47 protein-coding genes and 9 tRNA genes (1 of these 56 only partly in view) are annotated in these 57,671 nt (G+C 46.8%); 28 read left to right on the top strand and 28 right to left on the bottom strand.

Going from position 1 to position 57,671, the window contains the following annotated elements; all coding sequences use genetic code 11:
* The 11 genes from ACXAFQ_RS03330 to ACXAFQ_RS03280 all read left to right on the top strand — a co-directional run.
* Positions 1-561, top strand: partial view of an anthranilate synthase component 1 gene (locus tag ACXAFQ_RS03330; protein WP_474818146.1) — the end only. It extends 1,032 nt beyond the left edge of the window; 561 of the gene's 1,593 nt are visible here — the last part of the coding sequence; the start codon falls outside the window, past its left edge; its stop codon occupies positions 559-561.
* A complete protein-coding gene (locus ACXAFQ_RS03325) occupies positions 561-1,175 on the top strand; it encodes an aminodeoxychorismate/anthranilate synthase component II (protein ID WP_474818145.1) in 615 nt (204 codons plus the stop codon). The genes ACXAFQ_RS03330 and ACXAFQ_RS03325 overlap by 1 nt, the downstream gene beginning before the upstream one ends.
* Positions 1,168-2,202 (top strand): anthranilate phosphoribosyltransferase, encoded by a 1,035-nt coding sequence (gene trpD, locus ACXAFQ_RS03320; protein WP_474818144.1) that lies wholly within the window; start codon positions 1,168-1,170, stop codon positions 2,200-2,202. The genes ACXAFQ_RS03325 and trpD overlap by 8 nt, the downstream gene beginning before the upstream one ends.
* Entirely contained in the window at positions 2,195-3,595 is a 1,401-nt protein-coding gene (gene trpCF, locus ACXAFQ_RS03315; protein ID WP_474818143.1) for a bifunctional indole-3-glycerol-phosphate synthase TrpC/phosphoribosylanthranilate isomerase TrpF, read from the top strand. The genes trpD and trpCF overlap by 8 nt, the downstream gene beginning before the upstream one ends.
* 23 nt (positions 3,596-3,618) lie before the next feature.
* Positions 3,619-4,812 carry a tryptophan synthase subunit beta gene (gene trpB / locus ACXAFQ_RS03310; protein ID WP_474818142.1) on the top strand — a complete coding sequence of 398 codons (1,194 nt, stop codon included), beginning with the start codon at positions 3,619-3,621 and terminating at the stop codon, positions 4,810-4,812.
* On the top strand, positions 4,799-5,605 hold the full coding sequence (gene trpA, locus ACXAFQ_RS03305) for a tryptophan synthase subunit alpha (RefSeq protein ID WP_474818141.1): 807 nt from the start codon (positions 4,799-4,801) through the stop codon (positions 5,603-5,605). Before trpB ends, trpA begins: the two co-directional genes overlap by 14 nt.
* Positions 5,606-5,630: 25 nt before the next feature.
* A complete protein-coding gene (locus ACXAFQ_RS03300; protein ID WP_474818140.1) occupies positions 5,631-5,930 on the top strand; it encodes a YciI family protein in 300 nt (99 codons plus the stop codon).
* A gap of 175 nt (positions 5,931-6,105) precedes the next feature.
* The gene (locus ACXAFQ_RS03295) at positions 6,106-6,381 is read left to right on the top strand and encodes a PepSY domain-containing protein (RefSeq protein ID WP_474818139.1); all 276 of its coding nucleotides are present in this window, start codon (positions 6,106-6,108) and stop codon (positions 6,379-6,381) included.
* A gap of 8 nt (positions 6,382-6,389) precedes the next feature.
* Positions 6,390-7,064 (top strand): response regulator transcription factor, encoded by a 675-nt coding sequence (locus tag ACXAFQ_RS03290; RefSeq protein ID WP_474818138.1) that lies wholly within the window; start codon positions 6,390-6,392, stop codon positions 7,062-7,064.
* Positions 7,061-8,386 carry an ATP-binding protein gene (locus ACXAFQ_RS03285; protein WP_474818137.1) on the top strand — a complete coding sequence of 442 codons (1,326 nt, stop codon included), beginning with the start codon at positions 7,061-7,063 and terminating at the stop codon, positions 8,384-8,386. The genes ACXAFQ_RS03290 and ACXAFQ_RS03285 overlap by 4 nt, the downstream gene beginning before the upstream one ends.
* Before the next feature lie 401 nt (positions 8,387-8,787).
* Positions 8,788-11,598, top strand: coding sequence for a bifunctional aconitate hydratase 2/2-methylisocitrate dehydratase (locus ACXAFQ_RS03280; RefSeq protein WP_474818136.1), 2,811 nt, complete (start codon positions 8,788-8,790; stop codon positions 11,596-11,598).
* Between the two features lie 121 nt (positions 11,599-11,719).
* On the opposite strand, the gene ACXAFQ_RS03275 is transcribed toward ACXAFQ_RS03280, so the two are convergent.
* Positions 11,720-12,049 carry an MliC family protein gene (locus ACXAFQ_RS03275; protein WP_474818134.1) on the bottom strand — a complete coding sequence of 110 codons (330 nt, stop codon included), beginning with the start codon at positions 12,047-12,049 and terminating at the stop codon, positions 11,720-11,722.
* Between the two features lie 170 nt (positions 12,050-12,219).
* Between ACXAFQ_RS03275 and fdhD the strand changes: the two genes are divergently transcribed.
* From fdhD to ACXAFQ_RS03260, 3 genes are all read left to right on the top strand, one after another.
* On the top strand, positions 12,220-13,002 hold the full coding sequence (fdhD, locus tag ACXAFQ_RS03270; RefSeq protein ID WP_474818133.1) for a formate dehydrogenase accessory sulfurtransferase FdhD: 783 nt from the start codon (positions 12,220-12,222) through the stop codon (positions 13,000-13,002).
* Positions 12,992-15,262: an FdhF/YdeP family oxidoreductase gene (locus ACXAFQ_RS03265; RefSeq protein ID WP_474818132.1), complete on the top strand. Its 2,271-nt coding sequence runs from the start codon at positions 12,992-12,994 to the stop codon at positions 15,260-15,262. The genes fdhD and ACXAFQ_RS03265 overlap by 11 nt, the downstream gene beginning before the upstream one ends.
* 122 nt (positions 15,263-15,384) lie before the next feature.
* On the top strand, positions 15,385-16,278 hold the full coding sequence (locus ACXAFQ_RS03260) for a pepsin/retropepsin-like aspartic protease family protein (RefSeq protein ID WP_474818131.1): 894 nt from the start codon (positions 15,385-15,387) through the stop codon (positions 16,276-16,278).
* 85 nt (positions 16,279-16,363) lie between these two features.
* Here ACXAFQ_RS03260 and ACXAFQ_RS03255 read toward each other — a convergent pair whose 3' ends face one another.
* Both ACXAFQ_RS03255 and ACXAFQ_RS03250 read right to left on the bottom strand, forming a co-directional pair.
* Positions 16,364-17,197, bottom strand: coding sequence for a PEP-CTERM sorting domain-containing protein (locus ACXAFQ_RS03255; protein WP_474818130.1), 834 nt, complete (start codon positions 17,195-17,197; stop codon positions 16,364-16,366).
* Positions 17,198-17,396: 199 nt separating this feature from the next.
* Complete coding sequence (locus tag ACXAFQ_RS03250; RefSeq protein WP_070126779.1) at positions 17,397-18,440, bottom strand: AI-2E family transporter; 1,044 nt, start codon at positions 18,438-18,440, stop codon at positions 17,397-17,399.
* Between the two features lie 82 nt (positions 18,441-18,522).
* On the opposite strand from ACXAFQ_RS03250, the gene folX reads away from it, so the two are divergent.
* From folX to ACXAFQ_RS03230, 4 genes are all read left to right on the top strand, one after another.
* Positions 18,523-18,888 (top strand): dihydroneopterin triphosphate 2'-epimerase, encoded by a 366-nt coding sequence (gene folX, locus ACXAFQ_RS03245; RefSeq protein WP_474818129.1) that lies wholly within the window; start codon positions 18,523-18,525, stop codon positions 18,886-18,888.
* A gap of 10 nt (positions 18,889-18,898) precedes the next feature.
* Positions 18,899-19,795, top strand: a complete 897-nt coding sequence (locus ACXAFQ_RS03240; protein ID WP_474818128.1) for a TIGR01777 family oxidoreductase — start codon at positions 18,899-18,901, stop codon at positions 19,793-19,795.
* Positions 19,796-20,034: 239 nt separating this feature from the next.
* The gene (locus tag ACXAFQ_RS03235; protein WP_474818127.1) at positions 20,035-20,451 is read left to right on the top strand and encodes a MarR family winged helix-turn-helix transcriptional regulator; all 417 of its coding nucleotides are present in this window, start codon (positions 20,035-20,037) and stop codon (positions 20,449-20,451) included.
* A 96-nt stretch (positions 20,452-20,547) separates the two neighbouring features.
* Entirely contained in the window at positions 20,548-21,294 is a 747-nt protein-coding gene (locus ACXAFQ_RS03230; protein WP_474818126.1) for an RIO1 family regulatory kinase/ATPase domain-containing protein, read from the top strand.
* Between the two features lie 14 nt (positions 21,295-21,308).
* Here the strand turns inward: ACXAFQ_RS03230 and ACXAFQ_RS03225 are convergent, their stop codons facing one another.
* From ACXAFQ_RS03225 to ACXAFQ_RS03210, 4 genes are all read right to left on the bottom strand, one after another.
* Entirely contained in the window at positions 21,309-24,437 is a 3,129-nt protein-coding gene (locus tag ACXAFQ_RS03225; protein WP_474818125.1) for an efflux RND transporter permease subunit, read from the bottom strand.
* A complete protein-coding gene (locus tag ACXAFQ_RS03220) occupies positions 24,437-25,495 on the bottom strand; it encodes an efflux RND transporter periplasmic adaptor subunit (RefSeq protein ID WP_474818124.1) in 1,059 nt (352 codons plus the stop codon). Before ACXAFQ_RS03220 ends, ACXAFQ_RS03225 begins: the two co-directional genes overlap by 1 nt.
* Positions 25,496-25,850: 355 nt before the next feature.
* Entirely contained in the window at positions 25,851-28,376 is a 2,526-nt protein-coding gene (locus ACXAFQ_RS03215) for an ABC transporter permease (protein ID WP_474818123.1), read from the bottom strand.
* 1 nt (position 28,377) lies between these two features.
* Positions 28,378-29,070: an ABC transporter ATP-binding protein gene (locus ACXAFQ_RS03210; RefSeq protein ID WP_474818122.1), complete on the bottom strand. Its 693-nt coding sequence runs from the start codon at positions 29,068-29,070 to the stop codon at positions 28,378-28,380.
* Between the two features lie 16 nt (positions 29,071-29,086).
* Between ACXAFQ_RS03210 and ACXAFQ_RS03205 the strand changes: the two genes are divergently transcribed.
* Positions 29,087-29,755 (top strand): arylesterase, encoded by a 669-nt coding sequence (locus ACXAFQ_RS03205; RefSeq protein ID WP_474818121.1) that lies wholly within the window; start codon positions 29,087-29,089, stop codon positions 29,753-29,755.
* 124 nt (positions 29,756-29,879) lie between these two features.
* Here ACXAFQ_RS03205 and ACXAFQ_RS03200 read toward each other — a convergent pair whose 3' ends face one another.
* The 12 genes from ACXAFQ_RS03200 to gltX all read right to left on the bottom strand — a co-directional run bounded on the left by ACXAFQ_RS03200 (position 29,880) and on the right by gltX (position 39,013).
* A complete protein-coding gene (locus ACXAFQ_RS03200) occupies positions 29,880-31,175 on the bottom strand; it encodes an amidohydrolase family protein (RefSeq protein WP_474818120.1) in 1,296 nt (431 codons plus the stop codon).
* A complete protein-coding gene (locus ACXAFQ_RS03195; RefSeq protein WP_474818407.1) occupies positions 31,172-32,593 on the bottom strand; it encodes an amidohydrolase in 1,422 nt (473 codons plus the stop codon). Before ACXAFQ_RS03195 ends, ACXAFQ_RS03200 begins: the two co-directional genes overlap by 4 nt.
* A 122-nt stretch (positions 32,594-32,715) precedes the next feature.
* A complete protein-coding gene (gene dusC, locus ACXAFQ_RS03190; RefSeq protein WP_474818119.1) occupies positions 32,716-33,672 on the bottom strand; it encodes a tRNA dihydrouridine(16) synthase DusC in 957 nt (318 codons plus the stop codon).
* Positions 33,673-33,804: 132 nt separating this feature from the next.
* Positions 33,805-33,963, bottom strand: coding sequence for a hypothetical protein (locus ACXAFQ_RS03185; RefSeq protein WP_474818118.1), 159 nt, complete (start codon positions 33,961-33,963; stop codon positions 33,805-33,807).
* Between the two features lie 106 nt (positions 33,964-34,069).
* Positions 34,070-34,975, bottom strand: coding sequence for a M14 family metallopeptidase (locus tag ACXAFQ_RS03180; RefSeq protein ID WP_474818117.1), 906 nt, complete (start codon positions 34,973-34,975; stop codon positions 34,070-34,072).
* A gap of 168 nt (positions 34,976-35,143) precedes the next feature.
* Positions 35,144-36,199 carry a tetratricopeptide repeat protein gene (locus ACXAFQ_RS03175; RefSeq protein WP_474818116.1) on the bottom strand — a complete coding sequence of 352 codons (1,056 nt, stop codon included), beginning with the start codon at positions 36,197-36,199 and terminating at the stop codon, positions 35,144-35,146.
* Between the two features lie 165 nt (positions 36,200-36,364).
* Positions 36,365-36,440: transfer RNA gene (locus tag ACXAFQ_RS03170), tRNA-Glu, on the bottom strand.
* Between the two features lie 264 nt (positions 36,441-36,704).
* Positions 36,705-36,780 (bottom strand) — tRNA-Glu (locus ACXAFQ_RS03165).
* A 194-nt stretch (positions 36,781-36,974) separates the two neighbouring features.
* A tRNA-Glu gene (locus ACXAFQ_RS03160) sits at positions 36,975-37,050 on the bottom strand.
* 169 nt (positions 37,051-37,219) lie between these two features.
* A tRNA-Glu gene (locus tag ACXAFQ_RS03155) sits at positions 37,220-37,295 on the bottom strand.
* Between the two features lie 141 nt (positions 37,296-37,436).
* Positions 37,437-37,512: transfer RNA gene (locus ACXAFQ_RS03150), tRNA-Ala, on the bottom strand.
* A gap of 91 nt (positions 37,513-37,603) precedes the next feature.
* Positions 37,604-39,013 carry a glutamate--tRNA ligase gene (gltX, locus tag ACXAFQ_RS03145; RefSeq protein ID WP_474818115.1) on the bottom strand — a complete coding sequence of 470 codons (1,410 nt, stop codon included), beginning with the start codon at positions 39,011-39,013 and terminating at the stop codon, positions 37,604-37,606.
* Positions 39,014-39,314: 301 nt separating this feature from the next.
* On the opposite strand from gltX, the gene ACXAFQ_RS03140 reads away from it, so the two are divergent.
* The 5 genes from ACXAFQ_RS03140 to ACXAFQ_RS03120 all read left to right on the top strand — a co-directional run bounded on the left by ACXAFQ_RS03140 (position 39,315) and on the right by ACXAFQ_RS03120 (position 41,579).
* Positions 39,315-39,390 (top strand) — tRNA-Val (locus ACXAFQ_RS03140).
* A 31-nt stretch (positions 39,391-39,421) separates the two neighbouring features.
* A tRNA-Val gene (locus ACXAFQ_RS03135) sits at positions 39,422-39,497 on the top strand.
* Between the two features lie 111 nt (positions 39,498-39,608).
* Positions 39,609-39,684, top strand: a tRNA-Val gene (locus ACXAFQ_RS03130).
* A gap of 31 nt (positions 39,685-39,715) precedes the next feature.
* A tRNA-Val gene (locus ACXAFQ_RS03125) sits at positions 39,716-39,791 on the top strand.
* Positions 39,792-39,950: 159 nt separating this feature from the next.
* Complete coding sequence (locus tag ACXAFQ_RS03120) at positions 39,951-41,579, top strand: response regulator (protein WP_474818114.1); 1,629 nt, start codon at positions 39,951-39,953, stop codon at positions 41,577-41,579.
* A gap of 15 nt (positions 41,580-41,594) precedes the next feature.
* On the opposite strand, the gene moaA is transcribed toward ACXAFQ_RS03120, so the two are convergent.
* Complete coding sequence (gene moaA / locus ACXAFQ_RS03115) at positions 41,595-42,563, bottom strand: GTP 3',8-cyclase MoaA (protein WP_474818113.1); 969 nt, start codon at positions 42,561-42,563, stop codon at positions 41,595-41,597.
* Positions 42,564-42,731: 168 nt separating this feature from the next.
* Here moaA and ACXAFQ_RS03110 point away from each other — a divergent pair, with 168 nt between their 5' ends.
* The gene (locus tag ACXAFQ_RS03110) at positions 42,732-44,519 is read left to right on the top strand and encodes an ABCB family ABC transporter ATP-binding protein/permease (RefSeq protein ID WP_474818112.1); all 1,788 of its coding nucleotides are present in this window, start codon (positions 42,732-42,734) and stop codon (positions 44,517-44,519) included.
* Positions 44,519-44,731 carry a DUF3820 family protein gene (locus ACXAFQ_RS03105; protein WP_119500860.1) on the top strand — a complete coding sequence of 71 codons (213 nt, stop codon included), beginning with the start codon at positions 44,519-44,521 and terminating at the stop codon, positions 44,729-44,731. Before ACXAFQ_RS03110 ends, ACXAFQ_RS03105 begins: the two co-directional genes overlap by 1 nt.
* A gap of 5 nt (positions 44,732-44,736) precedes the next feature.
* Here the strand turns inward: ACXAFQ_RS03105 and ACXAFQ_RS03100 are convergent, their stop codons facing one another.
* Together ACXAFQ_RS03100 and ACXAFQ_RS03095 are read right to left on the bottom strand one after the other, a co-directional pair.
* The gene (locus tag ACXAFQ_RS03100; protein WP_474818111.1) at positions 44,737-45,963 is read right to left on the bottom strand and encodes a hypothetical protein; all 1,227 of its coding nucleotides are present in this window, start codon (positions 45,961-45,963) and stop codon (positions 44,737-44,739) included.
* Positions 45,956-47,443, bottom strand: coding sequence for a hypothetical protein (locus ACXAFQ_RS03095; protein ID WP_474818110.1), 1,488 nt, complete (start codon positions 47,441-47,443; stop codon positions 45,956-45,958). Before ACXAFQ_RS03095 ends, ACXAFQ_RS03100 begins: the two co-directional genes overlap by 8 nt.
* 566 nt (positions 47,444-48,009) lie before the next feature.
* Between ACXAFQ_RS03095 and ACXAFQ_RS03090 the strand changes: the two genes are divergently transcribed.
* A complete protein-coding gene (locus ACXAFQ_RS03090) occupies positions 48,010-48,762 on the top strand; it encodes a hypothetical protein (protein ID WP_474818109.1) in 753 nt (250 codons plus the stop codon).
* Between the two features lie 279 nt (positions 48,763-49,041).
* On the opposite strand, the gene ACXAFQ_RS03085 is transcribed toward ACXAFQ_RS03090, so the two are convergent.
* From ACXAFQ_RS03085 to ACXAFQ_RS03065, 5 genes are all read right to left on the bottom strand, one after another.
* Positions 49,042-50,055: a hypothetical protein gene (locus tag ACXAFQ_RS03085; RefSeq protein WP_474818108.1), complete on the bottom strand. Its 1,014-nt coding sequence runs from the start codon at positions 50,053-50,055 to the stop codon at positions 49,042-49,044.
* A gap of 5 nt (positions 50,056-50,060) precedes the next feature.
* A complete protein-coding gene (locus ACXAFQ_RS03080; protein ID WP_474818107.1) occupies positions 50,061-51,794 on the bottom strand; it encodes a peptidoglycan-binding domain-containing protein in 1,734 nt (577 codons plus the stop codon).
* Between the two features lie 251 nt (positions 51,795-52,045).
* Positions 52,046-53,098 (bottom strand): hypothetical protein, encoded by a 1,053-nt coding sequence (locus ACXAFQ_RS03075; protein WP_474818106.1) that lies wholly within the window; start codon positions 53,096-53,098, stop codon positions 52,046-52,048.
* 401 nt (positions 53,099-53,499) lie between these two features.
* A complete protein-coding gene (locus tag ACXAFQ_RS03070) occupies positions 53,500-55,089 on the bottom strand; it encodes a rhamnogalacturonidase (RefSeq protein WP_474818105.1) in 1,590 nt (529 codons plus the stop codon).
* 299 nt (positions 55,090-55,388) lie between these two features.
* A complete protein-coding gene (locus tag ACXAFQ_RS03065) occupies positions 55,389-55,787 on the bottom strand; it encodes a DUF3224 domain-containing protein (protein ID WP_474818406.1) in 399 nt (132 codons plus the stop codon).
* Positions 55,788-55,877: 90 nt separating this feature from the next.
* Between ACXAFQ_RS03065 and ACXAFQ_RS03060 the strand changes: the two genes are divergently transcribed.
* The gene (locus ACXAFQ_RS03060; protein ID WP_474818104.1) at positions 55,878-56,219 is read left to right on the top strand and encodes a hypothetical protein; all 342 of its coding nucleotides are present in this window, start codon (positions 55,878-55,880) and stop codon (positions 56,217-56,219) included.
* A gap of 6 nt (positions 56,220-56,225) precedes the next feature.
* Here the strand turns inward: ACXAFQ_RS03060 and ACXAFQ_RS03055 are convergent, their stop codons facing one another.
* Complete coding sequence (locus ACXAFQ_RS03055) at positions 56,226-57,572, bottom strand: class II 3-deoxy-7-phosphoheptulonate synthase (protein ID WP_070126808.1); 1,347 nt, start codon at positions 57,570-57,572, stop codon at positions 56,226-56,228.
* Positions 57,573-57,671 lie beyond the last annotated feature (99 nt).

The following is a 57,671-nucleotide window of genomic DNA, read 5'->3' as shown; positions in this document are numbered from 1 at the left end:
AAACGTCCGAATGGCGAAATCGATCCGGATCTAGACAGCCGCATTGAGTTAAACCTTCGTGAAGACGACAAAGAAAAAGCGGAACACATCATGCTGGTCGACCTGGCCCGTAATGACGTGGCCAAGGTAAGCCGTCCTGGCACACGCTATGTCAAAGACTTACTAAAAGTCGATCGCTATTCTCATGTGATGCACTTGGTATCCCGCGTGGTTGGCCAACTTCGCGACGACCTCGATGCGCTGCATGCTTATCAAGCCTGTATGAACATGGGCACACTGGTAGGCGCACCCAAAGTCAGTGCGGCATCGCTCATTCGTGGCGTAGAGAAAAAACGTCGCGGCAGTTACGGCGGCGCTGTGGGTTATCTGAACGGAAACGGCGATATGGACACCTGTATTGTGATACGCTCCGCCTTCGTAAAAAACGACCGCGCCTATATTCAGGCTGGTGCTGGCGTGGTTTATGATTCCGATCCGCAGTCAGAAGCCGATGAAACCCGAACAAAAGCGCAGGCGGTGATTAATGCTGTTCGCCGCGCACTCAACACAGGAGAGAAATAATGAGCGACAAAATCACTGTTTTTCTTCTCGATAACGTAGACTCGTTTACTTATAACCTGGTAGATGAATTGCGGGCGCTGGACTTACACATTATTGTATATCGCAACACCGTCGATGCAGACATGCTATTCCAGCGCATGCAAAAGGAAGCAGAACAGTCGCCGGTGCTGCTATTATTATCACCCGGGCCCGGTGCACCTCATGAAGCTGGTTGTATGCCTGCTCTACTGAAAAAGGTACAGGGCGTATTCCCGGTATTAGGCATTTGCCTGGGCCATCAGGCCATTGTGAATCACTACGGCGGCGTGGTAGACCGTGCCCGTGAGGTGATGCATGGTAAATCATCGCCCATTACCCATAGCGGTGATGCTATGTTTGCGGGATTAGCGCAGCCGCTGCACGTAGCGCGCTATCACTCACTGGTTGCCACTTCACTGCCAGATGGCCTTGAAACCATTGCTAGCTTCGGCGATAACACCATGGCGGTGTATCACCCTGAAGATAAAATGCTGGGATTCCAGTTCCATCCTGAGTCCATACTCACAGCCGACGGCAGTAAGCTGTTATTGCAAAGTATCCACTATTTAACCGACAAGGAAATCGAACATGTATGATGCGTCAGTTGCACTTGAAGCTCTGTTTGCCAAAGAGCACCTGAGTCAGGCTCAATCGTTTTCTTTGTTCAACAGCATTATGCATGGTGAGCAACCTGAAACGATTCTCGCTACCGTACTCACTGCACTGAAACTAAACGGTGAGTCACCGAACGAAATCGCGGGTGCCGCCAGTGCCATGGTGTCCAACGCACTGCCGTTTCCAACGCCGGATTACGCCTTCGCTGATATCGTAGGTACCGGTGGTGATGGCCATCACACGATCAATATTTCCAGCGCTGCGGGCGTGGTTGCCGCGAGTTGCGGTGTGAAAGTCGCTAAGCACGGTAATCGCAGTGTGTCGAGTAAATCCGGCTCGGCGGATATTTTCCGCCAGTTCGGTATTAATTTAGAAATAAGTCCGGAAACTGCGCGAAAATGTTTGGATGATGCTAACTTCTGCTTTCTGTTCGCACCGGTTTATCACTCCGGAATGCGACATGCCGCGCCCGTCCGCGCCGCGCTGAAAACCCGCACTATTTTTAATATTCTTGGCCCCTTGGCCAATCCTGCCGGGCCGAGCCACGGCTTGTTTGGTGTGTATTCGCCGGATTTGCTGGAACCTTATGCCCGTACATTAATGTTGTTAGGTCAGCATCGCGCCATGATTGTACACGGCGCCGGATTAGATGAACTGGCTTTGCATGGTGAATCGCAAATTATTGACCTTGAGCACGGCGACTTACGTTCGCTCACCGTCACCCCAGCAGACTTTGGTTTGCCGACCTATCCCCTTGAAGCCATTGCTGGCGGTGAACCAGAAGATAACCGCAAGATGGTGGAAGCTGCTTTGGCCGGTGAAGGCGAGGAAGCCCACCGCGCCGCTATCGCGATGAACTGTGGTGCCTTGTTGAAATTAACTGACACCGTTACCAGTTTTAAAGAAGGCGCGGAAATGGCCATGGACGCGATGAGCCAGGGTAAGCCCTTAACCACATTAAATGCAGTAGCTGAAATCAGTCATCAGGAGAGTAGTACCGATGAGTAATGTGTTAGAACGCATTGTTGCCGATAAGCGCGTAGAAATTGATGCCCTCAAGGCGGCAAAACCACTGGAATCGTTTAAGGATTCACTGACGCCGTCGAAGAAAAGTTTATTCGATGCCCTGAGCCAGCCTAATGCCGGTTTTATTCTTGAGTGCAAAAAAGCGTCCCCCTCAAAAGGCCTCATTCGCCCGGTATTCGATTTGGACGAAATTCTCGCGGCCTATAAACCCCATGCGGCGGGCATCTCGGTGCTCACTGACGAAAAGTATTTCCAAGGAAGTTTCGAATATCTTGCCTACGTTACCGAACGCGTTGAACAACCTGTACTGAACAAAGATTTTTTTGTCGAGGCGTATCAGGTCTATTTGGCCCGTCATTATAATGCCGATGCCATTCTGCTAATGCTGAGTGTGTTAAGCGACGACGAATACCGTGAACTGGCAACCCTTGCCGACGCTCTGTCGCTGGATATTCTTACCGAAGTCAGTAACAAAGAAGAAATGGTTCGCGCCATTGCGCTACAAGCCAAAATCATCGGTATCAACAACCGTGATCTTCGAGATCTGTCTACGGATTTGGCTACCACTGAAAAGCTGTTACCCATGCTTGAAAAAGCCACCCACGATTTCGTGGTTATTTCAGAATCCGGTATTTATACCCACGTAGATGTACGCCGCCTTTCAACGCTTTGTCAGGGCTTCTTAGTCGGTAGCGCATTAATGGCGCAGAAGAACCTGCCTGCCGCAGTGCGCGGTTTAATTTACGGCGACATTAAAGTGTGCGGTCTGACGAAAGTTGAAGATGCCAAAACAGTCTTCAGCCTTGGGGCTAACTACGGTGGTTTAATTTTTGCGCCGAAATCTAAACGATGTGTAACGGTGCAACAGGCGAAAACTATCGTAAACTCTGCACCGGGTCGTTATGTGGGTGTGTTTGTCGATCAGCCCATCGCTGACATCGTCGAAACCGCCACCAGTATGCATCTCCATGCGGTTCAACTGCATGGCAACGAAGACCGTGCCTATCGTCTGGCCCTGCGCGCCCAGTTACCGGCCTACTGCCAAATTTGGCAGGCTGCAGGTGTAACCGATTCACTGCCTGACAACGTGGTTGAATTACTGAACGACGATATCACCGCTGACCGCGTATTGCTGGATTGCCAAATTGGCAATGAAAAAGGCGGTACCGGTAAATCCTTCGACTGGGATCTGTTGAACAACATTAGCGATAAAACAAAATTAATCGTTGCCGGTGGCATTAACGCCGACAACCTGGTGGCCGCCCTGCAAACCGGCGCGACCACCGTTGATGTGAACTCGGGCGTGGAAGACGCACCGGGTGAAAAATCTGCAGAAAAGCTGGCGGCGTTGTTTGCCACAGCCCGCCGCTACTAATTGAAAGTGCTACAGGATTATTCATGAACCAACTTGATTCAAAATTCGGGGAATTCGGCGGCATGTATGTGCCTGAACTGCTGATCCCTGCGCTTGACCAGCTTGAAAAAGCCTTTCTGGACGCAAAAGACGATCCGGCTTTTCAGGAAGAATTCACCTCTTTGCTAAAAGACTACGCAGGTCGCCCTACGGCCATGACGTTAACCCGTAATCTGGTTAGCAACCCGAAAGTAAAACTCTACCTAAAGCGTGAAGACTTGCTTCATGGCGGTGCCCACAAGACCAATCAGGTGTTAGGTCAGGCTCTGCTCACCAAGCGCATGGGTAAAACCGAAGTTATCGCCGAAACCGGCGCCGGTCAGCACGGTACAGCTACCGCCCTCGCTTGCGCCCTGTTGGGTTTGAAATGCCGTATTTATATGGGTGCTAAAGACGTTGAACGTCAGGCACCTAACGTGTTCCGTATGCGCTTAATGGGTGCGGAAGTGATTCCGGTTAATGCTGGTTCAGGCACCTTAAAAGATGCGGTAAACGAAGCCTTGCGTGACTGGTCTGCCAATTACGACAAAGCGCATTACCTGCTGGGTACAGCGGCGGGTCCTCATCCGTTCCCACACATTGTACGTGAATTCCACCGCATGATCGGTGAAGAAACCCGCGCACAAATTCTAGAAAAAGAAGGCCGCTTGCCTGACGCGGTCGTTGCCTGTGTTGGCGGTGGTTCTAACGCTATTGGTATGTTTGCTGACTTCATCGACGAACCGTCAGTGCGTTTGATTGGTGTTGAGCCTGGTGGTAAAGGCCTGCATACCGGCGAACACGGTGCCACTATCTGTACCGGTTCGAAAGGTATTCTGCACGGTGCGTACACCTACATCATGCAAGATAAAGAAGGCCAGATTGAGGAAAGCTATTCGGTCTCTGCCGGTTTGGATTATCCAGCTGTTGGCCCGCAGCATGCCCATTTGGCGGCAACCGGTCGTGCTGAGTACGTATCGGTAACTGACGAAGAAGCGCTGAACGCGTTCCAGTTGCTGGCTCGCAAAGAAGGCATCATTCCTGCGCTTGAATCTTCGCATGCACTGGCTCACGCGCTGAATATGGCAGATGAAGCAGACGAGGAAACCGTGATTGTGGTGAACCTTTCTGGCCGTGGTGACAAAGATTTAGGTCACGTGATCAAGATTCTGGGAGAAGATTTCAATGGATCGCTATGAAGCAATGTTCGCGCGCCTGAACGACAAAAATGAAGGCGCATTTGTCCCATTCGTGATGGTGGGCGACCCGGATATCGAGACGTCGGAAAAAATCATTTGTCAGTTAATCGAAAGCGGTGCCGACGCATTGGAATTGGGTATTCCCTATTCCGACCCTATTGCTGATGGTCCGACAATCCAGGCTGCTGCCATTCGTGCGCTAGAAAACGGCGTGACCCCAGGTAAGTGTTTCGAAATGTTGGCTCGCGTACGCGCGAAATATCCTGACACGCCAATTGGCTTACTGCTGTACAGTAACCTGGTGGTCGTTCACGGCATCGACCATTTCTACGGCTTGGCAAAAGACGCGGGAGTGGATTCTATTCTGGTTGCAGATGTGCCCCTACGCGAAGCAAAACCTTTCTTGGATGTGGCAAACCAAACGGGTGTAGCGCAAATTTTGATTGCGCCACCCAACGCCACTGAAGAAACGTTACAACAAATTGGTGAACACTCTCGCGGTTATACTTACCTGCTTGGTCGCGCAGGTGTAACCGGTGTCGAAACGGCTGCTGATGTGCCTGCAGAAGCGCTGATCAGCAAGTTGTCTGACTACCAATGTGCCCCCCCTATTCTTGGTTTTGGTATTTCAACCCCAGCCCAAGTTACTACCGCCATTCAAGCAGGTGCCGCAGGCGCCATTAGTGGCTCAGCGACGGTGAACATTATTGCTAATCACCTCGACGACGTGCCCACCATGCTGGAAGCGTTGAATCGTTTTGTTAGCGATATGAAAACGGCCACCGCAAAGTAGCGGAAAACAGATAAAGGAATCATTCATGTTTTATATGATTTGTGCCACTGATGTGGAAAACAGCCTGGAAAAACGTCTCGCTGCACGCCCTGATCACCTTGCGCGTTTGAATGCACTGAAAGACGAAGGTCGCTTATTAATCGCAGGCCCTTTTCCGGCCATCGACAGCGACGACCCGGGTCCTGCGGGTTTCACAGGTTCACTGGTAGTTGCCGAGTTCGACTCGCTAGAGATGGCAAAAGCGTGGGCTGAGGCCGATCCTTACGTAGCAGCTGGGGTTTATGCCGATGTGGTGGTTAAACCTTACAAGAAAGTACTTCCATAAGTACAACAGCCTTTAACAATGGGAGCCAAATGGCTCCCGTTTTTTTAACAGTATGAATGTTCGTGGTTTAGCTGCCTTCAGGGATGATTCAGGCAATGTTCATTTAACGTGGTTATGCTAGGATACCAACATGAGGAACATTGTTTACCTGTGCTGGTTCACCTGTTGAGGCTGTATGAATATTTTAAAAATCATGACCGTTGCGGTTTTTCTGTTGGCAATGCCATTGTCGCAGCAAGCACACGCGCGTCAGGATAAACAGGCAACCCAGCAGATAGACCGCAGTCAGGCTGCTGCCAAAGCACAGCAACAGGTAAAAGGACGTGTACTCCGCGTGGATCAGACCCGCTCTGCATACCGGGTTAAAATGTTAAAGAAAAATGGCCGGGTGATCTCCGTTGACGTGGATAAGAACACAGGACGGGTTCAGCCGGTAAAAGAAAAGGACTAACGCCAACCATGCGTGTTTTAATTGCCGAAGATGACAGTCGCCTGCTAACCCAACTTGATAGCCTGCTGCAACAACATGGTTACAGTATAGATTTAGCCGATAACGGCAATAATGCTTTATATCAACTCGTAGAAGTCAGTTACGATGCCGCAATTGTTGATATTGGCTTGCCCGGCATTGATGGTTTTGACGTTATTCGAACCGCCCGTCAAAAAGATATCAAGACCCCTATCCTCATTCTCACAGCCCGAGATCGTTGGCAAGAGAAAGTAGAAGGCCTGGACGCCGGGGCCGATGATTACCTCACGAAACCTTTTCACAACGAAGAACTTCTGGCCCGGGTGAAAGCACTTATCCGACGCTCATCGGGTCAGGCGAACCCCACCATTCAGTTTGGTCCGGTTTCGTTAGATACGGTTGCCGAAGAAATCACCTTGCACGAAGAACGCTTAGAATTAACTGCGTACGAATACAAGGTAATGGAATACCTGATGCTAAACCCGCAGAAAATTGTTTCGAAAACCGAACTTACCGAACACATATACGACCAGGATTTCGACCTCGACAGTAATGTCATTGAAGTGTTTGTTGGCCGTCTGCGTAAAAAACTCGACCCCGATGGTTCACTCAAACCCATCGAAACCCTGCGTGGCCGCGGTTACCGTTTGAATCGGGATCTATGACCAACCTTTCTTTGCGTTTACGTAGCATTTTATTGGCCTTAGTGGCGCTGGTTGTGTTCATCCCTGTTACGGTGATTACCCTCGACAAGGCCTATACAGAAAGCCTGACCCAAGCGAAACACAATGAACTGAAACTGATGAATCTGGCGCTGGTTTCTGCCTTCGAATTAGATGGCGACACACCTTACATGCCAGAAGTACTGTATGAAGAGCAGCTAAATTTGCCCGATTCAGGCTATATCGGGCTGATTATTTTTCGCGACAAAGTGGTTTGGAAGTCTGCATCGGCATTGAACAACGCAGTGATTTCTCAGCCGCCTTCGCCTGACGTGGGTGATGAACGATTTGTCACCGAAGACAGCGGCGCACTGTCTAATATGGACAGTTATTTCTCTTACGCCTTTACCGCCGAATTCGCCTCTGATTCAGGCTTTGAAGCCGTCCATTTCTATATTCTGAACAATCGTGCAGAGTTTAATATTGAACGGGATGCGTACCTGGATACCCTTTGGCAATGGTTGTTGTTGCTAAGCGCAGGGCTTCTGATTTTATTGATTGTGGGTATTAATGTGGTATTGGCCCCGGTTCGCGGCCTTATTCGCGAAATACGTTTAACGGCAAGCGGTCATCAACCGGCCTTGGATAACAATTATCCGGTTGAGTTCACCCCGCTTAAAAACAGTATCAATCGCTTGTTGGAGGCAGAAGCCCAACAGCGCAGCCGTTATAAAAACAGTCTAGGCGACCTCGCTCATAGTCTTAAAACCCCGCTGGCCGCCGCTATGGGCACGCCTGCCCTGCCTGATGATGCTTATGAATCTTTGGTACAGATTGATCACATCATCCAACGTCAGTTAAAACGTGCGGCAGCAGCAAAGTCTGGTTGGCAAGCCAGCGTCGATGTCGCGCCAGTGGTAGATAAACTATTTAGTGCTATGCTGAAAGTGCATCGCGATGCGGATCTCACGCTGACCCGGGAAGGCGACGCCAGTTGCCAGTTTGAAGGCGACGGTACCGATTTAATGGAAATGCTCGGAAATGTTGTCGATAACGCCTGTAAAGCCGCCAGCAGTCGGGTATTGGTTTCATTATCGCGTCAGCAAGGTTGGAGTCATATCACCATCGAAGATGATGGGCCTGGCATACCAGACGATCAGAAAGACGTCTTGTTGGAACGAGGCGAACGTCTTGATACCTATACCGAAGGCCAAGGTATTGGTTTGGCCGTTGTTGCTGATCTTGTTGCTATTTACGAGGGGCGGTTAGATATCGCAGACAGCCACCTCGGCGGTGCGGCGATCACACTGTCTTTTCCGGTATAACAACCTGCCGTTTCCAGTGTAAAGATGTGAAAAATAACCTTAAATGCTGAGAATTCATACTGGTATAACCATAACCACTATGAATGCTTACCATAAATACAACACTATAATTTATCTTAAAAGGTAAAACCAATCTGCTCAATTCTTATTCAGAAGGAATTTGCAAAACATGCAAGCAACTGAAATTAAATGAATTAATAAAAAAATGAATTTACGAGTAAAGGAAAGAAAAATCGACATGCAACATCGCGCTAACATAAGTGGCTTGCATACGCCCAGTGGTTCACTTTCTGACATTACGTAAACACTAAAAATCAGTTAATATGTCCTTCATTTTTATACGCGTATAGCTAAGACCGTCTTAATTTTACGTCCGAAAAACCCAAGACCGAGAGAACACTATGAGTTTGTATTCAGAATATCTGGCAGAGATCGAAACCCGTAAAAAGGAATTAGGTCTTAACCCGAAGCCAATCGACAGTGCTGATCTGCTGTCTGAGATTATTGCTCAAATCAAAGATACTTCTAACGAGCACCGTGAAGACTCTTTAAAATTCTTTATTTACAACACGCTGCCAGGCACCACTAGCGCAGCGGGTGTTAAAGCACAATTCCTGAAAGAAATTGTTCTTGGCGAAGAGAAAGTAGAAGAAATCACACCAGAGTTTGCACTTGAACTGCTTTCTCATATGAAAGGTGGTCCTTCTGTTGAAGTGTTACTGGATCTGGCATTGTCTGATGACGAAGCGGTTGCAAAACCTGCTGCAGAAGTATTGAAAACTCAGGTATATCTGTACGATGCAGATACCGAGCGTCTGGAAGCGGCATATAAAGCGGGCAACCCAATTGTTAAAGATATTCTGGAAAGCTACGCCAAAGCAGAATTCTTCACCAAGCTACCTGATGTACCAGAAAAAATTGAAGTGGTTACCTACATCGCGGCTGAAGGTGATATCTCTACTGACCTGCTTTCTCCAGGTAACCAGGCTCACTCTCGTGCCGACCGTGAACTGCACGGCCAATGTATGATTACGCCTGAAGCACAACAAGAAATCGTTGAGCTAGGTAAAAAGCACCCTAACGCTAAAGTCATGCTGATTGCAGAAAAAGGCACCATGGGTGTAGGTTCTTCTCGTATGTCTGGTGTGAACAACGTGGCACTGTGGGCCGGCGAGCCTACCAGCCCGTACATTCCTTTCGTAAACAAAGCCCCTGTTGTGGCTGGTACTAACGGTATCGCTCCTATCTTTCTGACAACCGTTGGTGTAACCGGCGGTATTGGTCTGGATCTGAAAAACTGGGTTAAGAAAACTGACGAAAATGGTGAAGTGATTCGCGATGCAAATGGCGACCCAGTACTGGAAGAAGCGTACTCTGTTGCTACCGGTACGGTACTGACCATCGATACCAAAGCGAAGAAGCTTTATAACGGTTCTGAAGAACTGGCTGACGTTGCTGACGCGTTTACGCCACAAAAAGTTGAATTCATGAAAGCCGGCGGTTCATATGCTGTTGTTTTCGGTAAGCAACTGCAAACTTTCGCAGCTGAAACTTTGGGTGTCACTGCACCAGACGTTTACGCGCCATCTAAAGAAGTATCACACGAAGGCCAGGGCCTGACTGCTGTTGAGAAAATCTTCAACCGTAATGCGGTAGGTGTAAACTCAGATTCTCCACTGCACGCTGGCTCTGACGTACGAGTTAAAGTGAACATTGTAGGTTCTCAGGACACCACAGGCCCTATGACCTGTCAGGAACTGGAATCTATGGCTGCATCAACCATCTCTCCTGTTGTTGATGGTGCATATCAGTCTGGCTGTCACACTGCATCAGTATGGGATAAGAAAGCGCAGGCTAATATTCCTAAGCTGATGTCTTTCATGAACAACTTTGGTGTTATCACTGCCCGTGACCCTAAAGGCGTTTACCACGCAATGACTGACGTTATTCACAAAGTGCTTAACGACATCACTGTAGACGACCGCGCGATCATCATCGGTGGTGACTCGCACACCCGTATGTCTAAAGGTGTGGCATTCGGTGCTGACTCAGGTACTGTTGCGCTGGCACTGGCTACAGGTGAAGCGGCGATGCCTATTCCTGAGTCTGTAAAAGTAACCTTTAAAGGTAGCATGAAAGAGCATATGGACTTCCGTGATGTTGTTCACGCAACGCAGGCGCAAATGCTCAAGCAGTTCTCTGGTGAAAACGTGTTCCAGGGCCGCGTTATCGAAGTACAAATCGGTACACTGCTGGCTGACCAGGCCTTCACGTTCACCGACTGGACTGCAGAAATGAAGGCGAAGGCCTCTATCTGTATCTCTGACAACGAGACCATGATTGCGTCACTGGAACTGGCGAAGAGCCGTATCCAGATCATGATTAACAAAGGTATGGATAACGACGCTAACATGCTGCAAGGCCTTATCGACCTGGCAGACAAGCGTATTGCTGAGATCAAGTCTGGTGAAGAGCCTGCACTGGCACCTGACGACAACGCGAAATACTTCGCAGAAGTGGTTGTTGACCTCGACCAAATCGACGAGCCAATGATTGCTGACCCAGACGTTAACAACGAAGACGTGTCTAAGCGTTACACCCACGATGTTATCCGTCCAGTTTCTTACTACGACGGTAAGCCAGTTGACCTTGGCTTCGTAGGTTCTTGTATGGTTCACAAAGGCGACATGCAAATCATTGCACAAATGCTGCGTAACCTGGAGAAACTGAATGGCTCAGTGAGCTTTAAAGCGCCACTGGTTGTTGCTCCACCAACGTACAACATCGTTGATGAGCTGAAAGCCGAAGGCGACTGGGAAATTCTGGCGAAATACGCTGGCTTCCAGTTTGACGATGCTAAGCCGAAAGAAGCTGCACGTACTAAGTACGATAACATTCTGTATCTTGAGCGTCCGGGATGTAACCTGTGTATGGGTAACCAGGAAAAAGCAGAACCAGGTGATACAGTAATTGCGACTTCAACCCGTTTGTTCCAAGGCCGTGTTGTTGCCGATACAAGCGAGAAGAAAGGTGAATCACTGCTGGGCTCTACACCACTGGTAGTACTGTCTACAGTACTGGGTCGCTTCCCAACTACAGAAGAGTACAAGCAAGCGGTTGCTGGCATCGACCTGACCAAATTCGCTCCACCTTCAGACGATCTGGCCGTTAAGCCTAAGTTTGAAGCAGATGTAGCGGTGAAGAACGTTTAATTAACGGTTCTTAGTACGATATAGAAGGCCCCGACTTGTCGGGGCTTTTTTTATGAGCAATTCAACTCTGCAATTTTTTAAAGTCCTCGAATTCGATGACTATAAATTTACACGCTGAGAATCACTCCCCGTCAATCTCAACACAATGATATTCCTCATTACTAAGGGTGAGCGTCGCTTCTTTTCCCTTACTCCAGAACACCACATCGCTGCCCGTATATTTGGCTCCGGAAGCACTGATACCCGGTGTGAGTACCATGGCATTTGCTCCAATCTGAAGCATGGCTTTATTGTTCCCGTCTACCTGAAAAATCACTGAACCGGCAACACCACAGTCGTATTGGTAAGGATGTCCGACAAGGGTTTCTTTCTCTGCACCGCTGTCACACGCGGAAAGAAAGAAAATACTGGCTGACAATGCTATGCCATGAATTAGCGTTTTTTGCTTCACGAATTTCTCCTAACGTTAGTTTCCCTGTTTTGACCGCAACAGACTTGAGACGCTTTCGGACACTTGTTATTTATGCATAAACAAAGACGAATTGCTTATACGTCTGTGCCCATTCCGTATTTTCATCTAGTATGGCTCATCTTAGCCGTTTGAACATTTTGCATACAACCATGACTAAATCCGATTCATCTTCTTACGACAACAACCGGTTGCCTTTTGACGACTCACTACTGGTTGAAGAAGTGCCTTTGGCGATCTCCGTTAACGATATCAGTCTGGTTGTCATGATGATATCTCCGGATGATATTGAAGACTTCATTACCGGTTACTTTCTTACCGAGCAAATCATTGCCGCCCCCATCGAAATTAAAGATATCCGCATTGAGCGAAATGAAACCGGGATTGAAGCCAATGTCAGCCTTACCGGCCGTCGTGAGCATCTGTTAAAGGCGCGACGTTTTTCCCGGGTCAATGCAGGATGCGGTATTTGCAATCACACGGCCCTTGAACAGGCGTTTCCGCCAATTAACACCCATGCTACTTGGCATCATTTGCCAGTCTGTGACTTCAGCACGCTCAGAGAAGCGATGGATGCACATCAGGAAAAGGCCCGCAAAACGGGGGCGCTGCATGCTGCGCTTTTTGGTGCAGACAATGACATCATACTTGGTCGGGAAGATATAGGCCGTCATAACGCGTTAGATAAAGTGATCGGTGCTGTGCGCAAACGCATAGATAACCCTGAGGAAGGCTATCTGGTGGTAACCAGTCGCTGCGGTGCTGAACTGGTACAAAAAGCGGTGATAGCCGGGTTTTCCACATTGGTCAGCTTTTCCTCGCCCACGTCACTGGCAGTATCGTTTGCCAGGCAGCATAAATTGAATCTGGTGTTTCTACCAAGAAACAACCAGCCGGTAATTTTCTCCCAAAAGGTTCAGCAACATGGCAGTTAAATCGACTAAGGCAGGCGGACTGCCTTCCATCAAGTCCACCGTAAATCAGCTTATCAAGAGTAAGCAGGTGCGCCAGAACATGGTTAATCTGTACCGGGTAAATAAGCACAAAGGGTTTGATTGTCCGGGTTGCGCCTGGGGCGATGAAAAAGACGGTACCTTCCGCTTTTGCGAGAATGGTGCTAAAGCCGTGGCTTGGGAGTCAACAGAACTCACTGTGGGCCCTGAATTCTTTGTTCAACATACGGTGAGTGAGTTGAATAAACAGTCTGACCATTGGCTGGAAGGGCAAGGTCGCCTCACTCATCCTCATCGCTACAACGCACAGTCTGATCGCTACGAGCCTATCAGTTGGGATGATGCCTTCGCATTAATCGCCGAAAAATTAAAAAGTCTGCACTCCCCTGACGAACTTGAGTTGTATACCTCTGGACGCGCCAGTAATGAAGCGTCGTTTATTTACCAGGTGTTTGGTCGTGCGTTCGGCACCAATAACTTTCCCGACTGCTCAAACATGTGCCATGAGGCCAGTGGCATCGCGCTGAACCAATCTATCGGTGTAGGTAAAGGCACTGTAGTACTAAAAGATTTTACACTGGCCGACACTATTTTCGTGTATGGGCAGAACCCAGGCACTAATCACCCACGAATGCTCAACGCCCTGCGCGCGGCGGCGAAACGTGGCGCCACTATTGTATCGGTGAATAATTTGAAGGAAGTGGGTTTGCAGAAATTTGCAAGCCCGCAAAAGCCTGCCGAGTTACTTGGCTTCGAAACCGTGCAAATCAGCAGTCGCTATGTATCACCGAAATTAGGCGGTGACTATGCCGTTGCCCGCGGTATGGCCAAAGCGATATTCGCCAACCACGCAGATAAAATAGATAGCAGCTTCGTAAACGACCACACCGCCGGTTTCGCGGAATACCAAACCGTGGTAGAAAGCACAAGTTGGGAAGCTATCGAACAACAAAGCGGGCTCGACAAAGCTGTACTGGAAGAATTGGCAATGCTGTTTGTCGCCTCTTCAAAAACCATTTCCACCTGGGCTATGGGCATTACCCAGCATTTATATTCGGTAGAGACCATCAAAGAAATCGTCTCTTTGCATCTGCTAACCGGCGCCCTTGGTTTGCCAGGAGCAGGCTTGAGTCCAGTCCGCGGCCACAGTAACGTTCAGGGCAACCGCACTATGGGCATTCTGGAATCGCCAAAACCTGATTTTAATCAGCGCATGAAAGATACTTTCGGGTTTAACCCACCTGAAAAACCCGGGCACCGGGTTTACGACATGTTGGCAGCGCTGCATGCGAAACAGAGTCGCGTGTTAATTTGCCTGGGCGGAAATATTGTTGCCGCAAATGCAGATACACCGTTCACTGCCGCCAGCGTAGGCAACGCCGAGTTGCTCGTCAGCATTGCCACCAAACTCAATCGTACGCATGTTACCGCGAAGCACGACGCGCTTCTGCTGCCTTGCCTGGGTCGCACAGAGGTCGATATGCAGGCAAGCGGTAATCAGGCAATAACCGTAGAAGATACCTTCAGCATGGTACATGGCTCCACCGGTACTACGGAACCGCAAAGCGATAACATTAAATCGGAAACCGAGATCATTGCCCGCATTGCAGCCCATACCCTGGGTGAGAACACGCCGGTGAACTGGCAGTCGCTGATTGATAATTACGACAATATTCGTGATTTAATTGCAAAAGTGATCCCCGGATTTGACCACATGAACGAGAAAATCGCTCAGCCTGGCGGCTTTCATTTATACAATGCGGCGGCCAATCGGGAATGGAAAAATCAGGCTGGAAAAGCACTGTTTAACACAAACGCCCTGCCCGAGAATTTGTTTAACGAGGACGTGCTAGCACGCATTAAACAGCAGTCGCAGCCAGTGTTCACAATGCAAACCCTGCGCTCTCACGATCAGTACAACACCACGATTTACGGCATGAACGATCGTTATCGCGGCGTATTTGGCGAGCGTAATATTGTATTCATGAACGCTGAAGATCTCGCGAGACTGAATATTCAGGAAGGCGCACTAGTAGATATTGAAACGGTGTGGAGCGACGATGTTGTCCGCAAGGTCACTCGCTTTAAAGCACTGAGCTACGACATCCCTCAAGGCAATGTGGCAAGTTACTACCCGGAAGCAAATCCACTGGTACCGTTTCACAGTGTGGGTAAATTGAGCGCCACCCCCACCTCAAAAGCAGTACCGGTGAAAATTACGCCTGTGGCGGTGATTCAATAGCTTGCGTGGACTTTACTATTTCAATCAACAATGTAGCTCACTTCGCGGCAGTTGCAAAACCTTTACCGCACGGATAACCTTTAATAAGAGCTAGAGTTTGCAGTTATATCAAGGATGATTTTATGAAGTATTTTTTAGTCTTCGTTACTTTTGTCGTTTCTCTCAGTGCGAATGCGGCAGTAACAGACTGGGTCGATTTCACATTGGAGCGGGGCCACGTATATTTACCGGTGTCTGTCGAAGGTGTGGAAACAAAAGCAATGCTCGACTCAGGCTCAAGTGTTCATGCCATCAATAAGGCGTTTGTAAATAAAAATGAACTCGATCTTGCCTCAGGAGGCAAGATGCTCATAAAGGGTGTGCACAGCACCGCAAGACGAAGCACCTACAATAACGTGAAAGTGAACCTATTTGGTGCTGATTTCACGTTAAATGATGTTGTCGAATTTAGCATGGGCCACCACTCTCGTGGATTGCTGCTCGGCGCAACTTTCTTTCACCCATTTGTGATGCAGATAGACTATCCGGCCAATAAAATTAGGCTATTGACCCGCGATAGTGTCGACATGAACAAAGCAGCAAATGTAAATTCCGCCGCGGATAAAGAACACGGCATGCCCATCGCTCAAATTGAAATTAACGGCCAACCGCTCTGGTTTCTGGTTGATACTGGCAACAGCGGCGGCATTTTTATGGAACGACGTTATGCCTCGATGGCGGGCTTATTCGAAAGCGTTGAAGGTGAAGGCTATTCATCTGGGGTAAACAGTTCAGGTATTCAGGAAGTCGCTACGGCGAAAACAGTACAATTTGGCCCTTTTGAGATTTCCGATGTGAAGGTCAGATTTCCTGCCCCAGGAGAAACGACTAATTTGGAAAGTCAGTATTCTACTACCAGCACGCGCATTAAAGGCAAACGAATAGCAGGCATTTTGGGCTACGGCTTGTTCAAAGACTTCCTGTTAACCATTGATTACCACACGGGCAAAATTCATGTGGCTTTACCCGATAGTTAAAAATCTAACTGTGAGTGGTTGGCGTTCTGTACAAATAAAAAAACCTCGGTTTTTACCGAGGTTTTTAAATTCTGCACATTGAAAGTTATCGTAATTTTCTTTTTCTTGTAAAACCGATACCAGCGGCAGCCAAGGTTAATAATGCCAACGTTCCAGGTTCAGGTACCGGTGTTGGTGTCGGTACGCCAGTCAAGCCTACATCGTATCCACGCCAGGTCTGGCCACTCTGATCAACGACAAAAACATGGTCATTAGCATATGAAAGGCTGAAATAGGAATCAAAGGAAGTTCCTGCATTCAATAAAGTGGTTTGATCAAGTAAGTTACCAGAGTAGTCCCACGCAGTAAGCGTTTGGTCAAAATAAGTAAATAAGTAATTGTCCGCTACAGCAATACCACGATTCTGTGGATAGCTGCCGGTGTAGCCGTCAAGGCTGAAAGACATACTAAAGTTACCTGTTGCATCCCAGATGTTCACAACCCCATCTATCATAGCCACGAATTCGCCGTTCTCATTCATGACAACAGAGGATTGTGAATCTAATATTCCTCCGGATAGGGTTAAGTAAGAATTAAAAACTCCAGGAGATGATTGCTGGTAAATTGTAGAGCTGTTAAAAGCTCTGGCGTAAACATTTCCACCATCGTCGGTAAAGACTGATCTGAAATCTATACCTGGGCTGTAAGTTGAAGTAGCGTTACCTGAAGAATCATATTGCGCATAGCGAACTCCGGCACCGCTTCCCCCTGATGTACTCCAGTAATTCGTTCCATCGTAGGCCAGTGTCATGCTGGTGCTACCAAGAACATCGGTAAAAGAAATGTCATCTGAGTAGCTACTATCGGAGAAAATAGGCCCTGCAATTGCATTTGCTGCACTTAGTAAGAATATGCCAGTGGCAATTGATATTTTTCTCATTTAATTAGTCCTTTAAGGTACATTAGGAAAAATTAAATTAGCAATATATGATCCATTTTTAAAAATTCCAAATTATCATAGTGTTAACTTATTTTGATATCATGTAATTTTACGCCATGTAAAGTTTACTGACACTCAACAAGGTGCTATCGACTAAAAACTTGGTCAACTTAGCGCTTCTTCAGAACGTACCTATTAACTACTCTAACCTTTTCGCATCCCGTTCAGCATTACTCGACAACAACAGTGCCAGCCACTGACTTTCCTCTCGGGATTCCAGTGCGATTTTTACTACCATGGTTAGCGGTACCGAGAGCAACATACCCACACTGCCCAGCAACCACCCCCAGAACACTAACGACAGGAATACCACCAGTGTTGAAAGTCCCATACCCCGCCCCATTAGGCGCGGTTCAACAATATTGCCCATCACCGTATTTACCGCAACGAAGGCCAGAGCTACTAAGCCCGAAGTGGGTAGTCCGTATTGCACTAACGCAATAAGCACTGCTGGAATTGCGGCGATGATGGAGCCGATATTAGGAATATAGTTAAGCAGGAATGCCAACACACCCCATAACAAGAAATGGTCGACATCGAGCACCCAAAGCCACACGCCGATAATGAAACCAGTTGCCAGGCTTACCACGGTTTTAATGGCCAAATAGCTGTTTACGGACTTAATAAAGCGGTCGACGTGCTTCATTTTCATTTCCGGATCAGCCAGGGCCGTATGCAGACGCGATGGCATACTGTCAGCTTCAAACAGCATAAAGATAACCGTTAATAAAATCAGGAAGAGATTCGACAGCGCTCCGCCCATACCGGTAAGAAAGTTAGTTGCTACCGACATGGCTGTGCCCGGATCAAAATGCTCAGTAAACAGTTCGCGATTAATATGAATATTGAATGTGGCAAGTCTGTCTATAATCCAGGAAAACTCGCTGTCGAGTTGTTTTCTGTACTCGGGCAAGTTTGCCTTAAAATCTGTTAATGATTGCCCAACAAGGCCTGCTAGCAGGAAACCAAATACGAGAATAAGCAGTATTACTAAAGTAACCGACGCCCATCGCGGAATATTGTGCCGGGATGCCCAATTGATCACAGGGCTGCAAGCGATTGCGATAAACACCGAAAGGAAAAACGGCACCATGATAGCACTGGCCGCTTTTATGCCGGCCAAAATGACAACCAGACAGGCTAGCACTATCATTGCCTTGGCTGTGGGAGATTTAAGTTCCATAGTGTACTTGTAAAATGATTTCCTGCGCTAAAATTAACAAATTATCGCGCCTATAGATACAACGTGACCAAAGAGAAAAATAATGACGCTGAACCAGGCTACAATTCGAATTAAAAACTTACGCCTTCGTACCTACATTGGGATCAACGACGACGAAATTGCCAATAAACAAGACGTTGTGGTTAACGCCAAGATTCATTATGACGCAATGAAAGCCACTAATACTGACGATATGCACGACGCGTTAAATTACAAGACAGTCACGAAAGCCATAATTAAACTGGTGGAAGACAACCGCTTTTCTCTTCTCGAAAAACTTACCGCAGATGTCCTTGCCGTAGCGGCAGAACATCCCTGGGTGACCTTTGCTGAAGTAGAAGTCGATAAACCCCATGCGCTTCGTTTCGCTGACTCTGTATCACTCACACTTTCCTGCACCAAAGACTAACGAGGCTGTTTTGAAAATACTGTTCACTGGCGGTACCGGGCTAATTGGCGCGGCGTTTATCAGCAAGTTCGCGCATAAATACGAGTTCACAGTTATTAGCCGTCACCCAGAAAAAGCCCGTGAGCAGTTGCCAAAAGGCGTAGACGTTATTGCAGGGCTTCACGATGTAGCCGATCTCTGCCTGTTCGATGCCGTTATCAATCTAGCAGGAGAACCCATTGCAGACAAACGTTGGACAGCACTGCAAAAACAGCGAATTTGTCAGAGCAGATGGGATGTTACACAGCACCTGGTAACAAGACTGAAAGGTTGCACGCATCCGCCCTCTGTATTTATCTCTGGCTCAGCCATTGGCTTTTACGGCCGTCAAGGCAATAGGCCAGTAACGGAAAGTAACTATAACGTACATGACGAGTTCACCCATCAGGTATGCCACCGTTGGGAACAGATTGCCATGCAAGCAAGTAGTGATGCTACCCGCGTATGTGTACTGCGCACGGGGGTCGTGCTGGACAAAGACAAAGGCGCGTTACCGAAAATGGCAATGCCGGTTAAATTTGGCGTGGGCGGCAAAATCGGTAGCGGTGAACAGATCCTGTCGTGGATCCATATTGACGATATGGTCAATGCCATCGAATACTTGCTTTCAAATAATCGCTGCGAAGGCGCTTATAATCTTACGGCACCAGAGCCCGAAACTAATGCCGCGTTTACGCAAAAACTGGCGAGCATCCTGCACCGCCCCAATATTTTCACTGTTCCTAAGTTTGCGCTGAAAATCATGATGGGTGAAGCGGCAGAAATGGTGACGACCGGCCAGCACGTCATTCCTGAAAAACTCCTGGACAGCGGGTTCAAATTCACATTTCCGACACTAAAACCTGCACTGGAAAACATTTACCAATAAATGAACCAAAGGCCCGGTAACTTTGCATCGGGCTGCAACTTTGCATCGGGCTGCAACTTTGCATCGGGCTGCTATTCACTCGCCTGAATACAATCAATTTTCTTCAATGAATTTTTCACATGAATAACCGCTAGTTAATTCAAAATTGAACTAAAGCATGATAAAAATATCCTAATACAATAATAACGAAAGAGATGTCGCTGCCTCCTATCCTCTTTCACATTTCAGGAGTTTTCATTTTGTCGGTCGGTGATTTTGGTAAACACATAGCCATGGTTCGTAACCTTATGATGTCCAGACTGGACGAACTGCTGAAAGAATTTGATTTAACAGGCTCACAATATGCAGTAATCAAGCATATCGCCGAAGGCAGAGCAGATACACTGGCCAAACTCTGTGAGCTACTGCAATACGATAAAGGCGCGATGAGCCGTATACTCAGCCGGATGGAAGATAAGTCACTGATTATTCGTAAGCCTTGTCCCGACGATGGGCGCGCATTCAGGCTGAAATTAACTTCCCGTGGGAAAGAATTATTTCCGCAAACGACTCCTAAAGTTAACGCGTTATTTGAACAGGCTCTCGCCGAGTTTTCCGCTAAAGAAAAAGAGGCGTTCTTCTCTATGCTAGAACGCTGCCGTTTCAATTTGAGCTAATTAACGCCCTATACAGTTCGACCACCTCAATTTGGTTGCCTAATCAAGCTAATCGCAAGAAAATGCTTGCCTAGTCAAGTTAAATCGAGGAAGCAAGTGCAACTCATCTTAAATTCCCTTGCTGCAGCCATTCCAGGACATGTTTTCGAACAGGACTATCTGCAGATCCTTCATGAAGGGAGATTCGCTAACGCTGTGGTGTATCGCTATAAGGACGAAAAATACAACCTGGTTATAAAAGACTTTTCAAGTCGTCACTATGTAGTTCGCAAAACCATTGGCAGGTTGTCGGTACGCCAAGAATTTAAGGCTATAAGTGCTCTGCGCCACATTCCTGCTGTGACTCCCGAATGTTATCGTCTTTCTGAATGTATGGTTGCCTACCGTCATATTGAAGGTGAAACACTGAGCGCATACGGTGCGAGTGGTCACCAATTAGAACCCGCGTTTTTTTACCAGCTTGAACAAAGCATTCGCGCCATGCACAACACCGGTCGCGTTCACCTTGATCTGCGCAATATGGGCAATATTCTCATTGATGCTAACGGTGATCCCGCCATTATCGATTTTCAATCCAGTATTGGCTGGGCGCGTTTCCCTAAATGGCTGCAAAAATTCATGCGCTATGCAGATATTACTGGTGTGTATAAAGCGTGGGAACGCTATGGCGCTACACCGCTACCTGCTCACAAAAAGCAGTTTTTGGCTCGCTATAATTCAACGCGTAAATGGTGGGTATTTCGCGGTTATCCAATTCATAGAATGCAAGTACGTGTGCAGGCCTTTGCTGCACACGTTATGAGCCTGAACATAGTTCAGAACATCCTCGAAAAGTTCTGGTAAAGGCGTGGTCTGCTTTAATCCCTGGCTGAGGTCAGGGATTTTATTTTCTCTCCCAACATCAACAGTGCCGGTGTCAGCAGCAGTGTGAGCAAGGTCGCAAATGTCAGACCGCCGGCGATGGTGCTCGACAACACTGTCCACCACTGCGCTGACGGCGCTCCCACAGAAATGTTCCTGCCGACGATATCGATAGTCAACGCAAACACCATGGGCAATAAACCCAGAATGGTGGTGACAGACGTGAGCAGTACCGGTCTGGCACGCTGCGCTGCCGTACGTAAAATGGCTTCCTTGGCGTCCATCCCGTCACTTTTGAGCGCGTTATAGGTATCGATTAAGACGATGTTGTTGTTAACCACTATGCCTGCAAGGGCAATGGTGCCGATACCACTCATCACCACCACGAAGGGTTGCGACGTGACCATTAGGCCAATTAACACGCCTGCGGTTGAAAAGATAATTGCACTCAAGACCACAAAGGCCTGATAGAAGCTGTTGAACTGGGTCACCAGAATGATCAGCATCAGGAAAATCGAGCCAATAAAGGCATTACTCAGGAATGTCATTGACTCCTGGGTATCTTCATCCTCGCCTTTAAATGACAGCATAACGTCTGCAGGTAACGGCGATTCGATAAGCTTTTCACGCATCTGTTTCAGCTTTTGATCCAGTAATTCACCCTCCGCTATTTCTGCCTTAATTGTATATGTACGAGCGCCATCAAGACGGTTTATCCGCCCGGTTTTTGGGGCAGGCTCAATGGTCACAAAATTCCCAATGGGCACAGAACCATTGGCAGACGGAATACGAAGTTGATAAAGCTGTTCAATATTCCGAAAGGTTTCCGGGAAGCGAAGACGAATTTCGACTTCTTCCTCGGCATCATCCGGGCGGTATTCCGCCAGCATGGCGCCATTGGTGATTAACTTCACCACATTCCCCAACAGGGTGACATCAACGTTGTACTGCGCCGCCAGCTCTCTGTCGACATTTAAACGCCACTCCACACTGGGCAGAGGCCGGGAGTCTTCAACATCAACAAAACCGCCCGTTTCTTCCATTAAAGCAAGAATATGTTCTGTGCCTTCAATGAGACTGTCGTTACTGATCCCACTGAGGACAATCTCCACCGGTTTACCGGAAGATGGCCCCATGTCGGGTAACCGCACCTGCACTTTGATGCCGGGAATGGTTTCGACATATTCACGGATATCAGCCATGATTTCTGACGCCGGCGGCCGGGTTTCCCAGTCACTTAATTCCAGTTGGATAACACCGATAACATCTTCCGGCATCTCCGACTCGTTGCCACCACCGCCGCCAATGGTGCGGGCGTAAACTGAATCGAGATTGTCCTGCTGCAATAAAAACGTCTCGACTTTCTTCACCAGTTTGTCGCGCTCATAAATAGATAAATCACCTCGGGCCTGCACTTGAATTTGCAGATATTCGGGTTCAATGTCTGGGAAGAACAATACGCCACGACCAAAGAAACCGTAAAGTACAAAGGTCATGAACATAATACCCAGTGCTGCTAATGTGGACTTGCCAGGATGATTTACGATGTTCTTTAAGAATCGCAGATAACGGCCCAGCCAGCCTCGAATATCATCTAGGTTGCCCTTCTCCGCCATGCGGATAAATTTCACCGTATCAGACTGGGTATCAACGCTGACTTTACGGGTAATCACACCGCCTAATACGGGAATAAATATCAGCGCCATAAACAACGAGGCGGTTAAGGTAATGATGACAGTTAGCGGCAGGAAGCTCATAAACTCACCCACCAATCCAGGCCACACCAGCAGCGGGAAGAATACGGTCAGCGTGGTGATGGTTGAAGCGATGATAGGCCACGCCATGCGTTTGGACGCCGTTGCGAAAGCGGTTTTCGGTGGCTCACCTTCAGCAATTTTCCGGTCTGCTAATTCAATGGTAACAATGGCGCCGTCAACCAGCATCCCCACTACCAGAATCAGGCTGAATAGCACAATCATATTCATGGTCATGCCGAAGAAGAATATCACCGTCATGGCCGCTAAAAATGAACCGGGAATAGCCATGCCAACCAATATGCTTGGGCGTATACCGAGGGCAAATACAATCACTATCACTACCAGAATAATGGCAGTCAGAACATTGTTTTCCAAATCCCCCAGCATGCTTTTAATTTCGCCGGATTTGTCCTGCAGATAGTCTACTTTAATGGTTTCAGGCCATTGCGTTCTTGCCAGTTCCACCAGATTGCGCACGTCTGCTATGGTTTCGATAATATTCGCGCCACTTCGTTTTGATACTTCAAGGGCAATGGCTTTTTCACCCCGGAGACGGGCGAAACTGGTGGGATCTTTAAAAGTACGGCGAATGGTGGCCACATCATCGAAGGTGACGATGGTATTTCCCACTTTTTTCACCGGTAAGGTAGCCAAATCCTGCATAGTCTCAATAACGCCCGGCACTTTAAACACCATGCGGCCAGCATTAGCATCAATGGCCCCGGCAGCCACCAGCTGGTTATTCTGACTGACAAAATTCAGCACATCGGGAAAAGACAGGTTGTACGTTTCCAGCGCAACGGGGTCGATAATGACTTCAAGAAGTTCTTCTCGATCACCGGCGATATCCACTTCCAATACACCGGAAAGCGCTTCAATTTCATCCTGCAGACGGCGAGCAATATTTACCAGCGTACGTTCTGGAATATCACCCGATAACATGACTGTCAGAACCGGGAAGAGTGACAGGTTCACTTCAGTAACTCTGGGCTCCTCACTGCCAGGAGGCAACTCGGCTTTGGCCAGATCGACTTTTTCCCTGACATCAAGCAATGCCTGATCGGCGTCAAAGCCGGCTTCAAATTCCATCACCACTGAGGCAAAGCCTTGTATGGCCGTACCTTTCATTTCTTTTAAGCCTTCAATGGATTGAAGCTCTTTCTCTAGCGGCCTCACCAGTAAGCGTTCACTGTCTTCCGGTGCAATACCGTCATACACCACTGAGACATAGATAAACGGGATCGTAATGTCTGGCTCAGACTCTTTCGGAATAGCAAAATAAGCGCTGGCACCGGCAATGGTGAGCACAAAAAAGACCAACGCTACGGTACGGGTGCGGGCAAATGCCGCATCGATAATCGCATTCATTATCTGGCCGCCTTCTCAACTGGCGTCACCACATTGCCAGCATCCACAAAGCCCTGCCCCGTGGTGATAAGGCGTACGGTATCAGGCAAACCAGTTACCCAGGCACCTTCGTTGTCAGATTGCAGCAGTGATACCTGATGAAATTCCACTTTATTGTTGCTACCAACCGATTTAACCCCAATTCGCCCATCGGCATCCAGGGTGAAAGTCGCCGGCGATACGTAATGAGCCTTCACTTCATTCACATGCAGGGTAACCGTGGCGCTGGAACCAGACTTCAGTTTGCCATCGGGATTCGGGATGCCAATTTCAGCAAGATAAGTACGCGATTCACTGCTGGCATAAGAAGCAATAAAACGAACCTCACCAGTAACCTGCTCACCGGTGGCGAGTTGAATATCTGCCTGCAGCCCTTTTTTGACTTCATTTACCCGTTGCTGCGCAATTTGCACCTCAACTACCAGTACCGAGTTATCCACCAGTTCCAACATGGGGTCGCCCACACTGACGACATCGCCGCTTTCTGCTGTCACTTTTTGAATTTCGCCATCAAAAGGGGCCGACGGTTGCACAAATCCAATGTCTGATCGAATGGTCGCAATGGCGGCCTCAGACGCTTTTACATTGGCCAACGCGGTATCGAGTTCTGATTCACTTTGATATTGCTTATCTGCAAGTTGCGACAAACGCTTATAGGTTTTCTTACGGGCTTCGTATAACGCTTCCTGTTGCTCAAGTTGAATAAGCCTGTCTTCCATATCAATGGTCAGCAAGGTATCCCCTTTTTGTACAGTGTCGCCTTCAGTTACCGAAATTTGCTCAATTCGCCCTGCCGTCTGCGCTTTAATTTCCAGTAAGCGTTCCGGCACGGTTTGCCCCTGAACCACCAGGGAAACCGGCGTTACCTGGGCTTCAGAAACCGTGACTTCCACAGAAAACGGTTGGATCGCTTTTTGCGTCTGATTTTGTTCTTCGGGCTCTGATGTAAAAAGGCCAGAGACCATCCATGCACTAATAAGAAGAATAAACAGAAGTGCGAAAACAGATGATTTATTCATTTTTAGATGAAGTCCTTTGTCAGGCTGGGTGTCATTTTTAGCTTGTTGAACGTAATGATTTTGGTTACTGCGAAGCAATTATTTTCTTACCGGAAAACGGGTTGCCAGAACGACCGGCAGTAATATTGCGTAAGGTATCACAGGCAACGTAAAGAGATGTTGTAAATTTTGTAACGAAATAAATAATGGTATTAAGAAAAGTTGAATGTACCCAGCCCATGTTCAAGCTGGCACACAATTAGAAGGTGAAGGGAAAGACTAGAAAAATAGCCGGTTCAGAGAAGTAAGCCCCTTCTATGAACCGGCCGTAAATAACGTTAGAAAAATGCTGCGTTAAAACAGAATAGTTATACTGTTACACCATTTTGCGAAGCAACGCGGTGGTATTTAATGACAACAAACGCCAGCAGCCTACAGCACCAAGCAGCCCGACAACGGCAGCGCCGACGATGGGGGCAATAATCCAATATTCAGGGTGAAGCACGGCTTCCATTTGGAAAATGCTCGTTTGCAACATGTAAAGACTTAACTCGTTGGTCAGTGCCGCCATGAAACCGGCTACCACACCAATAATGATAAATTCGTATACCACGCTTAAACGAATCAGGCTTCCCTTCGCACCCAAGGTACGCAGAATTGCCAGTTCCTGTTGACGTTCGTCCATCGAGGCCTGCACTTGAGCAATGAGCACCAGCGCCCCCGCAGCCAATACGAGTATCAGAATGAATTCCACGGCCAACGAGACCTGATCAACAATCTCTCTAAGCTGATTTATCCGCGCATCAACATCGAATAACGTGGCTGACGGGAAAGGCTTTAACAGCTCTGTTAGCTCGGGCTTGCGTTCAGTATCCAGATAAAAACTGGTGATATATGTGGGCGAGAACGACTGCATGGCAGCAGGAGACAGTACAAAGAAGAAATTCGGCTGCATGGTCTGCCAATCGACTTTACGCATACTGGTAACGCGAACTTTTACGTCTTCACTACCAATATTAAAGGTTAATACGTCACCCAAATTTATATCCATTCGTTCGGCAGATTGTTCTTCAACCGAAACCGGATAAATACCATCTTCCGGCTCTGATGCATCGTCACCTTGCCAGTTACCGGCCGTAATTTCGTTACCGAATTGCAAGGTGTTGCTCCAGGTTAGGTTCGCTTCCCGGCCCAAACCATCACGGCCTTCCCGTGGACCTTCCTCGTCCTCTTTCGACATGCTGGTGTTTACCCGCTCATCATTCACCGCAACAAAACGGCCGCGAACCACCGGATAAAAATCAGACATTTCCACATTGGCATTTGCAAAATGCTGCTCTATTTCCGGCTTTTCTGATTGGGTAATGTTTATCAGGAAGTAGTTCGGCGTACCTTCTGGTAGCTGAGCCCGCCATTGCGCCACCATGTCATTTCGCATCACCAATACCACCAAAAGTAGCAGTAAGGTGACTGAGAAACTAATCAACTGCACACTATTGTCCATAGAGCGGCGACGAATGCGCGCCCATGCGAGCTGCCACGGCCCCATTTTTCCGGTTCCGAGTTTACGCCCAACACGTATTAATCCCATGGTGACCAACAGGAGTCCGGCTACCAGTGCGATACCCGAGACAAACAAAATAGCGCTCAATTTGATGTCGCGACTGTATGTCCACATCAGTAAAAATATTGCGCCACCGGCTGCCAGAAATTGCAGAGTACGGGAACTCATGTTGGCATCTATATCTCGTCGAAGTACTCGAAGTGGTGGTACAGAGAAAAGCCGCAGAAGTGGATAGAGTGAAAATAACAACGCACAGATTACACCGGTAAAAATAGCGATGAGAACCGGCCGCCAGTGCCATACATTTAAAGACACATCCACCTGATCGGCCAATGCGGTGACCACCACCTGCTGAATAGCCACACCGGCGATGACACCAATGACAATACCAGCGGTGGTAATTAAACAAATTTGAATGGTATACACCCGACGAATCATGGCCTTGCTTGCACCCAGGGTTTTCATGATTGCTACCGGGTCGAAGTGACGCTGACTAAATCGCTGCGCAGCTACAGCTATCGAGACAGCAGCGAGTATGATGGCAAGTAAACTGGCAAGCAGAAAATAGCGTTCAGCACGGGCAACCGAACGGCCCACTGGAGACTGATCTTCTGACACCGAACGCCAACGGTGAATTTCTTTGTCGATATTCGGACGCAGCCAGCGATAGTAGCCTTTCAGGGAGTCTTGATCGCCGGTAAAGTAAGCGGTGTAATTAACCCGGCTCCCCGGCCCTGTTATATTCGCTGCAGCTAAATCAGCATCGCGAATAAGTACAATGGGATCGGTGGAAAAAATACTGAACCCGGCGTCGGGGATCTCACCAAGCACACGGGTAACGGTAAACTCTGCATCACCAACATAAATTGTGCCGCCCAGCTTCACATCCAACAATTGAAATAGCCGAGAATCAATCCATGCTTCTCCCGGCGAGGGCAAGTCCGTAGCGGCTTTGGTTTGTCCAAAAGGCGTGTCGGCTATGAGCACTTCGCCTTTAAGCGGGTAATTTTCATTCACCGCCCGTAAGTCTACCAGCGACATATTTTCTTCGCCGAATGCCATGGAGCGGGTTGCGACTTGTCTTGCTGTTTTCAGATCGAATTCGCTGGCTTCTGCTACCCAGCTATCATCGATGGGCTGTGATGAGCGAAACTGGCTATCAGCAGCCAGGAAGCTTGCAGAGCGTTCGGTGAGCGCCCCTTGTAATCGTTCGCTGAACAGTGACAACGACAACACAGAGGCCACTGACAAAACAATGGCCAATAAAATAATGGTGAGTTCGCCCCTTCGGGCTTCATGGCGAAAGAGTCGCCAGGCAAGATTAAACCCTGTTCCCATATTACGCTTCCTCGGCAGCAGTAACCGGCGCAGTGGTTTCTGTAAGCACCCCAGCCTGCATAGTCAATTGACGGCTGCAGCGTTTCGCCAATTCGTTGTCGTGGGTCACCAGCACCAACGTAGTGCCAATATCACGGTTCATATCAAATAACAGCTGTTCAATTTTTTCACTGTTCGCCGCATCCAGGTTGCCGGTAGGTTCATCAGCGAAGAGGATCTTTGGTTGACCGATAAACGCTCGTGCAATGGCAACTCGCTGCTGTTCACCACCTGACAACTGGTTAGGATAATGGTGTGCCCGGTGAGATAGCCCCACCAATTCCAGTATTTCTGTTGCCCGTCCTTTTGCATTGTCGAGACCGGAAATCTCCGCCGGTAACATTACGTTTTCCAACGCGGTTAAACTTTGCACCAACATAAAGCTTTGGAAGATAAAGCCAACCTTCTCACCGCGTAAACGAGCACGGGCTTCTTCGTTCATATTGTGTAGCGGTTCATCATCTAACAATATTTCGCCACTACTCACTTCATCCAATCCGGCCAGTAAACTGAGCAAGGTAGATTTACCGGAACCAGACGCGCCAACGATGGCAATAGACTCACCTGCCTTGACTTCAAATGAAATTGGTTGAAGGATCTGAAGTTCACCTTCACTCGTAGAGACTGTTTTGGTAATTTTTCGGGTGCTTATCATAGGAGTAGTCACTGTCGTGTTTTCGTTACAACGATTTCGCCAATACAGGCTTGCGCTGGCCTTAGTTTTCTTACAGCTGTGCGTATATTCAGATCATCTGTATGCTGCGACGCAATCGTCGCAAACGCCCCAACAATTCAAGCTGTTAGTCTTAGGTGATAGCCTAAGCGCTGGATATGGGTTAAAGCAACAGCAGGGTTGGGTAAGTTTGTTACAAAATATCTGGAACGACGAACAGCTTCAGATTGATGTGATAAATGCTGCGATAAGCGGAGAAACCACAGACGGAGGACTTGCCAGGCTGCCACGTTTGTTGGAACAACATGAGCCTTCTCATGTACTTATCGAACTTGGTGGAAATGACGGATTACAGGGGCACCCGGTAAACAAAACCCGTGCTAACCTAAGCGAAATGGTAAAACTGGCTAAAGACAGCGGCGCTACAGTATTCATTCAAGACATGCAAATTCCCACCAATTACGGTAGCCGGTACACCAAGATGTTCGGTGATGCATTCGACAAAGTCGCCGAAGAAAATGAAATAACTTTAATCCCGTTTTTCCTTCAAGACGTGGCGCTAGACAAAACGCTGATGCAAAACGATGGTATTCATCCTAATGCAAAAGCGCAACCCATGATTGCGCAATTCATGCGTGATGCATTAACCCCGCTTATCAGAGAGTGAGCACGAGCTTCTGATATTGCATGTCAACGTTTAGCGATATCCATTGACTCAGTTCACTACGAATGAAAGAGAAAAGGATGCAACTCGCATCCTTTTTCTCTTCAATATATTGTCAATATCAATATTATTTCGGCTTCACATAATGGGACGTTTTGCCCGCAGGTACGTCCTTTAATGCCATATAGCGGTCGCGCAGTTTGGTTTGACGGGACGACATATCAATGGCCTCCCCTTCAATATACACTTGCTCTGCGGCTTCGGTGACTTCAAGGGGATCACCACTCCAAATCACAACATCAGCCCGCTTACCCGGCGCTAAAGACCCCACCTGATCGTCAACGCCGAGAATCATTGCTGGCACTGAGGTCAAGCTGGCAATGCCGCCCTCATAAGACAAGCCGTTAGCAACAGCATTACCGGCATGCTGCGCCGCCAAACGAATATTGTGTGTTTCCATGCCAATAGCCACTTTCACACCGGCTTTCTCAAGTCGCTCAGCATTGTGCAGGGTAGCACCGAGCTGCTCGAAGTTGCCCGGCAAGTTAAGTTGCGGATCGAGAATAACGGGAATGTTCGCTTTGGCCAGCTGGTCAGCGACACGCCAGGCCTCGACGCCATGCAGCAGAACGATGCTGATATCCGGGTGACGTTTCTTGAAGGCTAAAACTTGACGTATATCTGCGGCCCGGTCTGCTTCAATAAACAGTGGAATATCCCCTTTTAAAACCCCCTTCAACGCTTTAATGTCCGCACGGGCATTCATGCCATCCCAGCCCGATGTCAGCGACGGTATTTTCTTGGTGCTTGCGACTTCATCAATCAGTGCTTCCAGCGTTACCCATAACACCGCCCGGGAACCACCATGACTGTCTGCAGACGCGCCATCCATATTGACCACCATAAAGGCTTTGTCTTTAAGAATGTCAGCATCATCATCCAGACCTATCACCGCGCCTTGCCCATGGAACATGAGATCGGTATTCGCAATGGTGGTAGCCGCTGAGGTTACGCCTTCAATACGGGAGACATCAATCAGTGTGGAGTCCGGATTAATAGCATAGGTCACGTCTAGCGCTGCGCCCGTGGTACTCACCTTTGTACTGCTCGCTGATGAATCCACTTCACCCGCCCACGAAGCCACTTCCACCAAACCGAGCGAAGTGAGCGCGCCCACAAAACCAGGAGTAACCACCTTACCGCTGGCGTCGACCTTGGTATAGCCAGAAGGAACATTGCTGCCGGAAGAGACTTTTTCAATTGTGCCGTCTTTGATAAGCACCGTACCGCTTTCCAGCGTGCCTTGCTTTGTTTGGGTAATCACTTTACCGCCGACAATAGCGATATTTTCTGCCAGTACGCTGGTACTCATTACGGTAGAACTTAGTGCAGTGGCAATAGCCAGAGATAATAAGCGTTTCATTTTACATCTCCTTCGCCGACCTGGCCGACTTCAAAATCACTGAGTGGCCAGCTGTCCGGATTACCTAGCTCATAGGCTTTACCGCCATCGACAAAAACCTGCTCGGCTTTGGTATAAGTGGAGAACGGATTCCCCGTCCACAATACCAGGTCAGCATTCTTACCCGCTTCTAGTGAACCGGTTTTATCAAAAATCCCCAATGACTTAGCAGGATTAGCGCTTAGCCATTGCCACGCCTCTTCCATGCTAATATCGATACCGGCACGCTTGCCGTCCGACCAGGCTTTGGCCGCTTCCTGATTCAAACGCTGAATACCCAATTCGTCATCTGAGTGCACAATTGCGCAGGCGTTGGCGGCATGGACTACCGGAATATTCTCGCGAATGCCGTCATAAGCTTCCAGTTTAAAGCCCCACCAGTCTGCCCACATTGAGGCACACACGTTATTTTCAGCGAGCTTATCCGCTATTTTGTATCCTTCCACTGCGTGGTGGAATGCGGCAATTTGATAGTCAAACTCTTTCATCATGTCCATCATCACCGTCATTTCATCTGCACGATAACAATGCATGTGCACCCGTATATCGCCGCTGAGCACGCCGGCCATGGTTTCCAGATCGAGGTTTCGTTTCGGTGCCTTAGGACTTTTCCCTGCTTCGTAATCGGCCTCGTATTTTTCCCATTCGCGCATATAATTTTGCGCGTCGGACCAGGCTTGGCGGTAACCTTTCACGTTACCCATGCGGGTCATTGGACCGCCCTTCTTTCCGTAAACCCGCTTCGGATTTTCCCCACAGGCCATTTTCATGCCGTAAGGCGCATCAGGAAATTTCATGTCTTGCATGGTGCGGCTAGGCACGTTTTTAAGCACCACGGAGCGTCCACCAAACAAATTTGCCGAACCGGGCAGAATTTGTAGTGATGTCACACCACCTGCCAGTGCCCGGCCAAAGCCTGGATCTTGTGGCCACACAGAGTGCTCAGCCCACACGCCAGGCGTAACCGGTGACGTCATTTCATTACCGTCTGACGTTGAGCCTACGGAGGGTGTTGGATACACCCCCAAATGACTGTGATTATCGATAATGCCTGGCGTTACCCATTTTCCTTTACCGTCGATGACCACGGCATCACTTGGATAATCTACGGTTTCACCCACAGCCACAATTTTGCCATCGGCGAAGTAAACCATTCCGTTTTCAATACGACTGCCTACACCATCAAGAATGGTAACGTTGGTGATAACTGTCGGTTTGCCCGAAAGGGGTGTGTAGGTGCTTGGATAAGGGTCGGTGTTAATTGAAACGTGTGGAGCCTGTTCAGTCTGCTCTTCAGCTTGCGCTATCGGTTGCATTGAGACAGTCGAACACAGGCAAGCCAGCGCAATGGCCAGCTTTGATGATGTGTGTTTCATAATTTGTTCCGTTATTATTGTTCAGATTTTCGGTATGAGACTTTCAGCTATGTTTAATAGATCTCCCCGATCCCAACCTAGACAATTACGGATCTTCACGCAAGTTTTGCTGCGATTAAGCGACGTTAGCCTGCGAAGACTGGAGTTTGCGACGACTGGCGGCGTAAGACTTCAACGATTTCATCCGCTTTCTGCAGTTTGCGAATATCATTAAACAGCACTTCAGCCTGCGGATATTGACGCTTCAGGTAGCCACACCACTGCTTTATTCGATTTGGATAATATCGGCCTTTGTCGCCGTAAATCTCATACCCTGAGTAATGAATCAACAAATCTGCAACTTCGCTCCAGTCCATGATGTCCTGTTCACCACGAATAGTACGGGCGAGATTAGGCATGGCCAGGGCGCCCCGCCCAAGCATTAAGTCGACGCAGCCAGATTGGGCCTGACAATTACGGGCATCATCGGCGTTCCATATTTCGCCATTGGCGACCAGAGGAATGTTTGTGTGCTGGCGAATACGGGCTATCCAATCCCAATATGCCGGCGGTTTATAACCTTCCGTTTTGGTGCGCGCATGCACCACGAGTTGGTCGGCACCCGCTTCCGTTATCGCTATGGCGTTATCGATAGCCAGAGATTTGTCTTCAAAACCTAATCGGATTTTCGCTGTTACCGGTTGCTCCGCCGGCACGGCCTCGCGTACCGTTTTCACGATTTGATACAGGGTTTCGGTTTCTTTTAGCAGTACCGCCCCGCCCTTACTTTTGTTCACCGTTTTTGCAGGACAGCCAAAATTAAGATCAACACCGGGGGAGCCCAGCTCCACTGCGGTTTGTGCATTTTCTGCTAACCATTGAGGATGCTGACCTAATAATTGCACCCGAACCGGCACGCCGGACGGTGTCACACTGCCATGGTGCAACTCAGGACAAAGTTTATAGAATGTTTTGGCTGGTAGTTTTTGTTCTACGACACGCACGAATTCAGTTACACACAAATCAAAACCGCCCACGCGGGTCAGCATGTCTCGCATCAGATGGTCAACAACCCCTTCCATGGGAGCAAGTAAGATTCTCATAGGTTTAACGATCGCATTAGTTAGTGGATATTGTCGGAGGACAAAAATTGGCCGCGAAGTGTAGCAGAGAACCGCCAGCGGGTCATCCGGGCCATGTAGAATTTAACGAGGGCTAATAAAGATGTTTAAGACTCAACTGGCGATGTTTTTAACGTCCTGCGCAATCCACAGGCACACGTAACAGCCAAATTCATTGGTAAGATATTGTTCAAATTCACTTTTAGTATCGCAATGGTGAGAAACGATACGCTGACGATTGCCATCGTAAATCAGAGCGGTGAAGGTATACATAGTGTGCCTCGCAAAATCAGGAAACACACTATACATTTAGACGTCTATACTTTCAAACGTCCAGAAGTTCAAACATCGATATTTTCTGATCTAACGCAGATTTTGATTACGCGAGAATATATTCTAGCCCACCAATAATCGCTGCCACCTGGGCATCATTGCAGATTTCGTCAGACGCTGACGGACTATCAGGAAACACTTCGGTTGTCGTGACGTAGGGCGCATCAGTCAGACCACCACACAAAAACAGTGATTTCTTGTCGTAGCTGATAACACCATCGGAAAGTACATCAGCCCCGATGATTTTGTCATTTTCATCCGCTGGCGCGATGTGTGTTACAGCTCGAACTTTTTCGATGATGGCTTTCTGGAAATCCAGTTCGACTTTACCGCTGTCGGCCACGAGATAAAAACCATCGGGAATGTCCCAAACATCCTGGATAATACCGTCTCTTGCACCGAGTGCGGGACGGAATTCCGAATTGTCCGTATCCGTGGTTTCATGCAAATCAATATGCATATGAATGGGTTCTTCAATGGCGTCTACCATAGCTTTCAGCATGGCTGATTCCGGTGCCGGTGAATTCTCACGGAAACTACGATTGGGGTCGATGGCTAACGGGTCCCAGCGATTAATCGTTTCATAGCCCCACGGACTCACACATGGTGCCACAACAAAATTGCACTTGTCTTGCCACGCGGCTAAGTGTTGTGCGACAAATTTAAGGGCACCCTGCACGCCGCTGGTTTCATATCCGTGAACACCGCCCGTTACAAGCACGGTGGGTAACGAAGTGACAAAGGATTTAGGTTTTATAACAAAAAGTGGATAACGGGATTCATCGTACGGTAATGCACCGTATTGGCTAATCTCGTAGTTGTCCGGCAACGCGGGCAACCGGTCGATAACTTCTTCCTTATAGCTGCGTTTTACAGTTTGCGCATTGAGCCACTGCTTTTTTTCAGCCTCTGACCAAGGTGTGCCGGGGGTTCCAATAGGGTAATCTTGCATATCCAACCTTTGTTTCTTTAAAGAATGTATTCTGACAATCACGATATCATGGTAGAGAATACCGCCTGAATCGCGACTCAGATGAGCTTGCACTTTATCACGTTATGTAACCCAGATATGCATATCCGGGTGGGTTCGTTGTTGCGAGTTGTCAGCCTGCGCTGACAATCAGACTTTTTTCTTTAAGCCTTTGAGCAGCTTCCCAAACCGCTCATCTTCTTCACCCTCGATGCGCTGTAAAGTCAGTCTTGCTTGGGCTTTATCTTCTGCATTCAAATACAACTCAGCAAGACGTAGGTTTGCCCAATTCAAAGTTGGCAAACCACCCGTATCAATTGTAGTGTCATGAAACTGTGTCAAATACGCTTCCAACGCCTTGATGCCCAGTTCTGTATATTCACCTGACTGCACCGCGGCTTGTCCGAGCCGGTAAAAACCATAGAGTTGATCATATCGATTTTCACTATATGTTTCCCAAGCCAGCTCATCTTGTTCGGACACCACTTCAAGTTCAAGATCCATCAATGGAGACAGTGCTTCAACAGCTTGGGAGTAAGCTTCATCACTTATGTAGTGGTCACCCAAAATAAATCTGGCTTCAACCTGGGTTTCAGGTGCTGCTGTCAGCGATTGCAAGATTGCAATGCCCTGCGCTTTTTGATCATCCGCGATGAGGTATTTCGCCTCAGCAAACTGCCCCTCGTTTTGGTCAATTGCTGCAATTTTTTCTACCAGGGATTTTGCTGTATCCATGTCTCCACCAGCAATGGATGGGACAAACAAGTGAAACTGAAATAGCGCCTGATAGGTTTGAATTTCATTAGGCGCGACTTCGATAGCTTTTTCCAGACTCTTCCGGGCTTTTTTGGCATAGCTCAATGCAGAAAAAATACTCTCTCCGGCCTGCGCCCCCATCACACTGGCGTGCATTAAATAAACACGGAACTCATTAGGATAAGCGTTGATAAAATCTTCAGCCGCTTCCTCTGCATCATCAAGATCGGTGCGCATGAGGGCAGAGATATAGGTCGAAAAACGTTCAGGCGACTTCGCCTTTTCTCCTTCAAGGGTATCGATAATTTGTTCGTATTTGCCGTCTTTGAACCAGGCATCCAGCGCATCATCGGAAATGAGGGTATCGGCTTGGGTGATGGCTGAAAAAGATAACACGCCCAGGCAAAGGGCAATATGAGATAGTCGCTTTATGAAAGGCTTTCCTTGCATCGTGATAATTCCTTTTATTAATCAATTATCAGACTATCAAGGTTATGGTTTTGATACTAAGTGAAAAAGTAACAATTTGTGACGGTGACAACTAACCGGGTGACTATTGGTTGATAGGAATTTTTGATCCAAAAAAAAGACCAGCAGATGCTGGTCTTTCTTATATGGCGTCCCCTAGGGGATTCGAACCCCTGTTACCGCCGTGAAAGGGCGGTGTCCTAGGCCTCTAGACGAAGGGGACAGAAATTTCGCTTTGCGAAGCGCAGCTTCGCTAAATTTCTGTAAGGCGATTCACGATTTATCGTGAGAGCGACCTTATCCTAGGCTCGGAAGCAAGCTTCCGAGATTTTCAGTAAGGCGAATCGAGCCCGCGAGATGAGCGACCTTATTCTTCTTACTGAACTTTCAAGTCCTGAAGATGCTTAAATGTAACTCACTGATGTGAACTACAACCAATCAACTCCGGCCTATCTCACAGTATTAACCGACTGTGACGCGATATAAATGGCGTCCCCTAGGGGATTCGAACCCCTGTTACCGCCGTGAAAGGGCGGTGTCCTAGGCCTCTAGACGAAGGGGACAGAAATTTCGCTTTGCGAAGCGCAGCTTCGCTAAATTTCTGTAAGGCGATTCACGATTTATCGTGAGAGCGACCTTATTCTTCTTACTGAACTTTCAAGTCCTGAAGATGCTTAAATGTAACTCACTGATGTGAACTACAACCAATCAACTCCGGCCTAACTCACAGTATTAACCGACTGTGACGCGATATAAATGGCGTCCCCTAGGGGATTCGAACCCCTGTTACCGCCGTGAAAGGGCGGTGTCCTAGGCCTCTAGACGAAGGGGACTGAAATTTTGCTCAGCGAAACATGTTTCGCTAAATTTCAGTAAAGGCAAGGTGAGCCTGCGAACCGCGCGACATTATTGCCTTACTGAATTTTCAAGTCCTGAAGTAATTGGTTTAACCAACCACTCCGGCCTATCTCACAGTTTTAATCGACCGTGACGCGATATAAATGGCGTCCCCTAGGGGATTCGAACCCCTGTTACCGCCGTGAAAGGGCGGTGTCCTAGGCCTCTAGACGAAGGGGACTGAAAATCTTCTTTCGGAAGCAAGCTTCCGAGATTTTCAGTAAGGCGAATCGAGCCCGCGAGAATGAGCGGCCTTATTCTTTGCCTTACCTAAGAACTTACCGGAAAGTACATTCCGACGACTGTAAATTCCATAAGAATTTGGTGGAGCCAGGCGGGATCGAACCGCCGACCTCCTGCATGCCATGCAGGCGCTCTCCCAGCTGAGCTATGGCCCCGTATCCTAGAATGGTCACCGTGTTTCGTGTGACTGTTCCGTGACAGCGGGGCGCATTCTAGGCATACCCCACTGCCCTGTCAACGGTTTTTTTAGGAATTTTCTCTGTTTGCTATAAAAGTAAGCGCTTTGTTTATTCTCTCTTCAATTTTGGCTTTTGAGAGCAAATTCAACGTTACATCCAGCGATGGAGAGTTGCCACTTCCGGTTGCTGCAACACGTAAAGGCATGCCTACTTTACCCATACCTACACCAAGAGATTCCGCCGCGGCATTAATAGCTGCACCGATATTTTCAGGATTCCACTCTTCTACTGCTAGCAGTTTTTCTTTAACCACCTCTAATGGCTCTTTTGCAACTGGACGAAGATGCTTCTTCGCAGCATTGGCATCGAACTCATCAAAGTCCTGATAAAAATAGGTACTGATTTCCGCCAACTCTTTTAAGGTTTTTACCCGGTCGGCCTGAATAGCAATCACCGATTCCAACGCAGGACCCGTTGCTAAATCGATATTCATTTCGTCAAAGTGCCATTTAAGGCGTGAGGCAACCTCACTCGCTGGCAATGTTTTCATATAGTGCTGGTTCAGCCACACCAGCTTTTCTGTATTAAAAGCAGAAGCCGATTGACCAATGGCATCAAGATCGAAGTATTCAATCATTTCTTCCAGTGAGAAGATTTCCTGATCACCATGAGACCACCCCAAACGCACCAGGTAGTTGAGTACAGCCTGCGGAAGGTAACCATCATCGCGGTATTGCATCACACTCACAGCGCCATGACGCTTGGAAAGCTTTTTACCGTCATCACCCAGAATCATCGATACGTGAGCATATTCAGGTACCGGTGCGCCCAGTGCTTCCAGAATATTAATCTGGCGAGGTGTGTTATTAATATGGTCTTCACCACGCACAACGTGGGTGATGCCCATATCCCAGTCATCGACGACAACACAGAAGTTATAAGTAGGAGAGCCGTCTGAGCGCTGAATGATCAAATCATCCAACTCTTTATTACTGATTTCGATTTTTCCGCGGATGTGATCATTAATAACAACCGTGCCTTCCAGCGGGTTTTTAAATCGAATAACGAAAGGCTGACCTTCAGGGTGATCGGTACGGTCACGCCAGGTACCAGGATAACGAGGCTTTTCACCATTCTCTTTTTGCTTTTCACGAATGGCGTCCAGTTCTTCTGAACTCATAAAGCATTTATAGGCTTTACCTTCATCCAGCATTTGCTGAATCAGTTCTTTATAACGGTCAAAACGTTGTGTCTGGTAATAAGGACCTTTATCCCAGGTCAAACCCAGCCATTGCATACCATCAAGAATGGCTTGCTTGGCTTCATCCGTTGAACGTTCCAGATCGGTATCTTCTATACGAAGAACAAACTCGCCACCTTTGGCTTTTGCATATAACCAGGAATAAAGTGCAGTACGTGCACCACCAACGTGAAGATAGCCTGTAGGGCTAGGAGCAAATCGCGTAACGACAGACATTATGTTTCTCTATCTATAAATGAATGAAAAAATTGGCTGCATTCTACCAGCCAAAGCAGCACTACAAAAGCCAGCCATCGCGTGACGGTGAAATATCAGCGGTTCAATGAGTGAATTTACTGTGCCAGACTGATTTCTGATGAATTTTCCGTCAAACTTCGAAGAGATAATCAACGAGGATGGCCGAATTGATCGTAAATCAGGCAAGCAGTCATTTTTCCGTAATTTTGTTGTTGACACCTTCGCATGCAACCCTATAATACCGCCCCACTTGCCCAGCACGGACAAGTAAACAAACAGCGGACGCTTAGCTCAGTTGGGAGAGCATCGCCCTTACAAGGCGAGGGTCACTGGTTCAAGTCCAGTAGCGTCCACCATCTCTTCGGTGGCGCTGTTTGAAAAGAAAGAGGACGCTTAGCTCAGTTGGGAGAGCATCGCCCTTACAAGGCGAGGGTCACTGGTTCAAGTCCAGTAGCGTCCACCATCTCTTCGGAGTTGGTACGGCGAGGGTCACTGGCTGAACAATTCCGTTGTGAGTCACAGCAGTCGTCCACCACTTCATTTGGTAACCTCTTTCTTTTAGCAACAAATTATCGGACGCTTAGCTCAGTTGGGAGAGCATCGCCCTTACAAGGCGAGGGTCACTGGTTCAAGTCCAGTAGCGTCCACCATCTACTTACAGTTTGTTGCAGCAAAAAATCTGGACGCTTAGCTCAGTTGGGAGAGCATCGCCCTTACAAGGCGAGGGTCACTGGTTCAAGTCCAGTAGCGTCCACCACTTCCCTAGTCTATCCAAACGCTATTTCTTCTCTTTTCGAATAAAACCGTGATATGGTTTGCTCTCACTATTGCAGTTGATTTTCCTAATAGTTTTGCGGGTTTCTGCCGATAAACCGATAGAACTTTGCTTTACTTTGGACAGGTAGTAACACCTATAATGAATACCAAACTGGCCCGGGCCATTCGCGTTTTAATCGTCGACGATCAAATTCTTGCGAAAGGCTATCTGAAATACACCATGGAAGAGCTAGGCTTTCAGCAAATTAGCTATATCGATCACGCCGATGAAGCGTTGAAGCTAATTAAAAGCGAGCACTTTGAACTGGTTGTATGCGCCTATGATTTACGTGAAGAAAAGGAAGGTTACTTCCTGTATGAACAGTTAAAAGCACATAAAATTCTGCCCCTTACTACCGCTTTCGTATTCATTTCAGCCGACACAACGGCGGAAATTGTCCACTCTATTGTTGAATTGCAGCCTGACGAATTCCTCGCAAAACCTTTTTCTGTAAGCGAGCTGGATAAAAGGCTCACGCGGGTATTAACCCGCAAACAAGTGTTAAAAGACATTTACGCGTTGATGGACCAAAGTGACTTTAACGGCGCGCTATCTGAGCTTGAACGTTTCCTCACTGAACCGAAAAACGCAGAATTTTTTCCTCTAGCGCTTCGCACCAAAGGCGAGCTTTTATTACTGTGTAACCGTGTAGAAGAGGCTGAGGATTTTTATCAAGCCATTATCAACGTGCAAAATTTTACCTGGGCACAGTTAGGTTTAGTGCGCTGCTATTTGCAATTGGATAAAGATGATGAAGCTGAACGATTGATTCTGCGATTGGCGTTTCAACCCGACGCCATGCTTAGTGCTTACGACTTACTTACTGCGCTGCAAATCAAGCAACAGGAATTCGATGATGCGCTAGAATCTGTGAACATTGCTGCCCACATATCCCCGAGTAACGTGGGCCGTCACCAACAAGCGGTAGATTTATCAAAAATCACCCGTGACTACCCTGCCCAGTTTGATGCTGCGAAGCGGGTTGTGAGATACGCAAAGAATTCTTTCCATGATAAGCCTGAAAACTACCTGAACGTAGCACGCGCCGGTATTGATTTCGCCATGACGGCAGACGCTAGTGAAACAGCAAAACTGGTGAAGCAAACCCATGATTTTATTCGCCAGATGAAAGAAGCTTTCCCTAAAGCGGCCGTTGATAACGAACTTAAAGTCATCGATGCGCGAATATACTACCTTCAGGATGAAACAGATAAAGCCAGAAACTTGTTGAGCCAGCTCGATGGTAGTGAGTGGGAGCAGGAAAATATGGATGCACTCATGGATCGGGCGAAGGCATTTCATGAAGTTGGTTTGCAAGATCATGCGTTAGCGATTCTGGACGAGATTGAACGTCGATGTAATACCAGCGATGAACAAAGTGAGTTGTTTATGCATTACTTGAAACAACAGAAACAAGAAAAGAGGGAAATCGCTGACAGCCCTAAAATGCTCAACAATATTGCTGTCACCCAGTTCCAGCGTGGCGAATTAGACAAAGCGCTCACCACTTTCCGTCAGGCCTTCACGGTGATGCCCAAGAATGCAGCGATTGCACTTAACCTGCTACAAACCACTGCCGCAGAAATTCGAGACAACACTGCCCGCCACACACCAGAAAATAAACAAATCATTTTTAAGTGTATGGAAACCTTAGAAGCGGCGACGTTATCGGAAGAACAGGACAAGCGCTACCAGCGGGTTAAGGCCACCATAAGTAATTTCGATTAGTATCGCAGTACGTTATCACCCACCCAACATGGCGAGATGAGATGTGGCGCCGGTATTTCCGTCTTGAAGATAGTGTGTAGCGTGTTTTTGCATTAACAACTGCTGTAAATGTGCCATCAGCGCATTCACGTCAGCATTTTGCAGATGAGGGCGAATATCGATGCCATGTTCACTGAACAAACAAAGATGCAATTTTCCGTTAGCGGCGACACGTAAACGGTTACAGGTAGCACAGAAATCTTTGCTGTAAGGCATAATAAGCCCGATCCGCCCGGCGTAATCCGGGTGGTGAAATTCCTGCGCGGGTCCCGCATCTTTACCACGAATTACCGGCATCCAACCTTCAGCGAGAAGTTGGCTCTTTAATGGTAAGCCTGACAAATGCTGATCGGCAAAAAAATGTGGATGATCGCCGGTTTCCATTAACTCGATAAAGCGTAATGTGACAGGCATATGTTTAAGCCAATCTTTAAATTCTTGTAGTTGCTTACCGGCAAAATGCTTCAAATAAATCGCATTCACCTTAACGTCCAGGCCTACCTCAATGGCTTTGTCTACGCCCTGAAGGACCTGGGTTAGTTTGTTCTGACCAGTAATATCGGCAAACTGACGCGGGTCCAGGCTATCAATACTTACATTAACTTGATCGAGCCCAGCGTTTTTCCATGCTGCAGCGTCGCGGGCCATACGACCGCCGTGGGTGGTGGTGGCAACTTTCGTAATACCTTCGGTTTCTCTACACAAGCGAATAACGTCTATGAAGTCGCGACGCAGGCTTGGCTCACCGCCTGTAATACGGATTTTAGATGTGCCGAGACCGGCAAACCCTTTTACCAGAGTATCAATCTCGGGCAACGTCAAAAAAGTATCGTCCGATGGGCCATGATAACCGTCCGGAAGGCAATACTGACATTTGAAATTGCATGCTTCTGTAATCGACAGGCGAAGATAATGAAACCGCCGACCAAAGCTATCCTGTAACAAAGAAATCACCTCTGCGGGACAAATAGGTAAGATAAAACTACTATAAATTCACTTTATCATGGATTATGCGTGACTTTATACCCCACTCATGTCAACCAACGTTAAACTTTGAGCGCGCAACGCTTTGAGATACCCTGTAGACATGCTGTCGTTCACAAAAATTTCAAGATGAGACCTTCACGTTCCGACGTTTCTCCCGACACGCCCGTGCGCTGGCATGTAATAAAACAACTTTGGCCTTACTTGCTGGAATTCAAAACCCGTGTCTTTATTGCCCTCGCCTGCCTGGTCTTAGCCAAGCTTGCCGGAATTGGCCTACCTTACGTACTTAAATACACCGTCGATGGCCTGAATACTGAAGACACCGCAACGGGTCTTGTTGCAGTACCACTTTCACTGATCATTGCCTACGGCACCCTGCGACTATTGAACACCATCATCGGCGAAATTCGCGATACCCTGTTTGGCCGGGTGACCGAACGAGCCATGCGCAGAATGGGCTTGAGAGTCTTTGAGCATTTACATCAGATGGATTTAAATTTTCACCTGAACCGACAGACAGGCGGGTTGTCTCGCGATATCGAGCGCGGCACCAGCGGTATCAGTTTTCTGATGCGTTTTATGGTGTTCAATATTGGCCCCACACTGCTTGAAATCGCTATTGTGGTTGGCCTGTTGTTCGCACAATATGGCTTCTCTTTCGCCGGGATCATCCTTTCTTCCGTGGTGGCCTACGTGTGGTATTCAATGAAAGCCACCAACTGGCGAACCCGTTACGTTCATGCCATGAACAAAGCCGACTCTACCACCCACACCCGCGCAGTAGACAGCCTGCTGAATTTTGAAACGGTTAAATATTTCAACAATGAAGGTTACGAGGCATCACGCTACGACAGTAATCTTGCCGAATGGGAGGTGGCTCGTCGTAAAAACCGCCTGTCGTTGTTTGCACTGAATAGTGGGCAAGCATTTATTATCGCCGCTGCCATGACCGCTATGCTGGCAAACGCCGCTTATGGCGTGGCGTCGGGTGACATGACCATTGGTGACTTCGTGCTGATAAACGCGTTCACCATGCAAATTTTTATGCCATTGAACTTCTTAGGATTTGTTTACCGGGAAATCCGCGGCTCTATGGCCAATATAGATAAGATGTTTTCGCTTTTGGATACTTCGTCGTCTGTGAAAGATGCGGAAAATGCTATCGAGTTGAGCGTAGATAAAGGTGAAATTTGTTTTGAGCAGGTGAGTTTTTGCTACCGTGAAGACCGACCAATCCTTAAAGACATTAGTTTCACGATTTTGCCCGGTCAGAAAGTCGCTATCGTGGGTGCGAGCGGAGCAGGCAAATCAACGCTGATTAAGTTACTGTTCCGCTTTTACGATGCCACTTCGGGTGACATCTCCATAGATGGTCAGAACATTCGCCACATAACCCAGCAATCTTTGCGCAAACACCTGGGCATTGTGCCTCAGGATACCGTACTGTTTAACGATACGCTGATGGAAAATATTCGCTACGGCGATCCGAGTGCCGACGAATCAACCATTGAAAGCGCAATAGACACAGCTCATCTTTCACAATTTATCGAACAGTTACCGGAAAAGGGCGATACCCGCGTAGGCGAACGAGGTTTAAAATTATCTGGTGGCGAAAAACAACGTGTCGCCATCGCCAGGGCGGTACTTAAAAATCCTCCGATAATGGTGTTCGACGAAGCCACATCCTCACTCGATAGCGGTTCCGAACAGGCCATCATGCAAGCGCTGTCTGCACTGGCATCGAATCATACCAGTGTGATGATTGCTCACCGCCTTTCCACAATTACCGATGCGGATAACATCCTGGTACTGAAAAATGGTGAACTGGCTGAGCAAGGGTCCCATCACGCATTGCTCGCGCAGAAAGGCGAATATGCCCGCCTGTGGACACTTCAACAAAAGCAGGAAAACTAATGGACCCGGCGTTTTTAAAAACCGCAGTAAACGCGCAAATGCCCTTTGGCAAATATGCAGGTAGAAAGCTGTTTTATTTACCAGAGCCCTATCTGGTGTGGTTTCACAAGCAAGGCTTTCCCCAAGGCAAATTGGGGGAACAGCTGGCGCTTATGTATGAAATTAAGCTCAATGGTTTAGAAGCAGTGGCAGAGCCACTGCTGGAAGATTAACTCTGTTAATCGAGTAAAAACTGAAATTTATTACTCTTGTCGCTGGCTATTCGAATTGTGCCTAGGTCGTATTCTACGCCTTTTGCAACAAGCTCTGCTTCATACTCGCCAGTCATGAGTTTCAACTCGATATCAAGACCGTTACGGCCCATACGTTCACGATGTCGAATTGTATCGCCATTAGCCGGTGTCAGCGTGATCTCTACCCGCTGACGATTAAGCTGACTGGTCTTAAACATGAGTATCACCGGCAACTCTGTGTCAATCGCCGGCTCGGGAACAGAGAAGTTCACGGTGTGTCGCTGTTCACCAAGAATACGTACTGACTTTGTTTCCAGTATCTCACCGGTATCAACCATTTTCGCCGTTACACGATAATCACCTATGGGTAACTCAAGTGAAGGTGAGTTCTGATACACATCACCGGACGAGGCGACGATGGTAAAAGCAATGTCATCACGCTGCGGAGTAATAACTAGTTCTCCGGTTCCAATCTCCACCTCTTTCCAATTGCCATTCTTAGAACCCGTTACAACGATTCTTTCCACTTCCGGCTGGCCCGATTGCGGCGTTTTTGATACCTGTCGGCGTTTAAGGTTGATTGTTTCGGTGGTGAGCTGGTCGTCTTTAATCGTAAGGCTCACCGCCTCGTCTTCATAACCGGGGCTGGTAACTTTAACTGTGTATTTGCCTTCGGGCAGCTTGATGCCTTTGTGGTATTTCTCCGGCGTGCCGTAAAGAACTATTCGGGCATCTTTCGGGGTAATGTTAAGCGTTAGCCTACCGCGACCTTTACTGACATCCGCCTTTAGCGCCTTGGCCAGTTCAAAAAAGTCAAAACGGGTGTCTTTGTTCAGCGTAAGCGTTTTCGACGCACTGCCATTGGCGGAGGTAAAAATATAGGTGCCGGGCTTAAGGTAGTTACTAGCAAAAATCCGACGCTTCGCGCCGACTGTGTCTACCGGTTTCGCGTGAATAACCACGTTTGACTGCCAATTAACCAAGGTCAGAGAAACGCCTTTTCCGCTTGTTGCACTATGAACCCGATTTTCCTCCATTTTTGTAAACAGGTAATCGACATCAAGGTACTGCAACAACGTGTCCACGCCCCACCCCGTTGCCGTTGCCACACCTTCTTCCTGGGCTATGTCCTTCAGTTTGGTTACTTTTGCACAAGACATAAGCACCGTTAATACAAGGCAAACTACCGCCCCTTTCATCCAATTATTCACTGGCCGCCTCCGCAAGTCCTTCAAGCAAACCAGCAGCCACTTCTTCTGCGACGATATCGGCAAATAACTCAGCATGGTCAGCAATAAGCTGATGCGTGTCTGCCATCACACTGTCAAACAATGCCTGGTTGCGCTCTATGGCCTGACTCACCCCTTCGGCTAGCGCGGCACTCTTTACGGTGGATTTGCACTCTTTGATGATGGTATCGAACAGCGATTGCTGAAGCTTCTGCAGCGCTTCCTGCTTTTGCTTAAGCACGGCTTTCGCCTGTTCGTTGTTTTCACCAACCTGTTTTAAATCGGTGAAGAAGACGTTATTCACCACCTTCTGAGCAAGAAGGTTTACGCAGTATGACTGACTCCTGCCCTTGTTATCCGGGTATAGCTTTTGAGGAAACCCAAAAGCGGTTCTCCCTAGATGAAGCCCCTGACTATTAGGAGCAATGTTCTGGCTACTATAAATTTTAACGAGCGATACAGACTTACCTGAGTCAAAAGTCGCGAGATTATATAGTGCCGCATTAAGCTCACAGGACAAGGCCGCAGTTGGATGCGTGATTGCCTCCTCACCAGTTTTGAGCAGTGTCTCAGGTAGAAATTGATTGAGTGTTCCGACAACTCGTGCTGTCAGGGCGGAAGATAGCTTCTCATTAGTCGGCATATAAAAGTTTCTTTTTATATCAGCCGGTTTCTCAATTTTTTCTGCAGCTTCAAAGGTGGAATGGTCGTCAACAGTCGCCTTCACCATCACGCTGGGAAACGCTTCCGGAGAGCTCCCTAGCTGTTGATGTAAATACGTTAACAGCGGCCTGTTATTTTCATGGGCCTTTGTCATCAACTGCAGGAGTACCCGCTGCAAGGCTTGAAGGTAAACCTCGCGAATTTTTCCCATATCTCGCTTAACGATACGTCGCTTCAGGGGCTGAAAAAAGCGAATAGAATAAGATGCATTCAGATAACTTTGATAGTGCTCCAGTCGCGAGCCCTTTCTGGCAACCTTGTACAGCTCACTCGCTGCACTGGCATTATGAAATTTATTGAGAAACAGCCACCACAGCAAAAAGTAGCCGAGCAAAAGCAGTTCGTTAAACCAGCGCGTCAGTCCCTTCACTGAGGGATATTCTTTCAGCGGCTGAACGCCAAATGCGGAAAAGTACTCGTCACTAGCCTTAAACGTGTCGAGATTTTCACTAATAATACCGTAGTCTTTGAATGACGTACCCTGAAATAAAAGATGGTTTTTTACGGCAGGATAATACACTTCTCCATCCAGGGTTTTCGGCGTCACCTGATCGTAAACGAAGTAGCGAGGTACGCCGTAAGCGTGAACGAGAAAATAGAAAATCAGAAAAAAAGGAGTTCCGATGACAAGCTTGCGTTTCCAATATTTAACACCGACTTCCGAGCCGATAAAACAAAAATAAACCGCAAGTCCCCAGAAAAGAAACAGGCTTAACCAGCCAAACAGAAAGACTTTCATAACTACTACTTCATTCAGTCCATTACATTACGGGCGCGTACCTTTCAGAAGGCCAACATCGCCCGACATCCATGGGGAGGAGAGTACATAAGTTAGCTGATTGATTCAATTATAATTTATAAAAGGAAGTCTAAATTATTGAAGATAAGAAAATGCCTTACAATGCTGTATTTTCCCAAAGCAGGCCATGCTGCATAGAATTGATTAGCAAAGTTCATAATTATAAATATATGCAAAACGAGTCGTACTTGCTTTCAGAGTGAAAAGTCCAAAATATTTCTTTCATTTGTCACTATTCATTGGTAGTTTAATTTTTGTACTTACATTGATTATATTTTTGCCATTTTTTATAACTTTGATCAGGTTCGGCGATAGATTTTCCTAGAAATATATATTATCAACAAATCTTTATGTAAAGTTTAGCGATCTGCGAATGTGCTTTCGACGAAAGTATTTTTAAAAAATGATACGGCGCTGATTGTTTTATGATGTGTAATATCAACGGACAAATGCGTCATTGATTTCGGCCGTTGTAACTTGGAAAAGCTGTCAGTGAAAGTGAAATAATGAAACTAATTCATTATGAAATTATCGAACTGAAACGACCGCGTAGTGTTAAGAGCAAGGGGGATGTAATGATTCCAAAAATAAAGACGCTATCAACTGCCGCTTTTCTGAGTTTCATATTATCCGGCTGTGTTTCGAAAATTCGAGAAAGTATTGAAGCAGATCACATATATTATCAACGCGCAATTTCGGATGCTGCAGTTATTGAATCAGATGAAGTTATTGATCTTCCTTTAATCAAAGAAAGCAAAGTAAAGGTCGTGATTTGGACAAATAAAGAATACCTAAACAGCTATCATGTAGGTAAATATACTGAAACAAAATGGGGTACAACTTGGGTTACATTGGATAATGCTGTTCGCAACAAGTGTTTGTATTACGATCAGGCTTCAATCACAAAAGATCTCCAAAAACTTTTAGGTCTACCACCAAAGAATGAAGAGCGAATTTTTGTTACATTAGAAGTAAATGCAGATTCCTTGTTCAGACCATGCTCTGACCCAAGCATTTTAAATTCTGACTGTTCATCAGAATTTCCAGAGAATGTTCCAGATGAACATAAACTATGGTTTGCGGAAAAAACTCAAAAATCCTACAACATGGAATCTGGCTTTCCATGGACAAGACTTGGATACACTTATAATTGGAATCACAATGAGAGTGAGTTTGGACTTGCCGAATTTGTTATAAAGAAAAACTCTAAAGTTCTAACACTCGCTATTACGGACACTCTCAGCTATTGTAGTCAATGAATTTAATAGTGACTTTGTTGCTTTCCTCAACTTTTACCCTGGCTCCTGATAATTGCTCTATTTATAGTTAGTGGGTGATAGATAGAAACTGCATTAAGGGGAGATTTTCTGACTGTAAAAAATATAAATATTGCTGACTTTAAACGGTTATCAATGCTGGACCGAGAACGTTTTTCAGGCAAGCGTTTGCGGTATTCAATAAATTATTCAAGACTATCTAGATCAATGATTATTACTTCAACTAATAAAGTTCGCGTTTTTCAGAGGCTAAGTTAAACATCACACCGTAAGCTTCAGTCCATCTGCGATTGGCCGTATAGGAGCTACAATAATCTGCTGACCACCAAACGAGCCAACTAAAATACCATATAAAGCGATACTCCCATCTTGACGTTTTCCAACCATAGCACTTCCGCTATCACCCGCCTGACTAAAGCCATCTAATAAAATTAGTCTCGGCAAAACAACAGGTTCCCCAACCCCGGGATAACCTCCAGCAGGTACTTTAACAAAAAAATTGTTCGAGTTAACCCGATTACCTCGGCAACCTGATCCCTTATTTGATGTTTTGAGGCCTCGCCAAAATAGCCTTTGCCCAACTCTTGGAAGAGGACCGAATGCATCTATCTTAAAATCCCCACTTGGATGATTCGGAACTTCCCGACTTACATCACTCAATCTCTCAACCCAAGACATAGCTGCATCTGCTTTCAGAGCCAAAATACCTGTTCGAGTACGGTAGAATGGAAACCCTACAATACCCTTTGAAACATTTTTCCCTGAGTCTATTTGAGTAATGTGGCCATCCATACTATATCTAGCTTCAGGATAGCCAAACACGTGCTTGTTCGAAACTATTACCGGAAAGTTTTTTTCAGATCCCTTAAAGAATAGAAGAGCACTTATGGTACCAACGTTGTTAGGATTTTGCTCATGACAGCAACCAATAGCCGCTTGAAGTTTAAGCTCACCACTCTCGACGACATCTGTGTTGATTTTTCCTATAGGGTCTGGAAAATTTAAGGTTCTCGAGACAACCTGCTCATGTGACAAGCTTTTCATTGGCTTTTTACTTATCACACTAACTTGAAGTACAGTTTGGTCAGTAACCTCCCCACCAACGATTGCATTAGATACACAAAATCCACAGACTTCGTTAGAAACAAGCCATGGGTTATTCACTATCAGCTCATCGAGTTGTTGCCATTCGCTCGGCCCCCATGCTCTTGGTTTATAGGACTCACACAACACGCTTATAGCGCTTTGGATCCGTGCTCTTTTAGAGTTATCCATCTCTACTATTGGTTTCTTAATAAAGAGTTTATTTGTGCTGAATTCAAGTAACCAGTTACAGACAAATCACTGGTATCGCCTCCAACTTGTTGCAACTGCCACTCGCAAATTGCTGCCCTAGTTTTTTGACCAAGCTCACCGTCTATGTCATTCCCTGAAAATCCCAAAGCTTTTTGTATGGTTTTCCTTTCGCTCTCACCTTTAAGTAAAGATTGCTCATCTCCATACAGAACTAATTCATTTGGAGGGGTTGGACAAAGCTTGAGACCATCAGTTACCTCTTTAGCTAGATGCTCTTTAGGCTGTGTAAAGGGAGAAGTGATATCTGGTTTAGGATTTTCATCTTCTTCAGGCGTTACATCTGCTGCAGAATTTGCCTTAACTATAATTTTCACTTGCGCACTCTGACCAACTTTATCCCTGACAAAAATGTTGTAATTTCCAGCTACCGTTTCAGAAGATACACCGACCTGAATGGAACGTTGAGTCGAAACCACCGAGATTCCATTCCCACCAATTACTGTGGCTTCAAATGGTCCACTCCCGCCCTCAATTGCAAAAGCTCCTGTCCAATCTGTCCCGCTTTGAACCATAATGGGCCCACTTGGGAGTAGTGATATTTTAAAAATTGGATCCGGTAAACTCAAATCACAGCCTTGAATTTGATTAGGAAGCTCAACCCCTGAAAACATGCTAATTACATTTCGCAACTGCTGAGCCTGACCCGAAACTGCACTAAGTGATTCAGTCATTTTCTCAACAAAAACAAGCGCATTTTGCATATTATCTAATTCTAAATCAGCTTTTATTTTGCACTCATCATTACAATCTTCGCCTAAACTTGCACTCTGAAGTTTTACGAGATTACTATCTTGTTCACTGTTTTCTAATTCTGGTGTATTAATGGTAGGTGGAGGAGCCAGTAAATTGGCATTGGGTAGAATGTTCTGCACTATTGCCTTAATTCCTTGCAAGTCAACAATAGTGTTTTCTAAAGATTGATTCACCTTTGCATTAATGTCATCAGACGCCAAACCAAGCCTAATGTCCCGCTCGTGAACCCAACTTCTTATCTTGGTAGCGCGCTCGGCAACATTATTAGCAGTTAGTACTAATTGATCTACCTGATCAGCAAGCCTGATTAAAGCGTTCTTTAATGAACTATCTGACAACATCGCAATTCTGGTCCTAAAAACGATGTTCTCTGCGTGGAGTGCACCACTGTCTCTTACTAATTGCTCAATTACACCGCTATTTAGTATTTGTTCACTAATTGCGTCAATCGTAACTGAGTACGAAGCCGTCATAGCGCATGATATTGCGGTAAGGCCCTGAAGCAATGCTGCTTCTCTCGGACGGCTGGTTAGGAGTTGACCTGATGCATACATCGAACTACCAGTCAGACCTAGAATTGTAATAGTTGAGGGACTACTGCTCTCTATGCCGAGTCCAAGAGCTGTAGCTGTTATAGGTATCAACGATAAACCAATAACATTACGATAGGTCGCATCTGCCTCCAATCGTTTTAGATATTCATTACGGTATGCACACGCTCTTCTTACTCCAGGTCGAGCATCCAGACCGCATACTTCCGTAGTTTTGGCGTCTAATATAGGAACGTTTTTATCAATATTTACATATGGATTAACTAGGGTACAACCCGACAAAGTGGAAAGGATTGCGAATGTTGTCGAAATTTGCAGTTTTTTTAACAACCTAATTCTTTGCTCTACGCACATTTGACTTATTCCTTTATGTAGATATGAGAGCTGATTATTACTTTTTCTGTATTTTGGCCAACCTGAATTTATACTTAGCAATCTAAAAATTTATTATTTTAAGGAATGGATTTATGAGATAATATTCACCAACAATGCTTGCTAAAATAATTTAAAGACTAACAATAAACTTTTACAAACCTCATCAATTGTGAAACAGGTCATCCCATAATACCTACTAAACACGCAATAAATTCGATAAAAACAATCCATCAATATCTCGCGTGTAAACCTATAGCTAGATAGCTAGTTTTTTTATGATAATTATATAATTCATCCGCGTAGCCATTATGATACCGAATTACTAGGGGGACAGTAAAAAACTCGCTATTTTTCAAATTAGTAACTTTAGAAATATATCTTCCCACCGGTAAATCTATGTAATACCTTATATCGGCTGTAATATTACTAAAAAAACTACCATCAACAACTTGCCCGGTAGTAAAAGTAAGTCTAACGGAGTTTTTGACATCAAGGAGTTCAAAAGGTGCTTCTATATCAACTTGCGTTCCAGTATATTTTTTTAATTCCTCAAAGCGTCCTTCAGTCCACCAGATTTCATCCTCTACATCACCTATTTGAGTTCTAAACTTAGCTAATATATGAACACAATCTAAGACCTCCTTGCATCCATTAGAAGTTAAACTTTCAGCCATAGTGTAATTAATACCAAAGCCAAAAAAATTACTTGATCTACTTATTGTCTGCTCAGTCATTTCATATATTTCATCATCAGTAACAATTCCATTACCTGAATACTGTGATGAAAAATTTCTAATTAGCAAGTTATAATCACTCTGACTGTCGGTAACTTGGCCATTAGACTCATGTTCGAAGGAAAGGAACCAAGATGTTAAACCACCATTAGATGGATTCCACATTCGAGTATAGAATATACTGGGATTATGTCGTGTTGTTACTACAGGGCTAGAATCTCTAGTGAAAGCAAAAAAATCAAATTCTCCTTGATATGCTAAAGCCACAGCATATTCTGAATCCTTGCCTTTTGGCAACTGTGTATCCGTAATTAAATATCTAAAGCCTAAACTGACATCTGCGTGTCTCTTTGTTCCTCTTAAATCAGTGTATCTGAATAAAATTTCGTTATCACCCCACTGTGAGAATTTACTTACATCTTGTGATCTTCTCTCTTCGGATTCTCTTTTCTTTAATTCAGTAATTTCAATTGATTGATTAGAGGCACTTGATAAACAGGTAAAAAACAAAATAAAAGAAAATAAAGCAATTCCCTTTAGCCTTCGCATATAAATCCCTAATTCAGTCCATGTAAAAGATAGGAAAACGATTAAATTTCAAACTACCAAGCATTATCTTAAATTGGTAGTTTTTTTTTAAGAAAAAGACACAAATATGCATTTTCTTATATATCTTAGCGTGGTAGCACTTTTTTACGTATTTCAAAGAGCCCAAAAACTACACAGATTAACATCCGAAAGCATAACAGTTAGATTTAACAACTTAAATAACCAGAAAGTTTGGATTCATTAATTACGGTTATGTAGAAAAAATAAAACGCAATCCATTGAACAGTTAAACCGCTCTTTTGAAATAAATCTGGGAATAATTCCATGCAGAGATTCGCAAGTAATAAATTCTGCAAGTGAAAATATGAATACAGTAGTTGAATTTTTTTGACTTAACAGTATCAAAACCCACTAAAAACTTTCACCTCTCCAGCAGACAAAAGTTGCTGCTTTCCGCTTGAAGAGGACAATTCAATTTTGTCACTGTTAATCACGGTTATCTGATCTGCCTGCTGACTGTCGGGCAAGGTCAGGTTCCGAAGTTCGATATCGCCGACAGAATCAAATACCAGAACAGAGCGCGTATCAGGATCAGCCAATCTCATGCTGAAATTGTCCAGTGTGATATCCCTGGCATAACGCATATACACACCTGATGCGGGTAATAAACCGAACATGCTGGGTTCAGGATAAGCTTCGCGGCGAACGGGAACATCAAATGCTGACACTCGCGGCACGTCTTCTTCAAGGGCAAAGAAAGCACTTACGAGATCCGGCGATTGCGTGAGTACATCTTGCTGAGAAAGCCCTCCCCCCATATTCAAATACATATTTTTCAGCGTAACCTGAGACACCGGCGACTCGGGTAGACCTTGAATAATTACCGGAAAACGTCCGTCAGAATGACTTACCGTAACATCGCTAATTAACACCCGGCGAATTGCCCCAACCGGCGTATTTTCAGGGCCCCGCATGCGGACACCGTTGTAAATGAATATTGGCGCATTACTCACTTCATTCATCACCAGACCCGTCGCCACAACATCTTCAATAATGCCGCCGTCTACCGTTTCCAGAGCCAAACCACGGCTGTGGTCAAAAACAATGTTACTTATAGTGATGCGTTTAAAGCCGCCATTGGACTCGGTACCTAGCTTGATACGTCCAGTAGGCCCGTCTTCATCGGGAGCCGAACCGGTCATTGGCTGATAAGTACCATCCAGCATGGTACCCATGGCATAACCGCTTACGATACTATTACTTATGGTGACATTTTCTGTAGCAATAGCCTCACCCATCACGTATGAGCTCTTAAGCACGATGGCATCGTCATTGGGACTATTTACAACCACATTGGTAATACGCACGTTTTTGCATACATCGATATCGATGCCGTCACGATTGGTATCAATACGCAGATTGTCGATGGTGAGATTGTTGATGGCCGTTGCGAGGATACCGAAATGACCACCGCGATAAATGCTGAAATCCCGAAACGTGATATTTCTACCACCTTTGATTGCAATAGCTTTATTGCCCGGATTCACCGAAGGGGCAGGACCGAGTGGCGGATAAAGCCCTTTCCACAGACCTTTGCCGTCTATCAGTCCACTACCCGAAATAGTGATATCGTGAATATTCTCGCCCCAGAGCAGGCTGTTCCTGAAATGACTGTGCCCGAAATCCTGATATTGATATTTCTCGCCCCAAATATTGGGCTCGGGCTTCGCGTATCCTTCGCTTTCATCCGCAGGCGTCGCGGCAAGCAAAGTTGCGCCGTTGCTGAGATGCAGATCCACCTGGCTTTTCAACTCAATACTAAAACTGGCATAAGTGCCCGGAGGGAAATACACCGTTCCCCCGCCGTTCTCACTAGCAGCAAAAATGGCAGCATTAATGGCATCGGTATCTCTGGTCGCGCCGTCACCCACAGCCCCAAAGTCGCGAACATTGAAGTAACCTGTTATTTCCTGCGCCTGTGTCATAGCCATGAACCCAATCCATAGTAAAGACAACTGAATGAAAAACCTGCCCATATCCTTTACCCTCTTAATCTCTGCCGATGCAAAAGAAAACCGGCTTTTAAAGCATGCTATTAGGGGGATAAAGCTGTCGTCAATTCAAACCGTTAAAGCGTAGCGTACCAGCGCATTTAAGTTGAAAAACGTTCAAATATGAATTTATAGACACAGAGCGAACAAAAAATTCAGCGCCACAAAGCAGTTGTACTACTATGTCTTACAACCTGTAGTCAGATGTATTCTAGCTAAGGGCAAACGCAGACAATCGTTCAGAGTGCATAATTGAACACATAACTGTGCTCACCGCCCTCACGGATAATCTTCATATCACCTGAAAGCCCGGCGAGTTCGTCAGTGCCCGAGTCAGGTATGACTTTCAGAATAAGGCTGTCTTTGCCGTTATCCATTACACCAAAATGCTGAAGCGCAAAGGTGCCGGTTTTTCCGTCCAGTGTACCGCTGACAATTTCCATCGCCACATAACCGGCTGAGCCTGGAACTGCAGTCATTACTGACAACATCTCGCCTTTACTGGTTGCCAATAGCGGCCCGTGAAAGGTTTTGTCAATGGTCATCCGCCCTGGTTTTAAAGAATCCGAGGCGGGCATGTGTACGTCCATGGGATTGAGGTTTACATCAAATTTGCCCTGTACCTCTTTACCTTGCATTTTATTACCATCTTCTGCCATTGTATTTTCTCCGGATTTGGTTTTAGAATGACACTGTATAACCATACAGCAGATTAAAGAAGTAGCAAGATGTATTCACGATCCAGAAAACAGCGGGATGCGGATATCGACCAGCGCATACTGCACATACACGGTTTTATCGCTAATAAACTGCTCGCTAACCCGGCACTCATCACGCAAGCAGAATTAACGTTAGAGGCACGCTACAAGCAGAAGTTGCTGCGTTATGGTAGCTATTTGCTGTGGCACAGTGTGCTTGAATTAAAAGGCCAACCTGAGGCTTTCAGAAAACAGTTGCTTAGTGATAAACCGCGTTGGAATACGTTGCGTCGAACAACGATTTTTACCGGTATTTTAACTGAGGAAGAAAGAGAAGAAGCGCTGGCGACGTTTGCCACCAGCGAGAACTAAATAGGCTTACGCGCCTTTGCGTAAATGGTCTGCAACCAGGAACGCCATTTCCAGAACCTGATCGGCGTTCAAACGCGGATCACACTGAGTTTTGTAGGCTTGTTTCAGATCTTCATCTGAAATCTGATAAGCGCCACCAGTACATTCAGTAACGTGCTGGCCTGTCATCTCCAGGTGAACACCACCAGCGTGGGTACCTTCAGCTTCGTGGGCTGCGAAGAATTGACGAATCTCGCTTAAGATCGCATCGAAGTTACGGGTCTTATAACCGCTTGATGCCGAGAACGTGTTACCGTGCATCGGATCTGAACTCCATACTACTTTACGGCCTTCGGCTTTAACACGACGCAGCAGACGCGGCAGGTTTGCTTCCAGCTTATCGGCGCCCATACGGGTGATCAGTGTCAGACGGCCTGCATCGTTGTTCGGGTTCAGCACATCAATCAATTTGATAAGCTCGTCTTCGTCCATCGTAGGACCCACTTTTACACCAATAGGGTTGTTGATGCCGCGGAAGAATTCTACGTGTGCGTGGTCAAGCTGACGGGTACGCTCACCAATCCACACCATGTGTGCAGAACAGTTGTATGGCTTGCCTGTCAGGGTATCGATGCGAGTTAGCGCCTGCTCATAGTTCAGCAGCAGTGCCTCGTGAGAAGTAAACAGGCTGGTTTCATGCAGTGAAGGCGTGTTCAGTGAATTCAGACCAATGGTTTTCATGAATTCAAGAGAATCCTGAATACGGTCAGCAATATCCTGATAACGCTCTTTCAACGGGTTATTTTCGAGGAACGTCATGTTCCAACGGTTTACTTCGTTCAAATCCGCCAACCCACCTTGTGCAAACGCACGCAGCAGATTCAGCGTAGATGCACTGCGGTGATAGGCATCTAATAAACGGTTCGGATCAGGGCGACGGGCCGCCTCGGTGAATTCAAAGCTGTTGATGATGTCGCCACGGTAGCTTGGCAACGTCACGCCATTGATCGTTTCGTAGTCAGACGAACGTGGCTTTGCATACTGGCCAGCCATACGAGCAATCTTGGTGACTGGGCAACGACCGGCAAAGGTCATTACGATAGCCATCTGCAGCATTACCTTAAAGGTATCGCGGATTTTGGGTGCGTTAAATTCATCAAAAGATTCAGCGCAATCACCACCCTGCAGTAAAAAGCCTTTCCCTTCGCACACTTCGCCCAGTTGACGACGCAGTTCACGTGCTTCAGCGGCAAAAACCAGTGGCGGGTACTTGCTCAGTGTTTGCTCAACTTGATTAACTTGTTCCTGATTATCATATTCAGGTTGCTGCAGAATCGGCTTAGATCTCCAGCTGTCGGGTTGCCAGTTACTCACGCTTTCTCCTCATTAATTGACAGCGATGGCCCGTACAGATTGATGTCCCATGGACGACTTGTTGATATCGATTCCGTGATACCAGAAAAATCACTTCCG

It is taken from the genome of Alteromonas sp. ABH2_165 (assembly GCF_056159945.1).
Note: the sequence above shows the minus strand (reverse complement) of the source record. Positions and strands in the feature narration are given on the sequence as shown.

What these genes read in the sequence shown, in the direction of transcription:
- ACXAFQ_RS03325 (WP_474818145.1), top strand. Translation starts at nt 561, where the DNA reads ATGAGCGACAAAATCACTGTTTTTCTTCTCGATAACGTAGACTCGTTT.
- trpD (WP_474818144.1), top strand. Translation starts at nt 1,168, where the DNA reads ATGTATGATGCGTCAGTTGCACTTGAAGCTCTGTTTGCCAAAGAGCAC.
- trpCF (WP_474818143.1), top strand. Translation starts at nt 2,195, where the DNA reads ATGAGTAATGTGTTAGAACGCATTGTTGCCGATAAGCGCGTAGAAATT.
- trpB (WP_474818142.1), top strand. Translation starts at nt 3,619, where the DNA reads ATGAACCAACTTGATTCAAAATTCGGGGAATTCGGCGGCATGTATGTG.
- trpA (WP_474818141.1), top strand. Translation starts at nt 4,799, where the DNA reads ATGGATCGCTATGAAGCAATGTTCGCGCGCCTGAACGACAAAAATGAA.
- ACXAFQ_RS03300 (WP_474818140.1), top strand. Translation starts at nt 5,631, where the DNA reads ATGTTTTATATGATTTGTGCCACTGATGTGGAAAACAGCCTGGAAAAA.
- ACXAFQ_RS03295 (WP_474818139.1), top strand. Translation starts at nt 6,106, where the DNA reads ATGAATATTTTAAAAATCATGACCGTTGCGGTTTTTCTGTTGGCAATG.
- ACXAFQ_RS03290 (WP_474818138.1), top strand. Translation starts at nt 6,390, where the DNA reads ATGCGTGTTTTAATTGCCGAAGATGACAGTCGCCTGCTAACCCAACTT.
- ACXAFQ_RS03285 (WP_474818137.1), top strand. Translation starts at nt 7,061, where the DNA reads ATGACCAACCTTTCTTTGCGTTTACGTAGCATTTTATTGGCCTTAGTG.
- ACXAFQ_RS03280 (WP_474818136.1), top strand. Translation starts at nt 8,788, where the DNA reads ATGAGTTTGTATTCAGAATATCTGGCAGAGATCGAAACCCGTAAAAAG.
- fdhD (WP_474818133.1), top strand. Translation starts at nt 12,220, where the DNA reads ATGACTAAATCCGATTCATCTTCTTACGACAACAACCGGTTGCCTTTT.
- ACXAFQ_RS03265 (WP_474818132.1), top strand. Translation starts at nt 12,992, where the DNA reads ATGGCAGTTAAATCGACTAAGGCAGGCGGACTGCCTTCCATCAAGTCC.
- ACXAFQ_RS03260 (WP_474818131.1), top strand. Translation starts at nt 15,385, where the DNA reads ATGAAGTATTTTTTAGTCTTCGTTACTTTTGTCGTTTCTCTCAGTGCG.
- ACXAFQ_RS03255 (WP_474818130.1), bottom strand. Translation starts at nt 17,197, where the DNA reads ATGAGAAAAATATCAATTGCCACTGGCATATTCTTACTAAGTGCAGCA.
- ACXAFQ_RS03250 (WP_070126779.1), bottom strand. Translation starts at nt 18,440, where the DNA reads ATGGAACTTAAATCTCCCACAGCCAAGGCAATGATAGTGCTAGCCTGT.
- folX (WP_474818129.1), top strand. Translation starts at nt 18,523, where the DNA reads ATGACGCTGAACCAGGCTACAATTCGAATTAAAAACTTACGCCTTCGT.
- ACXAFQ_RS03225 (WP_474818125.1), bottom strand. Translation starts at nt 24,437, where the DNA reads ATGAATGCGATTATCGATGCGGCATTTGCCCGCACCCGTACCGTAGCG.
- ACXAFQ_RS03220 (WP_474818124.1), bottom strand. Translation starts at nt 25,495, where the DNA reads ATGAATAAATCATCTGTTTTCGCACTTCTGTTTATTCTTCTTATTAGT.
- ACXAFQ_RS03215 (WP_474818123.1), bottom strand. Translation starts at nt 28,376, where the DNA reads ATGGGAACAGGGTTTAATCTTGCCTGGCGACTCTTTCGCCATGAAGCC.
- ACXAFQ_RS03210 (WP_474818122.1), bottom strand. Translation starts at nt 29,070, where the DNA reads ATGATAAGCACCCGAAAAATTACCAAAACAGTCTCTACGAGTGAAGGT.
- ACXAFQ_RS03200 (WP_474818120.1), bottom strand. Translation starts at nt 31,175, where the DNA reads ATGAAACGCTTATTATCTCTGGCTATTGCCACTGCACTAAGTTCTACC.
- dusC (WP_474818119.1), bottom strand. Translation starts at nt 33,672, where the DNA reads ATGAGAATCTTACTTGCTCCCATGGAAGGGGTTGTTGACCATCTGATG.
- ACXAFQ_RS03185 (WP_474818118.1), bottom strand. Translation starts at nt 33,963, where the DNA reads ATGTATACCTTCACCGCTCTGATTTACGATGGCAATCGTCAGCGTATC.
- ACXAFQ_RS03180 (WP_474818117.1), bottom strand. Translation starts at nt 34,975, where the DNA reads ATGCAAGATTACCCTATTGGAACCCCCGGCACACCTTGGTCAGAGGCT.
- ACXAFQ_RS03175 (WP_474818116.1), bottom strand. Translation starts at nt 36,199, where the DNA reads ATGCAAGGAAAGCCTTTCATAAAGCGACTATCTCATATTGCCCTTTGC.
- gltX (WP_474818115.1), bottom strand. Translation starts at nt 39,013, where the DNA reads ATGTCTGTCGTTACGCGATTTGCTCCTAGCCCTACAGGCTATCTTCAC.
- ACXAFQ_RS03120 (WP_474818114.1), top strand. Translation starts at nt 39,951, where the DNA reads ATGAATACCAAACTGGCCCGGGCCATTCGCGTTTTAATCGTCGACGAT.
- ACXAFQ_RS03110 (WP_474818112.1), top strand. Translation starts at nt 42,732, where the DNA reads ATGAGACCTTCACGTTCCGACGTTTCTCCCGACACGCCCGTGCGCTGG.
- ACXAFQ_RS03105 (WP_119500860.1), top strand. Translation starts at nt 44,519, where the DNA reads ATGGACCCGGCGTTTTTAAAAACCGCAGTAAACGCGCAAATGCCCTTT.
- ACXAFQ_RS03095 (WP_474818110.1), bottom strand. Translation starts at nt 47,443, where the DNA reads ATGAAAGTCTTTCTGTTTGGCTGGTTAAGCCTGTTTCTTTTCTGGGGA.
- ACXAFQ_RS03090 (WP_474818109.1), top strand. Translation starts at nt 48,010, where the DNA reads ATGAAACTAATTCATTATGAAATTATCGAACTGAAACGACCGCGTAGT.
- ACXAFQ_RS03085 (WP_474818108.1), bottom strand. Translation starts at nt 50,055, where the DNA reads ATGGATAACTCTAAAAGAGCACGGATCCAAAGCGCTATAAGCGTGTTG.
- ACXAFQ_RS03080 (WP_474818107.1), bottom strand. Translation starts at nt 51,794, where the DNA reads ATGTGCGTAGAGCAAAGAATTAGGTTGTTAAAAAAACTGCAAATTTCG.
- ACXAFQ_RS03075 (WP_474818106.1), bottom strand. Translation starts at nt 53,098, where the DNA reads ATGCGAAGGCTAAAGGGAATTGCTTTATTTTCTTTTATTTTGTTTTTT.
- ACXAFQ_RS03070 (WP_474818105.1), bottom strand. Translation starts at nt 55,089, where the DNA reads ATGGCTATGACACAGGCGCAGGAAATAACAGGTTACTTCAATGTTCGC.
- ACXAFQ_RS03065 (WP_474818406.1), bottom strand. Translation starts at nt 55,787, where the DNA reads ATGCAAGGTAAAGAGGTACAGGGCAAATTTGATGTAAACCTCAATCCC.
- ACXAFQ_RS03060 (WP_474818104.1), top strand. Translation starts at nt 55,878, where the DNA reads ATGTATTCACGATCCAGAAAACAGCGGGATGCGGATATCGACCAGCGC.